This window comes from Nioella nitratireducens, from assembly GCF_001879715.1.
Lineage (GTDB): Bacteria > Pseudomonadota > Alphaproteobacteria > Rhodobacterales > Rhodobacteraceae > Nioella > Nioella nitratireducens.
On sequence record NZ_MNBW01000004.1, the window covers coordinates 222429 to 263909 of the forward strand.

Below are 41481 nucleotides of genomic sequence, written 5' to 3' on the forward strand. Positions count from 1 at the left end.
AAAGGCAGACACCCGCATCGGGAGACTCGTTCATCGTTTCAGACCGAGCGTCTTTGCCCCCGAAACCGCCCTTCGCCTAGCCCCGCCGCCCACGCGCCCCGATTCCGGCGATCCACCGCCGATCCGGCCTGCGCGGTTCACGGCACACGCGGCGGGATTTGTCCGCGTGGCCCGCCGCGCCGCATCAAAGAAGCGCCCATGCGCGCGGCCCAAGGCGAAAGGTCGGCGAAACAGCCTTGCGCGCCCTCTTGCCCCCCTGTGCCCGCTGGCCTAGAACCGCTGCGTCACGAACGGAGACCCGCCCCATGCTCGACCTGACCTACGACACCCCGAAACCCAAGACGATCGCCGGCGCCAAGCAGGATTGGGAGCTTGTGATCGGCATGGAGGTCCACGCGCAGGTCTCCTCGAAATCCAAGCTCTTCTCGGGCGCCTCTACCCAGTTCGGGGCGGAACCGAATTCCAACGTCGCCTTCGTGGATGCGGGCATGCCGGGCATGCTGCCGGTGATCAACGACTTCTGCGTGGCGCAAGCGGTGCGCACCGGGTTGGGCCTCAAGGCCGAGATCAACCTCTTCTCGGCCTTCGACCGCAAGAACTACTTCTACCCCGATTTGCCGCAGGGCTACCAGATCTCGCAGCTCTACCACCCCATCGTGGGCGAGGGCGAAGTGCTGGTCGAAATGGGCGACGGCACCGCGCGTCTGGTGCGCATCGAACGCATCCATCTGGAACAGGACGCGGGCAAGTCGATCCATGACATGGACCCGGCCATGTCCTTCGTCGACCTCAACCGCACCGGCGTTGCGCTGATGGAAATCGTCAGCCGCCCCGACATCCGTGGCCCCGAAGAAGCCGCCGCCTATGTCGTCAAGCTGCGCCAGATCCTGCGCTACCTCGGCACCTGCGACGGCAACATGCAAAACGGCAACCTGCGGGCGGACGTGAACGTCTCGATCTGCGCCCCCGGCCAATATGAGAAATACCGCGAGACCGGCGATTTCGGCCATCTCGGCACCCGCTGCGAGATCAAGAACATGAACTCCATGCGGTTCATCCAGGCCGCCATCGACTACGAGGCGCGCCGCCAGATCCGTATCGTCGAGGGCGGCGGAACTGTCGATCAGGAAACTCGCCTTTACGACCCCGACAAGAACGAAACCCGGTCCATGCGGTCCAAGGAAGAGGCGCATGATTACCGCTACTTCCCCGACCCTGACCTGCTGCCGCTGGTGATCGAACAAGCCTGGGTCGATGACATTGCCGCAAGCCTGCCGGAATTGCCCGATCAGAAAAAAGCGCGCTTCATCGCCGATTTCAGCCTGTCCGATTACGACGCCAGCGTGCTGACCTCCGAATCCCGCGACGCCGCCTTCTTCGAGGCCGTGGCAGGCGAGGCCGGGGACGGCAAGCTTGCCGCCAACTGGGTGATCAACGAATTGTTCGGGCGTCTCAAGAAAGACGATCTCGACATCGCGGACTCGCCCGTGTCGCCCTCGCAACTTGCCGCGATTATCCGGCTGATCAAATCCGATGCCATCTCGGGCAAGATCGCCAAGGATCTTTTCGAAATCGTCTTCACCGAAGGCGGCGACCCCGAGGCGATCGTGGAAGAGCGCGGCCTTCGTCAAGTCACCGACACCGGCGCCATCGAAACGGCCGTGGATGAAATCATCGCCGCCAACCCCGCGCAGGTCGAAAAGGCCAAGGCCAACCCGAAACTCGCGGGCTGGTTTGTCGGTCAGGTGATGAAAGCGACCGGCGGCAAGGCTAACCCCAAGGTGGTCAATCAATTGGTCGCCAAGAAACTGGCCGAGTGAACATTTTGCCTGCACTGGCGTGCATCGGCCCTCTGGGCCGGTGCGCAAGCAGTGTGGCCATTGCGCCCCATGCGTTGCGGGCGCATCCCCCACCCCAAGACCCTATTGCCCCATTGGCTTCAGACCACTCCCGCTAACACCGGGTTGGTCACGCAGGGCGCCAAAGGCGCTCTGCCCTCGCCAGCCTACACCGAACCGCCCAACCGCGCAGCGCCGTGCAGGCGCAGACGGTGTTGGACGCGGCCAGGATAGTCTGTCACCAGTCCATCCACGCCGGCGGCGATCAGCCGGTCGATATCGTCGATGTCGTTCACCGTCCAGACCGCGACGATGAGGCCAAGATCATGCGCCTCACGCACAAGGTCAGCTGTCACCTCATGCACGTGCGGGCACCACAATTGCCCCCCCGCAGCCGCCACCCGCCAAGGGAGGGAGCCGCCCTTCGACAGCATGTCGGGCGGGATCGGGCCCGGGATCTGCTCGCCCGGCTGGCTGCGGGTTCGCGGCATCTGTGACAGGTAAGAGGTCGGCATGGTCGGCGCGGCCTGGCGGCATTCGTCCAGCAGATCCCAATCAAAGCTGTGCATCACCGTGCGCTCTTCCAGCCCGCGCCGCCGAACCTCTGACACGACAGCGGCCACGAAACCCTCGCGTTCGACCGGGTCGTGGCGCAGTTCCGGGTCGGATTTCAATTCCAGCAGCAGGTGCACGTCGGAATGACCGGGGGCCAGCACAAGGTCAAGCAGATCGGCAAGGCACGGCACCCTGATGCCGGTCAGCAAGACCTGATCGTGAAAGCGCTGGCCGTAGGTGGTGCGCGCGTCCACCCCGCCGACGTCGTATTTCAGCAGGTCTGTCAGGGTCAGGTCACGAATCCGCGGCCCTTCTGCATCAAGCCACTGGTCCCTGTCATCGCGCGTTGCATAGCCCGCGAGCGAATGGTTGTGCGTGATGACAGGCACCCGGTCGCGCGTCAGGGTCACGTCGAATTCCAACAGAGTCACCCCAGCCGACAGGGCGAAGGCAAATCCCTCGATCGTGTTTTCGGGCATGACGCCCCGCGCGCCCCGGTGGCCAATCACGCGCACCAATCCCGGTCCGCCGCGAAAGGCGTCAAGCTGGGGGAAGGCCGTCATGGCTCGATCCGCGCCCCGCTGTCACTGTCGAACAAGTGCTGGGCGGCAGGCGGCGCCGAGAAGCTTCGCGTCTCGCCCGGTTCCAGCGTGACATGGCCCGGCAAGCTGACGACGACCGCCGTTTCGGTTCCTTCCAGAACGCCGTGCAGCAGCGTGTTGGCACCGAGCGCCTCGAACAGCTGCACGCAAACCCGGATCGGGCCGGTGTCATCGGGCACCAGATGTTCGGGCCGGATGCCGAAGGTCACAGGCCCGGATACGCCGTCGGCCCCCGGCAGGGACACGCCATTGCCAAGCGTCACCGTGCCATTCGCCGCCGTGGCGGGCAGGAAATTCATTGCCGGGCTGCCAATGAACCCCGCCACAAAGATCGTGGCGGGCCGGTCATAAAGCTCGATCGGCGTGCCGAATTGTTCGACATAGCCAGCGTTCAGAACCATCAGCCGATCGCCAAGGGTCATCGCCTCGACCTGATCGTGGGTCACGAAGATCGACGTCACGCCAAGGCGTTTTTGCAGCTTACGGATTTCCAGCCGCATCTGCACGCGCAGCTTGGCGTCGAGGTTCGAAAGCGGCTCGTCGAACAGGAACACCTGCGGGTCTCGCACGATGGCACGGCCCATGGCCACGCGCTGACGCTGGCCCCCCGACAATTGCCGGGGCTTGCGGTCGAGATACTGGCCGATTTCAAGGATATCCGCGGCTTCCTGCACGCGCCGCTCGATCTCGGCCTTGGGTTGTTTGCGGATCTTCAGACCGTAGGCCATGTTCTGGCGCACCGACATATGCGGATAGAGCGCGTAGTTCTGGAACACCATGGCGATGTCGCGATCCGCCGGTTCCAGCCCGTTCACCACCTTGTCGCCGATGGAAACCTCGCCGGTGGTGATGCTTTCCAGACCCGCGATCATACGCAGAAGCGTGGACTTGCCGCAGCCCGAGGGCCCGACGATGACAACGAATTCCCCATCCTCGATATCGGCGTGGACGTGGTACAAAACCTGCGTCGGTCCGTAGGTTTTGGTCAGAGAGTCGAGTTTGATTTCAGCCATCGGTCCGGGCGTCCTATTTATCGGTCTCGGTCAGCCCTTTGACAAAGAGCCTTTGCATCGCGATCACCACGATGATCGGCGGCACCATTGCCAGAAGCGCCGTCATCATGATGATGTTCCATTGCGGGGTCTGCTCGGAGGCTTCGAGCATCTGTTTGATCGACACGACGATGGTCATCATGTTGGCGTCGGTCGTGATCAGGAGCGGCCAGAGATACTGGTTCCAGCCATAGATGAAGAGGATCACGAACAGCGCCGCGATATTGGTGCGGCTGAGCGGCAGCAGGATGTCCCAGAAGAACCGCATCGGCCCGGCCCCGTCGATCCGGGCGCTTTCCAGCATCTCGTCGGGGATGGTCAGAAAAACCTGCCGGAACATGAAGGTGGCCGTGGCCGAGGCAATCAGAGGCACGGTCAGGCCCCAATAACTGTTGAGCATCCCCAGATCGGCGATCACCTCGAAGGTGGGCAGAATACGCACCTCGACGGGCAGCATCAGGGTGATGAAGATCATCCAGAAGACCCCCATTCGGAAGGGGAACTTGAAGTAAACGATGGCGTAGGCCGACAGCAGCGAGATGGCGATCTTGCCGACTGCGATCATCATCGCCATGACCAGCGAATTGAACATCATCATCCAGACAGGCGCGGTGCGGGTTCCATCCAGCCCGTTGCCAAGAAAGGTCTGGCGCAGGTTCACGAAGAACTGGTCGCCGGGCCACATCGGGATCGGGGCCTGCAACATGCGCGCGCCGTCATGGCTGGCGCCGACGAAGGTGATCCAGACCGGCAGCGCGACAAGTGCGACCCCGAAGATCAGCACCAGATGGGCAAGGATCGTGACGAAGGGGCGGTTTTCAACCATCAGTATTGCACCCTCTTTTCGATGAAACGGAACTGGACCACCGTCATCGCGATGACAAGGATCATGAGGATCACGGACTGCGCCGCCGACCCGCCCAGGTCCAGACCGATGAACCCGTCATTGTAGACCTTGTAGACCAGCGTCGTTGTGGCATTCGCCGGCCCGCCTTGCGTGACCGCGTGGATGATCCCGAAGGTTTCGAAAAAGGCATAGACCGCGTTCACGACCAACAGGAAGAAGGTGGTGGGTGAAATCAGCGGAAAGATCACCGTGGCAAAGCGCCGGAACGGCCCGGCCCCGTCGATCGCGGCCGCCTCGATGATGGATTTGGGGATGGATTGCATCGCGGCGAGGTAGAAGAGGAAGTTGTAGGCCACCTGCTTCCATGCGGCGGCTATGATCACGAGACACATCGCCTGGTTGCCGTTAAGGTAGTGGTTCCAGTCATAGCCGACATTGTCGAGCATGAACGGAATGATGCCGAGCGTCGGGTTGAACATGAACAGCCAAAGCGCACCCGCCAGCACGGGGGCGACGGCATAGGGCCAGATCAGCAAGGTGCGATATATGGTCGAGCCGCGGATCACCCGGTCGGCAAAACCTGCAAGGATCAACGCAAAGCTCATCGACAGAAAGGCGACGGCGGCGGAAAAGTAGATCGTGCGCCCGAAAGTGTCCAGGTATTGGCGACTGTTCCACAGGTATGTGAAATTCTCGAACCAGACGAATTCGGTCGACAACCCGAAGGCATCCTCGACAAGAAATGACTGATAAACCGCCTGGCTCGCCGGCCAGATAAAGAAGACCACCGTAATGATCACCTGCGGGGCCACCAGAAGGTAGGGCAACAGGGACGGTGGGAAGTGCACGCGTTTGAGCATCTGGATACAGTCGGTTGTGCGGGATGGGAAAGACCCGGCGGCCAGAAGGTGCCGCCGGGTCCGATTGCGTCAGGGATCGGCGATCAGTTCACCGAGCGCTCGAACCGGCGCAGCAGCTCGTTACCACGCGCAACCGCGTTGTCCATTGCTTCCTGGGCGGTCTGGTCACCTGCCCAGAGTGCTTCCAGCTCTTCGTTGATCACGTCACGCACCTGCACGTAATTGCCGAAGCGGATGCCGCGGGAATTCGGGGTCGGCTCGTTCAGCGAAAGCTGCTGGATGGCCACGTCGGTGCCGGGGTTCTCGTCGTAGAAGCCCTGCTCGCGGCTCAGCTCGGCGGCAGCGGTGGTGATCGGAACGTAGCCGGTGGCCTGGTGCCAGCGGGCCTGAACCTCGGGCGAGGAGATGTAGGTCAGGAACTGTGCCAGACCGCGATAGTCTTCCTCGGGATGACCACGCAGCGCCCACAGGGTGGCGCCACCGATGATCGAGTTCTGCGGCGCGTCGGCCACATCCGTATCCAGCGGCAGCATGGTTTGGCCGAACTCGAAGTCCACCTGACCATTGATCGAGCCGTAATAGGCCGAGGAGTTCATCCACATCGCGCATTCGCCGTTGGTGAACAGCGGCAGGGAATCCCCGCGGCGTCCGCCATAGACGAACAGGTTGTCGTCCTGCATGGCCGCGATGGCCTCCAGGCGGTTGACGACATGATCGTTGTTGAAGGTGAACTCGGTGTCGAACCCGGCAAAGCCGTTTTCCTGCGTGCCCATGGCGATGTTGTGCCAGGCCGAGAAGTTCTCGACCATCACCCAGCTCTGCCAGCCGAAAGACAAGCCGCATTCCATGCCGTTATCGACAACGGCGCGGGCGGCGGCCTCAACTTCGTCCCAAGTGGTGGGAACGCCAACGCCAGCCGCGTCCAGCGCGTCGGCATTGTACCACATCACGGGGGTCGAGCTGTTGAAGGGCATGGACAGAAGTTCGCCTTCCGGGGTCTGGTAGTACGAAACCACGGCCGGCAGATAGTCGGCGCCGTCGAAGGGCTCGCCTGCGTCTTCCATCATCTGCTGCACGGGGTAAATCGCGCCCTCGGCAGCCATCATCGTGGCGGTGCCGACTTCGAAGACCTGCACGAGGTGCGGCTGCTCACCGGCGCGGAAGGCGGCGATGGCGGCGGTCATGGTCTCGGTGTAGTTGCCCTTGTAGGTGGGGATGACGGTGAAGTCTTCCTGCGAGGCGTTGAATTCGGCAGCCATCTCGTCGATCAGCTCGCCGTTGACGCCGCCCATGGCGTGCCACCAGTGAATTTCGGTTTGCGCGGCAGCCATGCTGGCCATCATCGCGGTCGCTGCGGCACTTGCCAGAAGCGTCTTGGTGAAGGTCATCTTTTCTCTCTCCCTGGGAGGGTTGGTCGTGAACATGCGCAGAATTCGGGCAGACGAGAAATAATTCAAGTGAATTTTATATAACAGTATTCATAATAAAACGTTATGTTGATATAGAGACCATCATCCGCCGCACATCATGAAATCAGGTCCAACCCATTGAAATTCAAACTAAGACAACTGGAGGCTTTCCGCGCCGTCGCCGAAGCCGGGAACATCACCAAGGCGGCGAAGGTTCTGGGAATCTCACAACCGGCGGTCAGCCGCCTGTTGTCGGATTTCTCGGGCTCCGTCGGGTTCGAGCTGTTCACGCGCCGCCGCGGGGTGCTGATCCCCACCAGCGATTCCCGCTATCTGCTGGCCGAGGTCACACGGATTCTGGATGGGCTAGACCATCTCGACGACCTGCGCCGCGACCTGACCGAACGAACCGTTGGCCATATCCGTATCGCCTGTCTGCCCGGCTTCGCGGTCAGCCACCTGCCCGGCGTTTTGGTAGATTTCCTCAAGGCCCGCCCCGGCGTGACCGTCACATTGGAACCGGACCGCCCCGAACGCATCCTCGAATGGATCATCGGGGAACAGTATGATTGCGGCATAACGGACGGGTTCCTCGGCCACCCTGCCACGCAGAGCCAGGATCTTTTCGTGCGGTCGGTCTGCATCCTGCCCAAGGGGCACCTGTTGCAGGAAAAGACCCGGATCACCCCCGCCGATCTGGCCGGGGAAAGGATGATTCACACCCGCCGCGACAGCCGGTTCTTCCAGCACCTGTCACGGGCTTTTTCCGACTACGGGGTCGAAATCAACAGCCTTGTCGAAGTGCGTCAGTTCACAACGGCCTGCACAATGGTGGGGCATGGCATGGGCGCCTCGGTCATCAGTGCGCTGGACGCGGAAGCGTTTCGCCATGAGGGCCTCGTCATCCGCCCCTTCAGCCCGGAAATCTTCCACCGCCTGACCATTCTGCGCCCGGCGTCTGGCCCCACATCGCCGGTCGTGCTGGACTTCATCGACGCCTTCGTCGAAAGCTTGCGCCCGTTTCTGGCCCAACAGCACCGAGAGGGATGATCATGAAAGACGCCGCCGAGGTGTTCGACGCCTACGAGGCGATCCGCAGCCGTTTGCCATCCATGCCAAGCCCCGGCGCAGGGCAGGACATCGACGCGTTGACCGACATCGCCGAAACGGTCGATGCCTTTGTTTTCGACGCGTTCGGCGTGCTCAATGTCGGAGACACCCCGATCCCCGGCGCGGCCCGGCGCGTTGCCGCGCTGCGTTCCATGGGCAAGGCGGTGCGCGTACTGTCGAACGCGGCCAGCTACGACCGTGTGGCAGCCTTCGCCAAATTCACCCGCCTCGGGATTCCGCTGGCCGAGGAGGAGCTTGTCACCAGCCGTGACGCGACCTTGCTGGCGATGGATGCCCGGCTGTGGGGCGTGATCGCCGCCCCGGAAGATCGGTTGCTGGACATGCCCGGTCCGACGTTGCGCCTTGGGGATGATCGTGACGCGATCGACCGGGCCGAGGGGATCGTGTTCCTGTCCAGCGCCGGATGGACCGAGGCCCGCCAGCAGATGCTGACAGACAGCCTTGCCGCCCGTCCCCGACCCGTCCTGATCGGCAATGCCGATCTGGTCGCACCGCGCGAAACCGGCCTGTCGCTGGAGCCGGGGCATTTCGCCCAGACCCTGCCTGCGCCGGACCTGCGGATGTTCGGCAAGCCCTTTCCCGATGTCTATACCCTGACCCGAGCCAGCCTGCCGGGCACACCGCCCTCGCGCATCGCGATGTGCGGGGACACGCTGCATACCGATATTCTCGGGGCTGCCGCCGAAAGATGGCAGACGGTGCTCGTCACGCGCGACGGGCTGTTTGCCGGGCACGATACCCGCCCTTTCGAGACCCGCTCGGGCATAGTTCCCGACTGGCGGGTCGCCCGCATCTAGGAATGCCTCCGGGGGGCCGGGAGATGGCGGCGCGATCCCAATCCTTTGGCAGCCCTCGGACCGGCCAAACCCTTAGCGCTGTGTCGCCAAAGCCTTGTTCTTGAAGCGTTTATCGGCGGTGACATCGGCCCCGAACCAGTCTGGCGGAGCGAAGGCATCGGCTGCGTCGAGCGACGGGAACTCCACCTCGACCAACATCAGGGGCGCCAGCACACCGTCGAAAATGTCCAGCTCGAACACCCTGCCGTCCGCAAGGGCACCGACATAGCGGGTCTTCTCGATCCGGCTGCCTGACGTCGCGGGCCACAGCGTCTGAAACTGGTCGGCCGTGATCGCGGTCTCATGCTCGGACCGCTCGATCGTGCCGCCGGACTTCACGGTCAGGAAATACCCGTCGCCTTTCTGGCGCAAGCGCACTTCAACGCTGTCGTCGGGGCCAGTGAGATAGCCTTGCCGCACCGCCTCGGCGCGCAGCCCGTCAAGCGCCGGGCAGCTCACAACGCGGAATTTCCGCTCGATCTCGGTCGGGTCGCTCATTTCGCGATCCTGTCCATGACCTCATCATGCAACGCCTGATAGGCTTGCGCCGCCGCGCTCTTGGGGGCCGTCGCCATGACCGGGGCGCGGTGCACCCCCATCCGCTCGATTTCCGAAGCGAAGGCGATCTGCGTCTTCATCAGCCGCTTCTTGTGGGCCTGTTTCATCGCGTCGATCGTCTCGCCATGCAGCGATTTCACACCCTGCACCATGGAAAAGAACCCATGCAGCTTTTTCAACGGCAGGTCATGACTGCGGAAGAACACTTCCAATTGTTCGAAGGTGCGCTGTGACAGGGTCGAGGGGATCACCGGCACCACGATCCCGTCGGCAGAGCGAAAGACGTTCTCGGACAGGGTCGAGATGTTCGGCGGACAATCCAGCAAGACCACGTCATAATCACCCTTAACCCCCTTCAGCGCCTTTTTCAGGCGTGACCGGCTGTTGCGCATCCGGGCAAGAAAGACATCGAAGTCGCGGAAGGACATGTTCGCGGGCAGGATATCGAGATTGTCGTAATCACTGCCCCGAATAGCCTTGGTGAACCGCTCGACGTCCTTGAAAAACTTTGCCTCCGTCAGCTTGCTGGACGGCTTTACCCGAAAGTAGAAGCTCGACGCGCCCTGCGGGTCCAGATCGCACAGCAGCGTCCGCTTGCCCGAGGCCGCCAGCGCATAGGCGAGGTTTACCGCCGTGGCCGTCTTGCCGACGCCGCCCTTGTTCGAATAGCAGGCTATGATCTTCATGGTCACTCCTTGCCTCCGTGAAAGAGGTCGCGGAAGGTTTGCTGGGTCTCGGCGCTGTTGAAGCGGGCAAAGCTTTCGACCACCTTCCCGCGTTCCTCCAGCTGTCGCTGGTGCAGGACGGCGATCAAGGCGCCGACGCTCTGCGCGAGTTCGAGGTTCCCGTCATGGTCTGCGCGATCCAGCCCGGCCAGGAACGCCTGAAGGCTTTCCTGTTGCACCGAGTAGTCGTTGAACAGCCCGAGATTGTCTTGCAGGCGCTTGAGCGGCTTGATCAGGCTCTTGAAGGCGGATTTCGGAAACACGGGGCCGAAAAATTCCATCAGGTAGCGCAGCTTCTTGCAGTGGATGCGAAGTTGGTGGACCTCTTCATCAGCGGTGTCAGCGTCGATCCCGGCCGCGATCTTGCAGATCTTGCGATAGCGTTTCCAGATCAGTTTACAGGCGAAGTCGTAGGCCGGCAGGTCGGCATTGGGACCGCGCTGCAACTTTTTCCGGCTGTCGAACAATTTGCCGAGCCTGTCCATATCCTTGTCATAGGCATTGCTGCGCAGGTGGCGCGACAGGGTCTTGAGTGCTTCCTGTCGTTCCTCGGCGAACATGGCGAACATCCGGTCCAGCCCGCCATGCAGGCTGTCGGGCAGCAGGCCATAAAACGCGTTACGCTCCAGCAGGTAGACATCAAGGTCGCGCAACCGGCCCGTTGGGGCCATCAGGCCCGAGAACCGGGCTTTCAGATCCTGTGTCTGCGCCTTTGCATAGACACCTTTGAACAGGCTCAGCACAGAGCGGATCTTGCGCAGGGCAATGCGGTAGTCATGCAGAAACTCGGTGTCGATATCCTCGATAACACCCGCCTCGTTCTGTCGGGCCACCGGCAGATAGGCGGCGATGATATCGCTTGCGGCATCAAAGGCCGCTTCGTCGTGGCCAACGCCGATATCGGGCTTTGCGGCATAGGGTGCTAGGTTGGGAAAGAGCCGCCCGTAGAGATCATCATCACTCAGCGGCACGCCCGTGCAGGCCGCCACCCGGCCGGTCAGTTTCGCCAACGCCTTGTCATAGCCGCGCAGCCCCTGCACCGCGACCACCGCGACGCTGGATGCCCCATCGGCGGACAACAGGCGCAGGCTCGCACGGGCCTGTGTCTTTTCCTCGTCATCCACCAGGGCAAGCTCTGACAGGCGCAACTGGCCGGTGCCGATCGCCATCAGGCTGCGCAGTTCAGGAAGGCTCGACAGGGCATGTTTGACCGGGCCGTCGGCCAGATCGGCGACGAAGGAGCAGCCCGTCCCGCCCGGTTGCGACAGGGTGGTGCCATCCGCTTGCCACAGCTCTAGCCGGTCGTCGATTTCGATCAGCACACGACGCTCTTTGCGCAGGCTCTGGTTGAAGGTGTCATAAAGGGTAAAGCCAGCGGTTTCCTCCGCCTGCGTCAGGACGGGTGTCAGCCTGCCCACCGGACTGGCCGACAGCTGGTCGACCGCCTCGACGGGCAGCAGGAAACACGCATCGTCGTGTCGGGTCATTCAGTTACTTTCCGGGTTGGTCGAGAAAATTCTCAACGAGGGTCTCGATGATCTTCTGGACGCTCGTCTCGTCTTCGATTGCACGAAGCTTGAGGGCCTTGAGGGTCTTGCTGCTCAGCCGGAGCGAGGTGTTTTTCTTCTTGTCACTCTTGTCGCCAGCGGGTTTGTCCGTGCTTTTCTTGGATTTCGGCATTCATGGCCTCATGACTTAATGACGTCATTTTTTCACGCGGTGCGCCGGAATTCAACCCAAAAAACCCTTCGCTGCTGGCCTGACCTAAAGATATGCGGCTTTTTTCCTTGCCTCACTTATCACTCTGGCACAAAATTTTGCCTGGGTCTAAGAGCTGCATCCGCTGTCACATTGCCGTTGAGAGGTTTCCTATGGACCGTTGCCTGTTTGTCGCTGAAACCGAGACCATTGATGCAGTCATTCATGTCTGGGTGCGGAAGGGAACGCGCCATCCCCGTCCGGTTAAGCCCGCCGATGTGACCGATGATGCGCTGCAAACAGCCGAATTTCACGGCGCGCCGAAAGATGCGATCCTGACTTGGCTGAAGCGGCTTACCGCTACGCCCTGACCGGCCTCAGCCCCCTCTGAACCCTGCGACAATCCGGGCCAGATCCGGATGTGCCACGCGTGCGGCGGCCTTGTGGGGTGAGACCCATTCGCGCTGGCGGTGGCTTTCGTCCCATTGGCTGTCGGACAACACCTTGGTCACGTCCATCGGATAGACCGCCACCGTGCAGATTGCCCCCCATTTGGCATGATCATACTGCCCAAGGCGGACCGCACCGATCCGCCCCATGACCCCGGCCTCTTCCAAGGCCTCCTTGGCGGCGGAGTCCTGCGGGGAAAGGCCGGGTTCGCAGATGCCCTTGGGGATGCCCCATTTCCGTCCGCTGCTGGTGGTGACCAGCAGCACCTGCACCGCGCCCTTGTGTCGGCGATAGGGCAAGGCGGCGGATTGGGTGTAGTAATAGGCCGGACGAGGGCGGCGTTCCGGCCAACCGGGGCCGGGAAATGGGAAGCTGTCGGGCAGATCGTTCGCCGCAACCAGCCGCTTCACCCTGCCCGTTCCCTTTCCAAGCGCGCCGCCGCGCAAACGCACATGGGCCAGCGAGCCGGGGCGCATGGCCGGTGCATCGGGTGCAAGGTGGCGCAACAGGTCGGTCAGCGTGTCGGGATGGCCTGAACACAACATTGCCGGCGCGGCCCGGTCGGACAGGGCCGAGACCTGATCGACCACGGAAGCCCGATAAAGCCTCTGGTCGGTCACGATGCTCCGCGCGGTCCCACCCCCGGCCTTCAGGGCCTTCTCTACACTAACAAGGGCGCGTTCCGCAGGCGAGGCAACGGCGATGTCTGGCGCATGCCCCTGCTCTTGCAGCCACGCCCCGAGTTTCTGCGCCTGTCGCTTGGAGCGCGATTTCAACGCGCGCGCCATGTCGCCTGCGCCATCGTCGGCTTTCGCGTCGCCGTGACAGAGCAATAGCAGATCTCGAACGGACATGAATATTCCTCCCTCGGACCGGGGGGCGATCATGCCATTGACAGCAGGGCTTCACAAACCTTTTCAGGATCGTATCGCAGGGGATCGTTCGCCTTTCGCAGCGGCAATGGCACCAGCGGCAGGCCAAACCGGGTCGTCAGCCGCACGGCGTCCTGCCCGTTGAATGCGTCATTGTCACACAGAACGGCGGTCATCAGATCCGAAACCGGGGTCTCCGCGCCCGCATCGGTCCGCAGGGCAGACAAGAGCGCGTCCACCTGATCGGTGAGGGTCATGCCATGGCATTCCGGATCGGCGCCAAGGCTGGGCAGGTAGATTTTCGGAACCGTGCGTTGCGCCACCGACCGGCCAACATGTTTCGGCAACAGGTTCGCAATCACGCTGGAAAACAGGCTGCCCGGCGGATAGCAGATCAGATCGGCCTGCCCGATCAGCTTGCGGTTGCGCTTGGGCAGGGGCACGTCCTCGCCCGACAGGCGCACGCCCCGGTCGAGCAGGAAGAAGTCACGGATCGTAGAGGCGATCGGCGACGCGTCCTTGCCGGTCAAAAGGCGTTGCGTCGAAACCTCGGTGCCATCGTGCAAAACGGCCCCTATATCGAGGTTGCGATCCACGATCGCCCGCACCGTTCCTTGAACCGCCACCATCTTGGACATCAAAAACAAGACCGGCTCCAATGCGCGGTCATTGGCGAGGTAGCCGCCCGCGAGGATCAGGTTGCCGACACTGGCCCCGGCAAAGTTGAACTCCGCCGGACACTTGGCGGCAAAAACCTTGAGTTGCGACAGGATCAGGCTGCGCATCGGCTGCGAGATGGCCTTCATCAACCGGTGGCGGCCGTCCATCAGGGTGGCAAATTCCTCGGCCAGATCTGCCCGCGTCGCGTTCTTGGGAAAGCGGTAGGAAAACAGACGAAAGATATCGGGCTGGCCCAGAACCGATTCATCGGCCAGCGCCATGAGGCGGCTGCGCAGGTCGCCCACGGCGGGCATCTCGAAAGCCTCGCGCAGCACTTGCGAACTGCCGCCGCTGTCAAACGGCGTGATCAGGTGGATCGAGTTGTGGGTATAGAGTTTCAGCACCCGTGCGATTTCGTTCAGCGCACTGCCACCCGAGAAAAACAACAGGCGCGGCCCCAGATTGGGCAAGCTGCGCGCCCGCGCGACCCGCAAGGTGTCGGGAAATTCCGCGTTGCGGGTAATCTGAAGGTCTGACATTCTGCGTCTCTCCTGAATATCCCGCAGCGATACAAAACTGTCTGAAACCTCCTTTAACACCCATGGATACAACGTCGAATGGCTTTCTTGCGGACATCCGCCCCTGTGCGCGGGCGCTGATCCTGCGGAAACAGGAGGTATTGGTGCAGGTAAAATCGAAACCGGGGCGCGGTGATTACCTGTCGCTGCCAGGTGGCAAACAAGAGCCGGGCGAGACCCTGACCGATTGCGTGATCCGCGAATGCCGGGAAGAGATCGGCGTGACCGTGGACGTCGACCGCCTGATTCACGTTGCCGAAACCTTTCGTGACAAGCCCGGCGGCCTGCGGCACCAGCTGGATGTGCTTTTCGCCTGCACGGTTCCGGCGGGCTACACCCCACGGCTTGGCCCCCATCCCGACCCCTCGCAGATCGCAACGGCATGGGTGCCGTTGCAGGACGCCATCCCCCGCCTGTCCCCGGCGTTCGGCCCGGCCCTGACCGGGGACGCGGTCTATCTGGGGCTGTGCAATGGCTAAACTTCCGCGCGCTGTTGGTGAGAACCTGCATTTTCTCTGCGCTGAACTCGACGGGCAATTGTCCAACCTCGAAGCCTATTTCGAAGCGCCCGACCCGACCACCGCACAAAAGGTGATCCAGCGTGCGGGGTATTCCTACAACCTGTGGTCACGGGTCCAGAGCGCGGCCCTGCGAGGGCTGTCCTCGAAAAAGCCCACCCGCGAGACGCAAGTGCAGTTGCACAACGCGGCGCTCGTGGCGCGCAATCTCGATCTGATTGCCCGCATGGCGCGGCGCAGTCTTGAACATGCCGAGGATGTCGATCGCAAGGCCCTGTTGCGGCCCGAAGCCTACCCCAAGGTCATCAAGCGCGTGCGCAAACGGATCAAGGCGATCCTGCCCGCGATGGAGGCCCGCGACAGCGACACGGCGGTGAAGATCGGACACGCCAAGGCCGATCTCGATACGCTCTACGATCAGCTCTTTCGCACCTACACCCAGGACATGCGCAAATCGAAACACACCGAGGATCTGGCCAAGTCGCTGCTTGCGGCAAACGAGGTGCATCGCATGGGCGATGCGCTGCAAGGCATCAGCGAGGCAATCCTGTCCGCCAGCATCGGCCAGTCGGTGCATTTCGATCGCTATTTTTCATTGCGGAACGTGTTGGCAACGGGCGCGGCCGACGATCTGGAACTGGAGCCGCTGGCCGAAACCCGCTCGGGCAGCACGATCTCGGGCCTTCGCAGCAAGGACGGGCCCAGTGACGGATTCGACGCGGTGTTCAAGGACGGCGAGGCCGGGAAAGTGCGCGAGGAACGGGCGGGCGTAAAACGGTGGGATTCCATCTATCCCGGTCTTGCCCCCAAGATCTTGTCCTACCAGAGGAACGGGGATTCGGCCGCGTTGCTGATCGAGTATCTGCATGGCCAGACGTTCGAGCAGGTCTTGCTGGGGGAAAGCGATGCGATGCTTGCGCAGGCCGAGACGGCGCTGGCCAAGACCCTCAGGGATGTCTGGAAACGCACCCGCACCGACGAACCCGCTGACATGGCCTCGATGAAACAGCTCTTGAAACGGCTGCCCGATGTCTACCGCGTGCACCCGGACTTCGATGCCGTCCACTCTCGTATCAATGGGCTGGAGCTATGCGGGTTCGAAACCCTCGTGCAGCGCGCCGCCGCACGGGAAAAGGCGCTGATCGCGCCGTTCTCGGTGCATATCCATGGGGATTTCAACCTCGACAACGTGATCTTCGATGCAAGCGAAAGCAAGATCCACTTCATCGACCTGCACCGATCACGCTTCATGGACTACGTGCAGGACGTGTCGGTCTTCATGGTCTCGAACTACCGGCTGCAAGTGCATGACGCCGAGACGCGGCGGCGGGTCGTGCAGGTGGCTTCGGGTGTGCACGCGATGGCCCTGAAATTCGCCCGCGCACAGGGGGACAAGAGCTTTGAATACCGGCTGGCGCTCGGGCTGGCGCGCAGTTTCGCCAGCTCGACCCGTTTTGTCTTCGACAAATCCCATGCCCGGCGCATGATGGTGCGCGCCCGCTTCCTGCTGGAGGCCGCCCTGACCTGTCCGCCGGGCAAGGAAAACCGGCTGAAACTGCCGATCAAGGAGCTGTTTCGTGACTGAACTGAAAATCGGGGTGATCGGCATCCCGGGAAAATGGTCGACCGAGGCGCTCGCCGACGCGGTCGAGGCGCGCACCGGCTTTCGCCGCGTGATCGACATGGGGGCCGTAGCGCTGGACCTGGACACCGGCGCGCTGATGCATGCGGGTGAGGATCTGTGCAGCTTCGATGCGCTGATCGTCAAGAAAATCTCCGAGGTCTACAGCCCCCATGTGCTCGACCGGCTTGAATTGCTGCGCGTGGCCGAGGCACGCGGGGTGCGTGTCTACTCGCGGCCCGAGGCGATCCTGCGGCTCATCGACCGGCTGGCCTGCACCGTGTCGCTCCGGCTCGCGGATATCCCGATGCCCCGGACCCTTGTTACCGAGGATCTGGCCGAAGCCGAGGCAGCGGTCGCAATCTATGGCAGCGCGGTGTTCAAGCCGCTCTACTCGACCAAGGCGCGCGGCATGTGCCTGATCGACACAGGCCCCGAAGCCGCGGCGCAGATCGCTGGCTTCGCCGCGGACAACCCGGTCATGTACATCCAGGAAAAGCGCGACCTATCCGGGCAGGATCTGGGCATGGTGTTCCTGAACGGGAGCTATCTTTGCACCTATGCGCGTGTTTCAGCCTCGGACACATGGAACACGACCATTCATAGCGGCGGCAAATACGCCGCCTATCAGCCCGACGCCGACCTGATCGACTTGGCCCGCCGGGCACAGGCCCCCTTTGGCCTGACCTTCACCACCGTCGACGTGGCGCTGACCGAACAAGGCCCCATCGTCTTCGAAGTGTCGGCCTTTGGCGGCTATCGCGGCGCGCAAGAGGGGTGCGGCCTGGATGCGGCGGCACTGGTTGCCGAACACGTGATCGCCGGGGCCACGCCATGACCCTGACAAGCGTTGCCGATGTGCTGGCGCGTCTCGACCGCTCGTGCCTTGCCGATACCGACCCCCTGGTCCTGTCGGTCGGGCCAATCCGGCTGCGCCTGCGCTGCGCCGGACCCTTGCGTGGCGACCTGTCCACCTATTTCGCCGATGTGCTGGCGGCGGATGGGCCGGAGGCAATTGACATCGACATACTGGAGGGGCAAGCGCTCGACCCCGCGCCGGACTGGGTGGATTGGGCGCGCGAGCCCGGCAAGACCGGGCGCAAGGATGCCATCCACGATCTGGCCGACGGACGGCTGGTCTTCAAACGGCGCACGGGCGTTACCTTTCTGCAATCCCGCACGGCCTTGGTGGCGTTCGGACCTGTCAGGGAAAATGCGAACCAGGTGATCAATTTCGTCAACACCCAGGTGCTGAATGCCTGCCTGCGGGGGGGCTGGCAAATCTGCCACGCGGCGGCCGTCACCAACGGCACGCGAACCTTGGCAATTGCCGGCCTGTCGGGCGGGGGAAAATCCACCTCGGTCTTGCGGATGATGGACCTGCCCGGCACGGCCTTCGTCACCAATGACCGGTTGATGGTGCGCGGTGGCGCGCCGGTCCCAAGCGCCCTTGGCATCCCCAAGCACCCCCGGATCAACCCCGGCACCATCCTGCACAACCCGCGCCTGCACGCGATGCTGCCGCCCGACCGGCTGGCGGCGCTGGCCGAGATGGCGCCCGCGGACCTGTGGCATCTGGAGGAAAAGCACGACCTGATCCTGCCTGATGTCTATGGTCAGAACCGGTTGCAACTGGCCGCCCCGCTGACCGATTTCTGGGTTTTGAACTGGCGGCAGGATACGGCGCGGCCCACGACCGTGCATGATGTGACCCTGTCTGACCGCCCTGATCTGCTTGGCGCAATCATGAAAAGCGCGGGCCCCTTCTACGCGGATGCCCATGACCGGTTCCAAACGGATCGCACGCCGCTCGATCCTGCCGCGTATTTGTCTGCGCTGCGCCATGTCCGGGTGCGCGAAGTGACCGGGCAGGTCGATTTCGACGCCCTCTTCGCGGAGGGCCGCCGCGTGTTGGGCGTCAGCGCATGACCCCGCGCTTCATCGCCCTCATTCGCCACGGCGCCTATAATCAGCGCCCCGATACGCCAAGCGCGCTGCAACCCTTCCCCCTGACGGACACGGGCCATGCCCAGGCCCGGGCCTGCGGAGAGGACATCGCCCAGCTTCTGGACGAGACCGGCTGGCGGCTTGATCCGGTGGCGCATTCCTCGCTGCAATTGCGCGCATGGCAGACCGCGCGGGGCGTGGCCGACGTTCTGGCGCCCCTTGGGCATCTCCTACAGATCGAACAAACCGACGATCTCTCGGAACGGGGGCTTGGCAGTGCCGCCAACCTGACCTTGCAGGAAATCGAGGATGTTCTGTGCGCTGACCCCCGCTTTGACGCGCCGCCGCCGGGATGGAAGGCCGACCGCGACTATCGACTGCCCTTGCACGGGGCCGAGTCGATGCGCATGGCGGGCGCGCGGGTGGCGGGCTGGTTGCGCCGGGCGGTGGCGCAGGAAACCGCAGCCCCTACCGCGACGCTGACCCTTGTCTTTGGCCATGGCGCAGCCTTCCGCCACGCGGCACACGACCTTGGCGTCCTGAGCCTCGACGAGATTTCACAATTCAGCATGTATCACGCACGACCGTTACTATTGTGTTACAAAGGCAATGATACATGGCTCCATTGCGGCGGGGCCTGGAAGCAGCGCCCCCGTCCGGAAACCGCACTGGACTGAGGATCGTCTGACTTGGCTGACCAAGACGCGATGTGGCAAGGGCCTGCCACGCTGCTGCCGCCCGTTTTCGATGCCTATTGCGATTTCGACGGGCTGCCCCGGCAATGCGCCGCATGGCCAGTTTCCGAGCCGCATTCCGGTGGCGGAACGCAGGCCTGCCTGCGCGACGTGCAACACAGCCTCAAGATCGCAGCCGCCCATGGCCGCTGGCATTGGCCGGAGCACCCGGTTGTCTTCATTTCAGATCCCCACGCCGATGCCGAGGGCTTCCTGAGATCGCTGGCGGCGGCCGGAACAATTCAGCGCAATGGCCATGGTCCGCGCGACTTCGTCCTGACCGGCTTTGGCCAGAGCGCGCGCATCGTGCTGGGCGGAGATTGCCTCGACAAGGGGCCAAGCAACCTCGACATGCTGGATGCCCTGGACGCGCTGTTTTCAAGCGGTGCAAACGTGCACCTGCTGGCTGGAAATCACGATTTGCGTTTCATGCTGGCAGTGCAGGCCCTGACCGGGCCGCGCAGCCCGCTGACCGAACACCTGTTCGTGCGTATGGGGCGCAAGACCGTTCCCCTGCTGCGCGAGGTCTGGGACAGGTTCCCGACCGCCGATCTGATGGCGAACCTGCCTGATGAGGCGATCTGCCGGGCCCGCATCTTCCCCGGCCCCGACTGGGACACGCAGTTTCCAGATTTGGCCGCCGCCCATTTGTCGCGCAAGGCCATCGACAAGGAACTGGCCCGCCTGCGAACCAAGCAAGACCAGTTCGATGCCCAGATCACCAAGGCGGGTATGACCATGCGCATGGTCTATGCGTCGGCGCTGATGTGCAGGTCTTTGTTCCTTGCCCCGGACGGGCCCTATGCGTGGTTCTACGAGCGTATGGACATGATCCAGAAAAGCGGATCGCTTTTGTTCGTTCATGCCGGGCTCGACGACGCGATGTGCGCGCTTTTGGCCGAGGGTGGTCCCGATGCCGTCAATGCCCGCTTCCGCGCCGAGGCGCGGCAAGATCCCTTCGCCTTCTACTTTGGTCCGGTGGCCAATCTTGTCCGCACCAAGTATCGTGAGACGGACAAGCACCTGTCGGAGACGGGGGTGCAAAGGCTTCATGCACAGGGGATCAAGATGGTGGTTCAGGGACATGTGAACAATCATCGCGGTCAACGACTTCTGGCCAAACGCGGGCTCTTGCATCTGGAGGGCGACGTGACCCTCGACCGCGCCTCGCGCCATCTGGAGGGGCTGCCGGGAATCGGCGCCGGGGCCACGCTGATCCATCCTTCGGGCGATATCGTCGGCCTCAGCGCGGACTTCCCCGCCGCCAAGCATTTCCACCCGGAGCGCCTGTCTTGGGACGGGGTGGTCGCATGAGCCAGCCCGACGGAAAATTCCGCCACGAATCCTTGCAAGACCGCAAGACCATCAAGGCGTTGCTGACCGCGCTGACCAAGGGCATCGGCGCAGGAGAAATCACTTTCGGCGAGGACGACAAGACCTTGGTTCTGCCGGTGGACGGCCTGATGACCCTGCGCATCAAGGCCGACCGCTCGGACGGCGCATGCCGGGTCGATCTGCGGATTTCGTGGACCGAAGACAACGACACCACAAGCACGAGTGCACCGCAGATCAAGTAGAAAAACGTGCGCGCACCACTCCCCCCTAGACGTCGGCGCGCAATCCGGCATGATGCCGGGTGAACGGGATGGACAAGGGAGGGTCCGGTGGAGGTAGCGGGTACCCCCCACGACAGTCACCTGACAGAGCCGCTGGCCCAAGTCAGGGTACTGGTGGTGGATGACGAACCGGGGATGCGGAATTTCCTTGTCAAGACACTGGCGCCCTATTGCCGCGAGGTGGACGAGGCGTCAAACACCGAAGAGGCGGCCGAAAAGCTCGCCGGGCAGCACTTCGACATCATGTTGCTCGACAACATGATGCCGGGACAAAAAGGGTTGGATTGGCTGGCGGATCAAACCGTGACCGGGGGGGGCACCGATGTGATCATGGTCACCGCCTATGCCGATCTGGAAACCGCGATCCGGGCGATGCGTGCCGGGGCGTCGGATTTCATCCTCAAACCGTTTCGCACAAACCAATTGCTCAACGCCGTGCGACGCTGCCAGCAAACCGCCATGTTGCGGCGGGAAAACCGGCTGCTGCGCCGCGAACTCGACCAATCGGACCTGGGGCGGCGGCAGCGCAGCCGGTTGCTGGGCAGCTCGCCCGAGGTCACCCAGATCCGCGAGACTCTGGACAGGGTAAAGGATGTCACCACCCCGCTGCTGATCACCGGTGCGTCCGGCACCGGCAAGGAAGTGGCGGCGCGGCATCTGCATGCGGCCTCGCACCGGGCACGTCAGCCCTTCGTGCCAGTCAATTGCGCCACGATCCCAAGCGATATGATCGAGGTGGAGCTGTTCGGCCACGCAGCCGGGGCCTATCCCGGCGTTGCTTCGGCGCGAGAGGGGCTGTTGGCCTCTGCACAGGGTGGCACCGTTTTTATCGACGAGGTGGCAGAGCTGGCCGCCGCCGCCCAATCGGCATTGCTGCGGGTGTTGGAAGACGGGCTGGTGCGCCCGGTCGGGACAGAGCGCAACCTGCAACTCGATGTCCGCTTCGTGCTGGCAACCTCGAAGTCTCTGGACCAAGAGGTGGCCGCGGGGCGTTTCCGGGCCGACCTGTTCTTTCGTTTCGACGTGCTGAATATCCAGATGCCGCCCTTGGCGCATCGCGGCACGGATGTGTTGGAACTCGCCGAGCTGTTTCTGGGTGACCTTTCTCAACGGCTCGGCTTGCAGCGGCTTGAGATTGATCAAACCACGCGCGCCGCGATGCTGCGCCACGATTGGCCGGGCAATATCCGCGAGCTGCGAAATTTCATTGAACGTTCGCTGATTTTTGGCCGCTTCCCGTTGGAAACCTTGGGCGGTCCGATTGCCACAACTGCCCCGATTGAGCCTTTGGAGCAGGTGGAACGACGGGAAATCCTGCGGGCTCTGGATGCCTTGGGCGGAAACCGGACCGAGGCGGCGCGCCGCCTTGGCGTATCGCGCAAGACCATCGACCGCAAATGCGCGGCCTGGGGCGTCTGAGCGATGGCGGCACGGTTCGGGGCGCGACGATCGGTGCGGGTACGCCTTTTGGTGATCGCGCTGCTGCCGATGCTGGTGCTTTTGCCGCTGATGCTGGGCAGCACCATGCTGCGGTGGTCGGGAAAGATCGACGATATTCTCGTCACCAAGGTCAATGGCGACCTGACCATTGCGGATCAATATCTGACACGGTTGATGGAAATCTCGGGCGAGCGGCTGGACGCCGTGGCCGGTTCTGTCGCGCTGCACGATGCGCTTGGGCAGGACGAGGCGCTTGCGGGGTTGATGGCGGACCGGCGCGACGCGTTGCAACTGGACTTTCTCTACCTCACCACGGGGGCCGACGGCCCCGGCGGCTTCCCCTCGGGCGACTGGCCCGTGGTGCGCGCGGCGTTGCGGGGCACAGCCGAAAGCGCAATCGACATTCTGTCAGCAGGGGCGTTGGATCAACTTTCCCCAGGTCTGGCAGACCGCGCCGCGATCCGCCTCGTGCCGACGGTGGCGGCCGTCCCCACCGAGCGCGACGTTGAAGACCGGGGAATGATCATCCATTCCGCAGCACCCGTGACACTGCCCGATGGGCAACGGGCGGCTCTTGTCGGTGGACGTCTTCTGAACCGCAACCTCGACTTCATCGACACGATAAATGCCCTTGTCTACCGCGAGCAAAGCCTGCCCGAGGGCAGCCGGGGCACCGCTACGCTCTTTCTCGAAGATGTGCGGGTCTCGACCAACGTGCGTCTGTTTGAAAATGTCCGCGCGCTCGGCACCCGTGTGTCGGCGGCTGTGCGCGCGCGGGTTCTTGACGAGGGGCAGGTTTGGCTCGACCGGGCCTTCGTGGTGAACGACTGGTATATCTCTGCCTATGAACCTATCGTCGACAGCTTCGGTGACCGCGTGGGAATGCTCTACGTGGGCTTCCTGGAAACCCCGTTCCAGCAGGCCAAGAGAACATCGGTCCTGACGATTACACTGGTCTTCCTGCTTATCGCGGCGGCCTCGGTGCCGATCTTCCTTCGGTGGGCCGAGCGCATTTTCCTGCCGCTTGAGCGCATGACCCAGACCATTGCCAGGGTCGAGGCGGGAGACCTGCAAGCGCGCAACGGGGACACCGGGGATTCCGGCGAAATCGCACAGGTCGCGGGGCATTTCGACAACCTTCTTGACCAGATACAAGAACGCGACCGCCAATTGCGGGACTGGGCCAACAGCCTTGAACAAAAGGTCGAGGAGCGCACCGCCGACCTGCGCGCCGCGACCCGCAAGCTGGAAAAGACGACCGAGCGGTTGATCATGTCCGAAAAACTGGCCGCCGTGGGGGAAATCACCGCTTCGGTGGCACATGAGATCAACAACCCGATCGCGGTCATTCAGGGCAACCTCGACGTGGCCCGAACCTTGCTGGCCGAGAACGCCGACGCGGTCGATACCGAATTTCGCCTGATCGACGATCAGGTCTACCGCATCGGGTCCATCGTATCGAAACTGCTGCAATTCGCCCGGCCCGAGGAATATTCCGGCGCGGCCAATGTCATTTCACCGGCCGATGTCGTGCGCGATTGTCTCGTGCTGACACGGCACCAGACCGAGGCAAACGGGATCGAGACGGTGACCGCCATCACGTCGGACCGCAAAGTCCTGATGGCCCGGACCGAATTGCAACAGGTGTTGGTAAACCTGATCCTGAATGCGGTTCACGCCATGCCCGGTGGAGGCAGGCTGACCCTTGAGGTGCACGATGCCGCGAACGGGGTCGACATCTTGGTGGAAGATACCGGAACCGGAATCGCCCCCGACACATTGCGCCGCATTTTCGACCCCTTCTTTACCACCAAACAAGCGCAAGGCACCGGGTTGGGCCTGTCGATCAGCCAGACGCTGGTGAGTCGTGCGGGCGGGCGTATCACCGCCGCTTCTGAGCTCGGAAAGGGCAGCACGTTCAGAATTTTCCTGCCCCGGTCGGATCTGGCCTGATTTGGACAGAATGTCCCGTTTTCTACCCCTGCCAGGAAGGGATCGGACAAATTGTCCGATATGCGCTTGGCCGAGCCCGGCCGGGTTGTCAAAATGTCTATGTAAGCAACTGTTTTAAAATGATTATTTGTTTGACACCAGACACTCAACTTGCCCAATTCTGCGTCGTGGCATGCAGTCGCATGCCGGTTTGACCGGCCGGCTCCCGGGAGGGGAGACCTCGGCCACGGTCTGACACAGAGGGAGGATAACAACATGAGTAACGCCCAAGGGGGCGGCGCGCTCGGATTTTTGCACAAGAGCAATATCGTCGCCCAACCCGGATTCAACCGCTGGCGCGTGCCGCCCGCATCCATCGCCATCCACCTTTGCATCGGCTCGGTCTATGCCTGGTCGGTGTTCAACCCGGCCCTGACGCGCCAACTTGGCGTGGTGTCGCCCGCCGCCGGGGATTGGAGCCTGAGCTCCGTCGTCTGGATTTTCTCGGTGGCTATCGTGTTCCTAGGACTGGCCGCGGCCTTTGCTGGAAAATGGCTGGAAGACGTGGGCCCGCGGATGGTCGGCGTGGTGGCCGCCTTCTGCTGGGGCGGCGGCTTCATCATCGGCTCGTTCGGCATCGCCAGCCATCAGCTCTGGCTGATCTACCTTGGCTATGGCGTGCTTGGGGGATGCGGTCTGGGGCTTGGCTACGTCTCTCCGGTTTCGACCTTGATCCGCTGGTTCCCCGACCGTCGGGGCATGGCGACCGGCATGGCCATCATGGGCTTTGGCGGCGGCGCGATGATCGCGGCGCCGGTCAAGGGCTGGTTGCTGAGCGTCTTCTCCAAGGCTCCTGACTACCTTGGCGCACAGGATGCGGTGGCCACGGTGGTCGAGAATGGCCGGATCTTCGCCGAAACCGCGGCCGGTCGCGTCGAGGTCGTGATCGCCTCTGCCACGCAAGCCGCTGAAATCGGCGGTCAGGCGGGTGTCTACGTCGTCGGCTCTGGCAATACAGGCGCAGCGGCCACCTTCATGACGCTCGGCATCGTCTACTTCGTTGTGATGATCATCGCTTCGTTCCAGTATCGCGTTCCCGCTGCAGACTGGAAGCCCGAAGGATGGCAACCAAAACCCGTCTCCTCGGGCTTGGTGACGCAGAACGACGTCCATATCGACCAGGCGCTGAAGACGCCGCAATTCTGGCAGATGTGGGTCATGCTGTGTTTCAACGTGACCGCCGGGATCGGCGTGATCGGCGTGGCGAAGACGATGATGAGCGAAATTTTCGGCAGCACCATGCCGTTGATCGTGACCGCCGGTTTCGCCTCGACCTACGTTCTGATGATTTCCGTCTTCAACATGGTGGGCCGCTTCTTCTGGGCATCGACCTCTGACTTCATCGGGCGCAAGGCAACCTACATGTGCTTCTTTGTGTTGGGGACCCTGCTCTACCTGTCGATCCCCTACTTTGCCAGCGCAGGCGCCTCGGTTCCGTCGATGATCTACCTGATCGGCTTCTACGCGGCGACGATGATCATCTTTTCGATGTATGGCGGCGGGTTCGCAACGATCCCGGCCTACCTCGCGGATATGTTCGGCACCATGCATGTGGGCGGCATCCACGGACGCATCCTGACCGCATGGTCCACGGCAGGGGTTCTTGGACCTCTGGCGATCACTTCGCTGCGGCAGATGTCGGTAACGAACGCGATCGACGATCTGGCCTCTCGCGTCGATCCTGCGGCCTTCGCAGAGACGTTCGGTGCGCCGATCAGCCAGTTGCAGCAACTGGTTGACGCCCACACCGTGACCATCGCGCGCCTGATGGAGATCGCACCAGCGGGCACCATTGACCCGACGCCGAGCCTTTACAACACCACCATGTATTGCATGGCGGCGCTGCTGGTGGTTGCGTTCTTCGCCAACCTGTTCATGCGACCGGTGAAAGAACACCACCACCACAGCGAGCCGGAACTGGCCAGCGTTCCGGTCGAGTGATCTGACCGCTAGAATTGAAAACGGGGGCGCCAGTTTGGCGCCCCCGTTTGACGTATGGGCAGGCCAAGCGCGACATCGCCGACCTCATGCCTTGGAACGACACAGCCAAGGTCGGCGGATGGGCTTGGACAGAGGGGCCCAGGCTGTCGGAACGGGCCCGATGAATCTGAACAGTTGAGTTAGGTGGGTTTTCTGCTCCCACTCGGCCAACGCCGCCCGGCGCCACCGGCCGGGCGCGACGAGGGGGGCCTCGGACCGGCTGGACAGTATCCGGTCATAGAGCTGCACCATGAACAGAGGGCCGGTCAGGATCAGCAGGGTCACGAACACCGATGCTGCACCAACGAAGGCAAACATCCACGCGCCATCGTTGCGGGCGCGCGCAGTTCGGGGCGGCCGTCGACGGTTTCAAGCTGGCGCATGGCAACCGGGCCGCCTTGTCCATGGTCAGGCCACCTGCGCCAGTGGCAGCGACAGGGCGAGCGTCGCACCGGTGTTGGTCTTGATGAAATCGACGCTGCCGCCAAGAGCATGGGCGCGCCGACGCATGTTGACCAGCCCCATGCCGCCGCTGTCAACGGCCTGTACCGGGGTGCCGCCGCTGTTGGTAACCGTCAGGCGGATCCGGTCCACGCCCTCCGGTGCGCCGGTGATCGTGATCTGGTCCGGGTTACCGTGGCGGACGGCGTTACTGACGGCCTCCTGCAGGATGCGCATGATGTTGAGGGCCTGTTCCTGGCTCAGGTGCTCGATTTCGGGCAGGCGGGTCATCGACCACGTGACGTCGATGCCGAGGTTCTCGATCGGCTCGACGCAGCGGTTGCGGAACAGGCCGAGATAGTAGCGCATGCTGCCGCCCCGGAAGGCAATGGCGTCCATCACCATGCGCAGGTCGACCAGTGCATTCCTTGCGGTGCGCTTGATGTCGGGGGTCGTGTCGTCAGGCCGGTCAGACAGCGCGACGATGGTCGCGAGGTGCCCGGCGACGCCGTCATGCAGGTCGGCGGTGATGCGCGCGCGTTCCTCGGACAGGATGCGGTCGCCGTCCAGCTTCTGCTGGCGCTCGAAGGCGGCGGCCAGTTCCTCCTCCTTCTCGCGGAGGCGACCGCGCAGGGTGATCGCGGCGGCGTCGAGCGAGCGCGCCTGGTCGACCAATCGGCGGACGATCAGGATGGTGATCGCGGTGACCGTGAAAAAGCGGCTGAACAGCGCCACGAACAGTGCATCCGACAAAATGAACAGACGGATCGCGAAGTCGTGGGCCGTGCCCGCCACCAGAAGGACGAGACCGAACAGGAACAGGACGTGTTCAGGGCGAGGATCGCGGATCGACACGACCGTGAGGATCCCGATCGATGCCAGAACGCAAAAAAGGAAGAACGGCAGCGAGAAGTAGAACCCGATCTGCGGCCCGGCGACGCCGAGGCCCTCGCGCACGACGAGCAAGACCACCGCGAGGGTGATCAGAGCGGTCAGCACCACCCGCGACAGCCGGAATTCCGCCAGCGACAGCGCGAACCCGAAGAGCGCGACACCCGCAAGCGGCACCACGATGTAGACCTTGTTCTGGATGGCATCGACGAGGGGGAAGCCGGTGGTGATCGTGCCGAGTGCGGCCAGGCTGGCGAAGGTCATCGTCAACCCAAGCCAGCCGAAGGTCTGGTCGCTGGGGCGCAGCGCGAACAACAGCAGGCCGATGCAGGCAAGGACCGCCTGCATCCCGAACAGCACCTGCTTGATCGAATCCCTGAGGAAGCCGCGGGCATGGTAGACCCCCCGAAGCTGGTCAAGGGACCCGAAGACGACTGGCGACAGCGACCCGAGCGGCGCCGGGCCGACCTCGACCGACAGGCGCACGGTATTGGACCCCGGCCGCAGGTGGTTCGGCGGCAGGAACACCATGGAGGTCGAGCGGTCGAGCGGGTTCCAGCGCCCGGCGATACGGCTGTCGAACAGCATGGCCCCCCGCAACAGAACCCGCAGCCGCTGCTCGAAATAGGGGAGGTAAAGGAACAGGCCCTCGTCCGGGACCTCATCGAGCACGAGGTCGATCTCGAACGCGCGGGTGGTGACCTGACCGTCCTGCGGCGTCCACTGGATTGGCAGCGTCACCTCCCGGCGCGTTCCATCCGGCAACTCCATGACCGCGCGGTCGATGGACTGGTCGGCGCCCTCAAGCGTCAGGAACCGCTCGACCGCCTGGCCAAGCATCGAGAAGCCGACCAGCAGCACGAGGATCCAGAGCATTCCTTTCAGGGCGCGGGTCAGGTACACCCGCCTCATAGGTCGATCAGGCCCCGCTGGTGGGCGAGGAAGACCGCCTCGGTCTTGGTCGTCGCCTCGAGCTTGCGGTAAATGTTGCGGGCGTGGACTGGCACCGTCTGGGCCGAGATGCCCAGCATCTCGGCCACCTCGCGGAACGAAAACCCGCGGGAGATCATCGTCAGCACGTCGCGTTCGCGCGCGGTCAGCGAGATCTCGGGCTCGTCCGGCGGGTCGACCGGAGCGGCCTCGGGGGCTGCCTGCATCGATTCAACGATAAGCCGTGCGATGGTGGCCGACATCGGCGACTTGCCTTCCAGCATCATCTCGATCGCCGCCAGCACGCCGATCGACTCGTCATCCTTGACCACGTAGCCGGTGGCACCAGCGCGGATCGCCTCAAGCACGACGGGGCCGTCATTCAGCACCGACATGACGATCGCCTGGGCACCCGGCTCTTTCGCCTTCAGGGCGCGGATCGCGTCGATGCCAAGGCCGTCCGGCAATTGCAGGTCGGCGATCAGGATGTCGACGCGGGTCGTGCCGATGGCCGCGATCGCCTCGGCTACGGTGCGGCAGACGGGCAGCAACCGGCCCTCGGACCAGGTGTCGAGGATGCCGCGCAGGCGGTCGGCAACGGCACGGATGTCCTCCAGCAGCAGCACGTTGTAGGGTCCATCGGGCATCGTGGTTCCGTCGTCCAGCAGGTCCTGCAGATGGCCACCGCTGCCCGGTGCCAATGTCGGCCACGGGCGGTCGCCATCCTTGTCGGGACCATTTGTTGCGGCTATGGCCCCGCTTGTCAAAAGATGAAGCTGTCGACCACGACTTGATCGGCAAGCCAGGTCTGCGCATCGGTCAGGTTCAGCCCGTCGAGATGGATCGTGGCAGCCCCGAAGCCAAGGTCGATCCCCCCGCCCGAGGCCGACGCGTGGTTTGCCAGGATGGTCGCTACATTGGTTTCACCGCCGGTCAAGGCAAGGCTCAGGTACAGCAGGTCCCCGTCGGCCTGGCCGAAATCGGTGATCGTGTCCGATCCATCGCCAAGGTCGAAGACGAAAACATCGGCGCCAGCATCGCCGGTCAGCGTATCGTCGCCAAGGCCACCGATCAGGGTGTCGTTGCCACCGCCGCCAGCGATCGCGTCGCCACCGTTCCTGCCCGACAGGATGTTCGCCACACCGTTGCCGGTGATCGTATCGCTGCTGCCGCTGCCGATCACGTTTTCGATCGACGTGAGCGAGCCATAGAAATACTGGCCGATATGCGTGTTGCCAGCGGCAAGGTCGATCTTCCATTGATAGCCCGTCGTCTCCCACATGGCAGTGTCGTTCCCCGCACCGCCGTTGAGAGAATTGGCGAAGGGGGCGCTTGTCACCACAAGGAGGTCGTCGCCATTCCCGCCATTCAGGTAGTTATCGCCAGTGCCGCTGTAGAGGATGTCATTGCCATCGTTCCCATTGAGGACATCCCCGCCATCGTCTCCGTAGAGGATGTCGTCCCCATCACCACCGTTTAGATCGTCATACCCCCCGCCGCCATGCAGTGTGTCGTTGCCGACATCGCCATATAGCGTATCGACGGCATTTCCGCCGGACAGCACGTCGTCGCCGTCGCCGCCATAGAGCGTGTCTTGGCCGTCATTGCCGTTCAGGGTGTCATCGCCGGCATCGCCACGGATGGAATCGTTATCCCCTTGGCCGGACAGACTGTCGTCTCCAGCGCCGCCCGATATCTCGTCATCTCCGGCGCCACCAAGAACGGTGTCATTGCCATTGCCGCCCCAGATGTCGTCATTGCCATTGCCGCCGTCGATCAGATCGTTGCCGTTCATGCCCTTGATCACGTCAGCACCGCCACGCCCCGAGATGGAGTCATCGACAGCCGTACCGTTCAGGGTTTCGCTACCCCCTCCCCCATCAATCCGGTGGGTCACCGACAGGAAGACCTGTGCCACATCTAGGCTATCGGCACCGTGGCTGTCCTGCGTGTCGACCGAGAACATATAATAGCCGACCGCATCCGGGTTCGAGCCCGTCATTTGAATCGTCAACGTGTTGTCCGACGGGTTCAGATACAATGGATAGAAGTTCGCTAGGGTATCGGCGAGGCCCGTCACTTGCGTCATCGCGCCGTCGGTGCCGATGTGCCAGATTTCTCTCAGAAGAAGATCTGTCAGCGCATCGCCTTCCGGGTCCGCGAACATCGCGGCTGTTGCGGGCAGCGTGATAACCGTCGATGCCCCCGCCGCGATCTGATCCCAGGCGACGAAGTTCCTCGCGCTGTTGTCATAGCTCGCACCCAGACGCACCTCCGCCTCGGCATTCACGGTGTCAAAGGCGCTGCTCGGCACGAAGACCGGCCCGTCATTGACGCCATTGACCGTCACCTCGACCGTATTGGTCGCTGTCGCACCGTGGGAATCCGTCGCTTCGACCGTGAAGCTTGTGGTCGCGGTCTCGCCAGCGGCAAGGCTCAGGAAATCGCGGCCTGGATCGAAGGTGAAGGTCGAGCCCGAGATCGACGCGCTGCCGCCAGTGCTGCCGCCGCCGACAACCGCATAGTTCAGCGATGCCCCGTCATCGTCGCTGTCGACGTCATTCCCGTAGGCCGCAAGGTCCAGAGAGCCGCCCGAGGTGGCAAATGTCGCAGCCGCCAGGGTCGGCGCGTCGTTGACCGGTGTCAGGTCCAGCGTCGCGCTGGCAGCGACCGAGGCGGTTCCGTCGGAGACTGTGTAAGAGAATGTCACGCCAGTGTCGTCGTTCGCGTCCGGCGTGAAATCCCAAGTGCCATCGCCATTGTCGACAAGGGTGCCGGATCCAGACGAAATCGTGAGACCCGACACCGACAGGGCATCGCCTTCGACATCCGTGGCATTGGCCAAAAGATCGGCACTGGTGATCGTACGGGGGCCGGTATCCTCGACCAGCGCCGCCAGCGTCTCGGGACCGCTCACCACGGGCGCGTCATTGACCGGCGTCAGATCCATCGTGGCCGATGTCGCGGTTCTGAAGGCACCATCATAGACCCTGTAGGACAAGGTAACCGAGCTGTCGTCATCTGCGGCCGGGGTGTAGGTCCAGGTACCATCGCCGTTGTCGATAAGCGTCCCGTTTCCGCTGGCAAGCACCATATTCGTCACGGAAAGAGCATCGCCGTCGAGATCCGACGCATGCGCCAGCAATTCGGCACTCGTGATGGTGACGGGACCGGAATCCTCGGCAATCGGCGCCAGCGTCACCGGGCCGCTCACATCCGGCGCGTAGTTCACGCCATCCACGTCCAGTGTCACTTGTGCTGTGCTGGTTCCGCCACGACCGTCGGACACGGTGTACCAGAAACTGTCGGTTGTGACCTGGCCCTGACCAAGCGCATCCAGCGTAGCCGAGGCCGTCGGGTCATAGCTGACGCTGCCGTCTCCGTTCAGCGTGACCGTTGCACCAAGCGCCGTCGTGATGCTGGTCGCACCCGCTGCACCTGCACTGGCCGCTAGGGACTGGATCGTCAGCGCATCGCCGTCGGGGTCGGTGTCGTTGCCAATCAACTCTGCCATCTGGAACGTGGTCGCCTGGTCCTCGGACACATAGTGGTCGAAGGCCGCACCGCGGTCCGCCTGCGAGATGTGCAAACGGTAGCTCCCGTTCGTGCCTCGCACGCCTGAGACGGCGACGTAATAGGTGCCTGCGTCCAGAGTATCCTGAAGGAATGGATCCGCCGTGTGGTCCGCGCGGTTCAGCCCATACGGGTTGTACCCCTCGCCGGAACCCGGATCATTGTTCGCGAGTCCTGCATCGAGATTGCCAGCGATGTGCCCGCCAGCGGCATTGTAGACCGCGATTTGGGTGTCCGCACCGATCAGGTAGTAGCCCGAGTTATTGACGCCGTAGTGCCCGCCCCCGTCGATGTCGAACACCAAGGCGGTGTTGTCCTCTGCGACCGTGAAAGCATAATAGTCGACATCATTGCTGTTCGACAGCGTGCCCTGGACCGTGACATGCGGATTGCTGCCGGAACGGGTCACCTGGCTGTTGGGGCTGAGTTCGAACAACCCGCTCAGGTCGACTGCATTGGCGATGGAGTTGTTGTTTCCGGCGGCCTCCACTTGCGCGGTCGACGGGCTGTAGATACGCGACTGGAACAGGTCGTCAACCGCCGTCGGCGCCTGGTTTTCCGCAGCTCCAATCACTACAAGGCTGACTGTGGTCGGCGTCGTCGCCTGACCGTCGCCAACGTCGTAGCTGACCGTCAGAGTCCGCGACTGGCCAGCGTTCAGTGCGTCGTACTGACCAGGGTCGATGATGACGGTGCCGTCGCCATTGTCGGTAAAGGCGACACCCTGACCAAGATCATCTGTCACGCTAATGCCGGAGACCGACAGCGTATCACCCTCAACGTCTGAGGCGTTGGCCAGCAGGTCGATCGTGACCGCGGGATCATCCTCACTCACGCTACCGGCGTCAATCGCCGACGCGGTCGGAGCGTCGTTGACCGGTGTCAGGTCCAGCGTCGCCGTGGTGGCGACCGAGGTAGTGCCGTCGCTGACGCTGTACGCGAAGGTAACATCGGAGTCGTCATTGGCCGCAGGCGTATAGGTCCAGGTGCCGTCGCCATTGTCGGCAAGCGTGCCGTTGCCGGTGGCAATGCTCAGACCGGTCACACTCAGCGCATCGCCGTCGATGTCGGAGGCATTGGCCAGAAGCTCGGCGCTGGTGATCACCCGTGTGGTATCCTCGGCAGAGGCCGCCAGGGTGACCGGACCGCTGACCTCGGGCGCGTCGTTGACCGGTGTCAGGTCCAACGTGGCGCTGGCAGCGACCGAGGTGGTGCCGTCGCTGACGCTGTAGGCGAAGGTCACGCCCGTGTCATCGTTTGCCGCAGGCGTATAGGTCCAGGTGCCGTCGCCATTGTCGGCAAGCGTGCCGTTGCCGGTGGCGATGCCGAGGCCGGTGACACTCAGCGCATCGCCGTCGATGTCCGAGGCGTTGGCCAGAAGCTCAGCGCTGGTGATCACCCGTGTGGTATCCTCGTCGGAGGCCGCCAGGGTGACCGGACCGCTCACGTCCGGCGCGTCGTTGACCGGTGTCAGGTCCAGCGCCGCGGTGGGCGACCGAGGCGGTTCCGTCGCTGACGCTGTAGGCGAAGGTCACGCCCGTGTCATCGTTTGCCGCAGGCGTATAGGTCCAGGTGCCATCGCCATTGTCGGCGAGCGTGCCGTTGCCGGTGGCAATGCTCAGACCGGTGACCGACAGCGCATCGCCGTCGATGTCGGAGGCGTTGGCCAGCAGTTCGGCGCTGGTGATCACCCGTGTGGTATCCTCGGCAGGTTGGCCAGAAGCTCGGCGCTGGTGATCACCCGTGTGGTATCCTCGGCGGAGGCCGCCAGGGTGACCGGACCGCTGACCTCGGGCGCGTCGTTGGTTCCGGTCACGGTGATTGTGACGTCCTGCGCAACCGCCGCGCCATGCTCGTCCGTGATTGTGACGGTGAAGACCTCGTCCAGGCTCTCGCCGTTGGACAGGGCCTGGACGGTGGCGGCGGCAGTGTCGAGCACGTAGCTCCACGCGCCGGTCGCGGCGTCGACGGTGAACTGGCCATAGGTCCCGGCAGCGTCGCCGGAGAAGGTGAGGACCGCGCCATCGTCGGCGTCGGCGGCGGTGACCTGGCCCGTGACGGTCGCGGCGGTGTCCTCGACGACGGCACCGGACTGTGGCGCGGAGGTGACCTCGGGCGCGTCGTTGGTGCCGGTCACGGTGATCGTGACATCGGCCTGGGCGGTGTCGCCGTCGGTATCCTCGACCTCGTAGGTGAAGGTGACGGTGTCGGACTGTCCTTCGGCGAGATGGTCGAAGGCGCCCGCCGGGTCGAAGGCGAAGCTGCCGTCTGGGGCGCCTGCGGTGCCCGCGTTGAAGGTGAGCGTGCCGGCGGCCGGGCCGCTGACCAGGCGCACGGCCAAGACCCCGTCGGGCACGTCGTCATTTTCGAGGACCGAGGGGAAGACAGTCGCCGCTTCGTCCTCGGTCAATGTCGCGAAATCGGGGGTGGCGACGATCGGGCCGTCACCGGGCGTTACCATAACGCCATCAACAAAGATGCGAAGCTGCTCGATTTCATGGACGGTCAGGTCGAAGGCGGTGAACCGGAACCCGCCGGACGGCCCGTGACCGTGGCCGTCGCGGTGTTCACCGTCGTCGTGGCGGTCATGGTCGTCACGCCGGTCGCCCCGGTCCCGGTGGTCGTCCCGGTCCCGGTGGTCGTCCCGGTCCCGATGGTCGCCCCGGTCCCGGTGGTCGTCCCGGTCCCGGTGGTCGTCCCGGTCCCGGTGGTCGCCCCGGTCCCGGTGGTCGTCCCGGCCGCGGTCGTGGCCTCGGTGCCGGTCATGACCGTGACGGTGACCGGAACCGCCGTCGAGATAGGCCAGGAAGGCCGCAATGTCCGACTGCACCGCGTCGGACGCCCATTCGGCCTGCGTCAGGCGCAGGGTCAGCGTGTCGGTGCCGGTGCCGCCGAAATAACTGTCCGAGTCGCCAACATTGCGCGCCGCAACATAGGTGAACGAATCGTTGCCGGTCCCGCCATCGAGGACGTCGCTGCCGGCACCGCCGCGCAGGGTGTCGTCGCCGGTCCCGCCGGAGAGGATGTCGTTGCCGCCCTTTCCGTGGATCACGTCGTCACCGCCGCGCACGTCGATCCGGTCGCGGCCGCCAGTACCGTTCAGGAAATCATCGCCGTTCGTTGCGCGGTTCCGGTGGTCGCCCCACGACGGTTCAGTTTCATGACGGCGATCGTGCGACTCGTTTCTTGACATAATTCCCCCCCCGCGCGGGGACCAAAAGACCGGTCCGGGGCCCCGACACTCGCCACCAGCTGACGCAACCAAACACGAAATGGGCCCGGAACCGGCCTCGGGCGCCGCTGGGGAAGATTTAGAAAACGTCAAAAGAGGGGTAAATACCACGAACGTGGTAGAAAATATCGTAAGAGTGGAATTTGCCGCGAACGTGGCAGATGCCGGAATGCCATACTGAACCGCGCCGGATTTTCTGGAACGCAAAACGCCGCCCTGGGGCGGCGCGTAAGTCTCAGTAATCACGGGATATTTTTGGTTGCGGGGGCAAGCAACCACCGTCACTTGCCCACTCCCCTCTCTCTTGTCTAATTCCAGCACCAGAAACTGATGACAATCGCGCGCTTAAAAGTCCCAGTTTAGCGAATAATTCGCGGCTGTCGCTCCGCCAGACATCATAGACACCCCCACTCTTGACGATCCATTGCGATTGTCGAAATACCATGTGCGATTGAGTGAAAGGCCGAGGGAGCCACCTGCCTCAGTGGCTTCTGCATCAAAGTTGAGGCCGTATTCGCCCTCACCTTCATCCACTTGGTAAAGCAGGTCTACCCCAAGTGATAGGCCGCAACTCGTGCTCGTGTCGCGCCCGAAGACAGAATTGCAGAACATTCCCGGCGTTACCGCGATCCTGTTTGCGTTCTCCTCGGACATCATCCTCACGAGCTCCGCCTCCGTAAACAGTCGGAGCACACCCATGTCGTGGAGATTAATCTCACTCTGCTCCTCAGCCTCGCCAAGGCGGGCCGTGACTGTTCCGGCTTCAGGGATGGCAAAGGCCAAGTCTACGCCAGCCCGCAGAGCGATATTCGTCTCGCCCGAAATCAGATCGCGAGACACAGCCAACCCACCGTAGATCGCTCCAAAACCGAATCTGCCCGTGGCAATGATCGGATCGCCTGCACCGAAGCTGAGTTCATAGTCGTTCAAACCCAACCCAAGGCCCAGATAGTGTTCTGCGATCAAATCGTTTTCCAGTCGCGTTGCTCCTAGCGCGCCCAACGGCGGCGAAAGCCGTCAATCTCCTGTGGCGTGTAGAAATGTGCCATGGTCGCGTTTTCGTAGAACCAGTCAAGGTCCGAAGGGCTAAGCTGTAGGGATTGGGTGACCTTGGCGTAGAGTGCCTGATACCGCTGTTCATGGGCAACCTTGGCATCGGGGAAGCAGGGCATAGGCTTGCCGAACAGTGCCCCCGCTGCCCTCAACAGCTTAGCGTGGGCCTCTGGGGTCTTGAGGTCTTCCATCCGATAGACCAGTGCCTGATTGCGGCCATAGACCCGCAGCGCCTGCGCCGTATGGTCAAAGGGCACCGTGCGAATGTCCAGGCCAAAGGGCGCGTGCAGCTCTTCCTCGAACCAGATGTCGAAATCACCGATGATTCCGGCCAACAAGGTGATTAATGTGTCAGAGCCGTCATCGCCGTTGCGCGCGGCATCCAGCGCCCTGTGAAAGATCTTCAGGATGTTTTCAGGAGAGCCGCTGTCCCGCGGCGTGACCGGGAAGGGGGTGTATCCCAAACGGTTGCACAAGAAGCCCACCGCGGACAGCGCCCGCGCGACCGGATCGCGGACGCCGGAAATGATGGTGGCAGGCGGTCCATGCCACTGGCCATCTTTTACATAGGCGGCGATAGTGTCCTGCGGCCGCCCCAAACGCGGTATTGTCAGGTGTTTTATGGTCTGCACCGGCGGTTTGGCGGCAACCACCTTTGCGATTTTTTCCAGCCGCTTTGCGGAGATCGCGTGGAAGTGGCTGATCAGCGCATCGGGGCAGGTTTCACGCATCAAGGCTGCCCATGACCGCGATGCAACCTTGGCCATCTGAAAAATCAGGATGATGTCCCGTGGATCGCTCTGTTGGTCCGCGCTGCTCATCGCGTGTTCAGATCGTCTAGGGCCAGGCGGATAGTTGGATGCTGCAGGAACAGCTCCGGCTCGATCCGCTGGCCGAGATGCTTTTCCAGTTCAAAGGCAAGTACGACCATATCCATCGAATCCGCGCCAAGTTCGTCATAGGGCTTGTCCAGCTCTGCTTCGGTGAAGGGGCGGCCCAGAAACTTGCCCAGCCGTTCGACGGAAAGGTCGATCAGTGAATTTGTGTCAGACATTCAGAGAACCTTGATGTGCATGGTTTCATATTTGCGCGTGTTCTTTCCAGGTCCGATGGACCTGTCCGGACGCGCAGCGATGTTCAACTGCGACAGGTGGCGCAGCGAAATTTCGATGGCGCGCCGAGTCATCTGCCGCCCTACGCAAAGATGCGGCCCGGCCCCAAAGGCGATGCTTTCGGGGTGAGATGGGTCCATACGCTCCGCATTGGCAAAGGCGGCCGGGTCTGCATTGGCCGCCGGAAGGTAGATCATCAAAACGTCTCCTTCGGCGATTTTCTGGCCACACAGGTCAATTGGCCGGGTGGCGACACGGTTCACTATCTGCACGGCGGAGGACAGGCGGATCACCTCATTCACGATATCTTGCGGTGCCCGCCAATCCGGCGGGGCCAGGTAGCCTTCTTGCGCGTCCAGCATATGCGCCAGCCCCAGCGTCAGGGTCCCCGCCAGCGTATCCCGGCCCAGCAGCGTCAGGGCAACCAGAAATTCCGCCCGTGCCTGCTGGCTGTCCTCTATCCCGGCGCGGGACAAATGGCCGCCGATCCGGTCCAGCATGTCACTGCCTTGGGATCTGGCAAGAATGGCGGTCATCCGGTCCAGCAGCACCCGGGCGCGGTCATTGGCCTCCAGCAGCGCGCCGACCCGCACGGCGAAATCCACCGCCCCGTCCGATGATGCAAGGCTGGCAAAATCTGCCCGGTCCGCGGGGTCCAGGCCGCAGACCCGCCCAAAGGCCTCCACATGCACACGGTCGGCGTAGCCTGTGGCAAAATCCCCGCCGCGCGCCGTTCTGAACGCATCCAGCAGCTCTTGGGACGCGGCCGCGTAGGTGGCCAAGTAGGGGTCCATGATCGCTTGCAGCACGCGGGCGAAAAGCCCGCGCAGCTGTTTGTGCCGCTCTGCGTTGTTCAGGAACGGGATCCAGCGCGACACGTTGATCAGTTCGTCCAGCCGGTGCCCGGACAGGCGCGCCACATGATCGAAGGCCTGAAAGACGTTGTACACATCCAGCCGCGGGTCGCGCAGGGCGGTTTCGCAGGCTGCGCGCGACAGGACAAGCCAGCGCCGCATGGACCCGGACCACAGCACATCGCCCTCGGCCCGCAGGCGGGTGAACACGGCCTGCGGGTTGGCCAGTATCTCCGCGCCATCATACAGGTAGTCAGTGTGCGCTTTGGCTGACATCAAGCCGGATCCGTTTTTCAAATGCGCCCTCGGCCAGCATGTCCCGCGCCCTGGTCCGCTGGATCTTGCCGCTGCTGGTGCGTGGCAAACACGCCCCGGAGACAACGACAACCCGGTGCAGCTTGATCCCGAGCGCCTCACCGATCCGGGTGTTCAGTTCTGGCAGATGTTCAAATTCGGCCGCGCGCGGCATTTCCAGCACAAGGCACAGCTGTTCCGTGCCCTCGGCCGCCACCGCGAAGGCCGCAGCGCCCCCGGCAATGGCGCCAGCCGCCACGTCCAGGGCAATCTGTTCCACGTCCTCTGCAAAGACATTCTTGCCGCGAATGATGATCTTGTTGGCGCTGCGCCCGGTGAGGAAGATCTCGCCCGCATGGCGGTACCCATAGTCACCGGTCTCCATCGGCGGCAGGTCACCATCGGGGGTCAAGCGGCGCCAATCCGCCTGTTCGCCCACAACCTGCCCCAGGCTAGATCCGCTGATGACAACAGGGCCGATCACGCCATCGGGGTAGGGGGCAGCCCCGGGGCCGATCGTCACGGACAGCCCTCGGACCGGCGCGCCGAGGCTCACCAGATCGCGCCCGTCACGGTGGCAAAGGCGCGGCCCGCCCGCCCGCTTGCCGGAACTGACCAGCAGCGTGGCCTCCGCCATGCCGTAAGAGGGCGCAATCGCATCCGGGGACAGGCCAAGCGGGCCAAAAAAATCCTGCAACCCGTCAATGGTGCTGCGCTGCACCGGTTCACCGCCGATGATCAGGTTTTGCAGGCAAGTCAGGTCCATCCCGGCGGGGGGCTCCTTGCGGGCCTCGTCGATCAGCCGGGCATAGGCGAAGTTCGGGGCGCTGGTGATTGTGCCGCGCCAGGTGTCAACCGCCCGAAACCAGGACAGCGGTTCCTGGATGAACATAGTCGGAGGCATCAGAACCGAGGTGCACCCCATCCAGAACACGGCGATCACCCCGCCGACCAGCCCCATATCGTGGTGCAGGGGCAGCCAGTGCACCCCGACCGAGTCGGCAGTCAACGCAAACCGATCAACGATGGCTTGTGCATTTGCCGCAATCGCGCGCGGGCCCACAAGAATGGGTTTGGGGTTGGCGGTTGTGCCTGATGAAAACTGTAACAACCCGCCGGCCGCCGCCACATCGCAAGCGCCTTGCATGCCATCCTCGATGCGTATCAGCATGGCGGGGCCTGCCACCGCGCGCAGCCTTGCAACCTCATCCGGGGCAAGATCATGCAGGATGACATCGGGCCGCGCGGCGCGGATGACGTGGCTGTTGCGCTCCACGATCCGTGAGGTCAGCACGCTGGAGCCCGGTATTCCCACGCCGCCACGCATCCACACGGCAAGCAATGCCGTCACGAATTGCGAGGCATTCCGGCAAAAAAGCAAACAGCCCAGGGGCCGGTCTGTGGCCGGGGCGGGCAGGGCTGCCGCGATGGCCGCTGCGCGGGACCAAAGTTCTGCCCAGGTCACGGTCAAGGGGGCCTCGGCGCGCCGCTGCATGAATACGAAAGCCGTCCTGTCTGGATGCTGTAACACATGAGACTGGACCCTATGAATGACATCGACCGACGGCGTTATTCCCATGGTCCGCTCACCGGAATAGTGAGGTCGGGGGCTCGATCAGGCCAGTCCGGGGCGGGCAGCCCGCAGCGGCGTCATCAATGAAGGAGCGCAAATACCCGCATAGTTCATGGATTGCTGGTGCACGGAAGTACTGGCCGTGTCCGGCGGACAGGAAACCATGGGCGGCTGAGCAATATTGCCGCCCCCAGACTGGGGTTGGGTCACGGCCCTGCAGAAAGGGGTTATAGTCCGCACTCTGCCGGCCGAACAGGTGCAGCACATGACCAGGGTAGGAATAGGCCAGTTCATGTTCCATAATGATCAGTCGCGGCGCCGGGGCGCCCGCCTGGATCAGCAGATGGGCAACTGCCTCGATGATCGGCGCCGCCTGACAATTGCCACCCAGAACCTTGGGCGCCGCCGCGTGGGTTTTGAGAATTTCCTGTGTCAGAAGCCTTGCGAGAGCCAGGCGGTTGAGCTTTTTGGCGGTCTTGTCGAACACCAGCGCATGAAGCGAACGCGTGGCATAAATAGGTTGATCTGCCCCGATGTGGTGCGCCAAGGATAGCGGCTCTACCCAGCTGTTAAAACACCAAATAATCGGCTCCCGCGCCCCGTCCCGATTGAACGCGACGAAGGGACCCTCGCCATGCTGCACCGTAGCCGGTAGCTTGGACTGACTTTGTACGATCAACGCATACAAGGCATCGGCCGTGTATTTGGTGGGGTCTTCGGGCAGGGGTTTGGACGTCGCGCACATGTGCAACCGATATTCGAGATGCCTTCTGAATGGAATACAAAATATTCTTGAATCCAGACTGGAATTGTCAAATTGTTTCGCCCGATTGTGAGGCGTGAAAGGTGTGCTTGTCCATGCCTCAGTCACCCTGCCACTTCAACTCCGAGCGCAGTCTCACTTCTCGATCGAATTTCAAGCTGAACCGTACTGGACCTGTCACGTCTTTGTGCCGCCCCAAGTGCTCGTTTAGGCCACTTTCCGTTCGAAGGCGACCGGGCTTTTCCA

Annotated in this window: 38 protein-coding genes (1 of these 38 cut by a window edge); 14 read left to right on the forward strand and 24 right to left on the reverse strand. The window is 63.0% G+C overall.

Annotated elements, in window-relative coordinates; all coding sequences use genetic code 11:
* On the reverse strand, nt 1-18 hold the 5' end (the start) of the coding sequence (locus tag BKY27_RS05380; protein WP_071673416.1) for a transglycosylase SLT domain-containing protein. The gene continues 564 nt to the left of window position 1, outside the view; 18 of the gene's 582 nt are visible here — the first part of the coding sequence; it begins with the start codon at nt 16-18; the stop codon falls past the left edge of the window.
* Between the two features lie 287 nt (nt 19-305).
* On the opposite strand from BKY27_RS05380, the gene gatB reads away from it, so the two are divergent.
* Entirely contained in the window at nt 306-1820 is a 1515-nt protein-coding gene (gene gatB / locus BKY27_RS05385) for an Asp-tRNA(Asn)/Glu-tRNA(Gln) amidotransferase subunit GatB (protein ID WP_071673417.1), read from the forward strand.
* Nucleotides 1821-2005: 185 nt separating this feature from the next.
* Here gatB and BKY27_RS05390 read toward each other — a convergent pair whose 3' ends face one another.
* The 5 genes from BKY27_RS05390 to ugpB all read right to left on the reverse strand — a co-directional run bounded on the left by BKY27_RS05390 (nt 2006) and on the right by ugpB (nt 7142).
* A complete protein-coding gene (locus tag BKY27_RS05390; protein WP_071673418.1) occupies nt 2006-2956 on the reverse strand; it encodes a glycerophosphodiester phosphodiesterase family protein in 951 nt (316 codons plus the stop codon).
* The gene (locus tag BKY27_RS05395) at nt 2953-4008 is read right to left on the reverse strand and encodes a sn-glycerol-3-phosphate import ATP-binding protein UgpC (protein WP_071673419.1); all 1056 of its coding nucleotides are present in this window, start codon (nt 4006-4008) and stop codon (nt 2953-2955) included. Before BKY27_RS05395 ends, BKY27_RS05390 begins: the two co-directional genes overlap by 4 nt.
* Before the next feature lie 13 nt (nt 4009-4021).
* Nucleotides 4022-4873 (reverse strand): sn-glycerol-3-phosphate ABC transporter permease UgpE, encoded by an 852-nt coding sequence (gene ugpE / locus BKY27_RS05400; RefSeq protein WP_071673420.1) that lies wholly within the window; start codon nt 4871-4873, stop codon nt 4022-4024.
* Nucleotides 4873-5754 carry a sn-glycerol-3-phosphate ABC transporter permease UgpA gene (ugpA, locus tag BKY27_RS05405; protein ID WP_071673421.1) on the reverse strand — a complete coding sequence of 294 codons (882 nt, stop codon included), beginning with the start codon at nt 5752-5754 and terminating at the stop codon, nt 4873-4875. Before ugpA ends, ugpE begins: the two co-directional genes overlap by 1 nt.
* Nucleotides 5755-5837: 83 nt before the next feature.
* Nucleotides 5838-7142, reverse strand: coding sequence for a sn-glycerol-3-phosphate ABC transporter substrate-binding protein UgpB (ugpB, locus tag BKY27_RS05410; protein WP_071673422.1), 1305 nt, complete (start codon nt 7140-7142; stop codon nt 5838-5840).
* Nucleotides 7143-7301: 159 nt separating this feature from the next.
* Here ugpB and BKY27_RS05415 point away from each other — a divergent pair, with 159 nt between their 5' ends.
* Nucleotides 7302-8213: a LysR substrate-binding domain-containing protein gene (locus BKY27_RS05415; protein ID WP_071673423.1), complete on the forward strand. Its 912-nt coding sequence runs from the start codon at nt 7302-7304 to the stop codon at nt 8211-8213.
* The gene (locus BKY27_RS05420; RefSeq protein ID WP_324609984.1) at nt 8210-9091 is read left to right on the forward strand and encodes an HAD-IIA family hydrolase; all 882 of its coding nucleotides are present in this window, start codon (nt 8210-8212) and stop codon (nt 9089-9091) included. Before BKY27_RS05415 ends, BKY27_RS05420 begins: the two co-directional genes overlap by 4 nt.
* A 72-nt stretch (nt 9092-9163) precedes the next feature.
* Here the strand turns inward: BKY27_RS05420 and BKY27_RS05425 are convergent, their stop codons facing one another.
* The 4 genes from BKY27_RS05425 to BKY27_RS05440 are packed head-to-tail and all read right to left on the reverse strand — an operon-like array spanning nt 9164 to nt 12093.
* Nucleotides 9164-9628, reverse strand: coding sequence for a CYTH domain-containing protein (locus BKY27_RS05425; RefSeq protein ID WP_071673425.1), 465 nt, complete (start codon nt 9626-9628; stop codon nt 9164-9166).
* Nucleotides 9625-10374 (reverse strand): ParA family protein, encoded by a 750-nt coding sequence (locus tag BKY27_RS05430; RefSeq protein ID WP_071673426.1) that lies wholly within the window; start codon nt 10372-10374, stop codon nt 9625-9627. The genes BKY27_RS05425 and BKY27_RS05430 overlap by 4 nt, the downstream gene beginning before the upstream one ends.
* Before the next feature lie 2 nt (nt 10375-10376).
* Nucleotides 10377-11900: a CHAD domain-containing protein gene (locus BKY27_RS05435; RefSeq protein ID WP_071673427.1), complete on the reverse strand. Its 1524-nt coding sequence runs from the start codon at nt 11898-11900 to the stop codon at nt 10377-10379.
* Nucleotides 11901-11904: 4 nt separating this feature from the next.
* Nucleotides 11905-12093 carry a hypothetical protein gene (locus BKY27_RS05440; RefSeq protein WP_071673428.1) on the reverse strand — a complete coding sequence of 63 codons (189 nt, stop codon included), beginning with the start codon at nt 12091-12093 and terminating at the stop codon, nt 11905-11907.
* Nucleotides 12094-12284: 191 nt separating this feature from the next.
* Here BKY27_RS05440 and BKY27_RS05445 point away from each other — a divergent pair, with 191 nt between their 5' ends.
* Nucleotides 12285-12482 carry a hypothetical protein gene (locus BKY27_RS05445; RefSeq protein ID WP_071673429.1) on the forward strand — a complete coding sequence of 66 codons (198 nt, stop codon included), beginning with the start codon at nt 12285-12287 and terminating at the stop codon, nt 12480-12482.
* A 6-nt stretch (nt 12483-12488) separates the two neighbouring features.
* Here the strand turns inward: BKY27_RS05445 and BKY27_RS19730 are convergent, their stop codons facing one another.
* Together BKY27_RS19730 and BKY27_RS05455 are read right to left on the reverse strand one after the other, a co-directional pair.
* A complete protein-coding gene (locus tag BKY27_RS19730) occupies nt 12489-13415 on the reverse strand; it encodes an NUDIX domain-containing protein (RefSeq protein ID WP_158514963.1) in 927 nt (308 codons plus the stop codon).
* A gap of 29 nt (nt 13416-13444) precedes the next feature.
* Complete coding sequence (locus BKY27_RS05455; RefSeq protein ID WP_071673430.1) at nt 13445-14632, reverse strand: GAK system CofD-like protein; 1188 nt, start codon at nt 14630-14632, stop codon at nt 13445-13447.
* A gap of 62 nt (nt 14633-14694) precedes the next feature.
* Between BKY27_RS05455 and BKY27_RS05460 the strand changes: the two genes are divergently transcribed.
* From BKY27_RS05460 to BKY27_RS05505, 10 genes are all read left to right on the forward strand, one after another.
* A complete protein-coding gene (locus tag BKY27_RS05460; protein ID WP_071673431.1) occupies nt 14695-15150 on the forward strand; it encodes an NUDIX domain-containing protein in 456 nt (151 codons plus the stop codon).
* Nucleotides 15143-16774, forward strand: coding sequence for a phosphotransferase (locus BKY27_RS05465; RefSeq protein WP_071673432.1), 1632 nt, complete (start codon nt 15143-15145; stop codon nt 16772-16774). The genes BKY27_RS05460 and BKY27_RS05465 overlap by 8 nt, the downstream gene beginning before the upstream one ends.
* The gene (locus BKY27_RS05470; protein WP_071673433.1) at nt 16767-17648 is read left to right on the forward strand and encodes a GAK system ATP-grasp enzyme; all 882 of its coding nucleotides are present in this window, start codon (nt 16767-16769) and stop codon (nt 17646-17648) included. Before BKY27_RS05465 ends, BKY27_RS05470 begins: the two co-directional genes overlap by 8 nt.
* Nucleotides 17645-18739 (forward strand): HprK-related kinase B, encoded by a 1095-nt coding sequence (locus BKY27_RS05475; RefSeq protein WP_146636179.1) that lies wholly within the window; start codon nt 17645-17647, stop codon nt 18737-18739. The genes BKY27_RS05470 and BKY27_RS05475 overlap by 4 nt, the downstream gene beginning before the upstream one ends.
* The gene (locus BKY27_RS05480; RefSeq protein WP_071673434.1) at nt 18736-19434 is read left to right on the forward strand and encodes a histidine phosphatase family protein; all 699 of its coding nucleotides are present in this window, start codon (nt 18736-18738) and stop codon (nt 19432-19434) included. The genes BKY27_RS05475 and BKY27_RS05480 overlap by 4 nt, the downstream gene beginning before the upstream one ends.
* A gap of 12 nt (nt 19435-19446) precedes the next feature.
* Complete coding sequence (locus BKY27_RS05485) at nt 19447-20805, forward strand: metallophosphoesterase (protein ID WP_233491778.1); 1359 nt, start codon at nt 19447-19449, stop codon at nt 20803-20805.
* A complete protein-coding gene (locus BKY27_RS05490; RefSeq protein WP_071673436.1) occupies nt 20802-21068 on the forward strand; it encodes an amphi-Trp domain-containing protein in 267 nt (88 codons plus the stop codon). The genes BKY27_RS05485 and BKY27_RS05490 overlap by 4 nt, the downstream gene beginning before the upstream one ends.
* Nucleotides 21069-21155: 87 nt before the next feature.
* Entirely contained in the window at nt 21156-22526 is a 1371-nt protein-coding gene (locus BKY27_RS05495) for a sigma-54-dependent transcriptional regulator (protein WP_071673437.1), read from the forward strand.
* 3 nt (nt 22527-22529) lie between these two features.
* Nucleotides 22530-24500: a sensor histidine kinase gene (locus tag BKY27_RS05500; protein ID WP_071673438.1), complete on the forward strand. Its 1971-nt coding sequence runs from the start codon at nt 22530-22532 to the stop codon at nt 24498-24500.
* Between the two features lie 255 nt (nt 24501-24755).
* Nucleotides 24756-26480 carry an OFA family MFS transporter gene (locus BKY27_RS05505; protein WP_071673439.1) on the forward strand — a complete coding sequence of 575 codons (1725 nt, stop codon included), beginning with the start codon at nt 24756-24758 and terminating at the stop codon, nt 26478-26480.
* A gap of 84 nt (nt 26481-26564) precedes the next feature.
* Here the strand turns inward: BKY27_RS05505 and BKY27_RS05510 are convergent, their stop codons facing one another.
* From BKY27_RS05510 to BKY27_RS05570, 12 genes are all read right to left on the reverse strand, one after another.
* A complete protein-coding gene (locus BKY27_RS05510; RefSeq protein WP_071673440.1) occupies nt 26565-26837 on the reverse strand; it encodes a hypothetical protein in 273 nt (90 codons plus the stop codon).
* A gap of 90 nt (nt 26838-26927) precedes the next feature.
* On the reverse strand, nt 26928-28727 hold the full coding sequence (locus tag BKY27_RS05515; protein ID WP_071673441.1) for a sensor histidine kinase: 1800 nt from the start codon (nt 28725-28727) through the stop codon (nt 26928-26930).
* Between the two features lie 32 nt (nt 28728-28759).
* Nucleotides 28760-29548 carry a LuxR C-terminal-related transcriptional regulator gene (locus BKY27_RS05520; RefSeq protein WP_199559072.1) on the reverse strand — a complete coding sequence of 263 codons (789 nt, stop codon included), beginning with the start codon at nt 29546-29548 and terminating at the stop codon, nt 28760-28762.
* The gene (locus BKY27_RS05525; protein ID WP_084667860.1) at nt 29545-33801 is read right to left on the reverse strand and encodes a cadherin-like domain-containing protein; all 4257 of its coding nucleotides are present in this window, start codon (nt 33799-33801) and stop codon (nt 29545-29547) included. Before BKY27_RS05525 ends, BKY27_RS05520 begins: the two co-directional genes overlap by 4 nt.
* Nucleotides 33737-34045, reverse strand: a complete 309-nt coding sequence (locus tag BKY27_RS05530; protein ID WP_071673443.1) for a cadherin-like domain-containing protein — start codon at nt 34043-34045, stop codon at nt 33737-33739. Before BKY27_RS05530 ends, BKY27_RS05525 begins: the two co-directional genes overlap by 65 nt.
* Nucleotides 34042-35547, reverse strand: a complete 1506-nt coding sequence (locus BKY27_RS19735; protein ID WP_084667861.1) for a VCBS domain-containing protein — start codon at nt 35545-35547, stop codon at nt 34042-34044. The genes BKY27_RS05530 and BKY27_RS19735 overlap by 4 nt, the downstream gene beginning before the upstream one ends.
* Nucleotides 35548-35931: 384 nt before the next feature.
* Nucleotides 35932-36552, reverse strand: a complete 621-nt coding sequence (locus BKY27_RS05545) for a hypothetical protein (RefSeq protein ID WP_146636182.1) — start codon at nt 36550-36552, stop codon at nt 35932-35934.
* A gap of 23 nt (nt 36553-36575) precedes the next feature.
* Nucleotides 36576-37460 carry a hypothetical protein gene (locus tag BKY27_RS05550; protein WP_071673447.1) on the reverse strand — a complete coding sequence of 295 codons (885 nt, stop codon included), beginning with the start codon at nt 37458-37460 and terminating at the stop codon, nt 36576-36578.
* Complete coding sequence (locus BKY27_RS05555; RefSeq protein ID WP_071673448.1) at nt 37457-37693, reverse strand: acyl carrier protein; 237 nt, start codon at nt 37691-37693, stop codon at nt 37457-37459. The genes BKY27_RS05550 and BKY27_RS05555 overlap by 4 nt, the downstream gene beginning before the upstream one ends.
* A complete protein-coding gene (locus BKY27_RS05560; protein ID WP_071673449.1) occupies nt 37694-38881 on the reverse strand; it encodes a cytochrome P450 in 1188 nt (395 codons plus the stop codon).
* The gene (locus BKY27_RS05565; protein WP_084667862.1) at nt 38859-40478 is read right to left on the reverse strand and encodes an AMP-binding protein; all 1620 of its coding nucleotides are present in this window, start codon (nt 40476-40478) and stop codon (nt 38859-38861) included. Before BKY27_RS05565 ends, BKY27_RS05560 begins: the two co-directional genes overlap by 23 nt.
* 7 nt (nt 40479-40485) lie before the next feature.
* Nucleotides 40486-41217: a hypothetical protein gene (locus tag BKY27_RS05570; RefSeq protein WP_071673451.1), complete on the reverse strand. Its 732-nt coding sequence runs from the start codon at nt 41215-41217 to the stop codon at nt 40486-40488.
* Nucleotides 41218-41481: the final 264 nt, after the last annotated feature.

Bases quoted from the DNA above. Each gene is read 5' to 3' on its own strand.
- ugpA (WP_071673421.1), bottom strand. From the start codon at position 5,754: ATGCTCAAACGCGTGCACTTCCCACCGTCCCTGTTGCCCTACCTTCTG.
- BKY27_RS05435 (WP_071673427.1), bottom strand. From the start codon at position 11,900: ATGACCCGACACGACGATGCGTGTTTCCTGCTGCCCGTCGAGGCGGTC.
- BKY27_RS05395 (WP_071673419.1), bottom strand. From the start codon at position 4,008: ATGGCTGAAATCAAACTCGACTCTCTGACCAAAACCTACGGACCGACG.
- BKY27_RS05430 (WP_071673426.1), bottom strand. From the start codon at position 10,374: ATGAAGATCATAGCCTGCTATTCGAACAAGGGCGGCGTCGGCAAGACG.
- BKY27_RS05560 (WP_071673449.1), bottom strand. From the start codon at position 38,881: ATGTCAGCCAAAGCGCACACTGACTACCTGTATGATGGCGCGGAGATA.
- BKY27_RS05425 (WP_071673425.1), bottom strand. From the start codon at position 9,628: ATGAGCGACCCGACCGAGATCGAGCGGAAATTCCGCGTTGTGAGCTGC.
- BKY27_RS05490 (WP_071673436.1), top strand. From the start codon at position 20,802: ATGAGCCAGCCCGACGGAAAATTCCGCCACGAATCCTTGCAAGACCGC.
- BKY27_RS05515 (WP_071673441.1), bottom strand. From the start codon at position 28,727: ATGCTCTGGATCCTCGTGCTGCTGGTCGGCTTCTCGATGCTTGGCCAG.
- gatB (WP_071673417.1), top strand. From the start codon at position 306: ATGCTCGACCTGACCTACGACACCCCGAAACCCAAGACGATCGCCGGC.
- BKY27_RS05550 (WP_071673447.1), bottom strand. From the start codon at position 37,460: ATGAGCAGCGCGGACCAACAGAGCGATCCACGGGACATCATCCTGATT.
- BKY27_RS05455 (WP_071673430.1), bottom strand. From the start codon at position 14,632: ATGTCAGACCTTCAGATTACCCGCAACGCGGAATTTCCCGACACCTTG.
- ugpE (WP_071673420.1), bottom strand. From the start codon at position 4,873: ATGGTTGAAAACCGCCCCTTCGTCACGATCCTTGCCCATCTGGTGCTG.
- BKY27_RS05465 (WP_071673432.1), top strand. From the start codon at position 15,143: ATGGCTAAACTTCCGCGCGCTGTTGGTGAGAACCTGCATTTTCTCTGC.
- BKY27_RS19735 (WP_084667861.1), bottom strand. From the start codon at position 35,547: ATGTCAAGAAACGAGTCGCACGATCGCCGTCATGAAACTGAACCGTCG.
- BKY27_RS05500 (WP_071673438.1), top strand. From the start codon at position 22,530: ATGGCGGCACGGTTCGGGGCGCGACGATCGGTGCGGGTACGCCTTTTG.
- BKY27_RS05480 (WP_071673434.1), top strand. From the start codon at position 18,736: ATGACCCCGCGCTTCATCGCCCTCATTCGCCACGGCGCCTATAATCAG.
- BKY27_RS05445 (WP_071673429.1), top strand. From the start codon at position 12,285: ATGGACCGTTGCCTGTTTGTCGCTGAAACCGAGACCATTGATGCAGTC.
- ugpB (WP_071673422.1), bottom strand. From the start codon at position 7,142: ATGACCTTCACCAAGACGCTTCTGGCAAGTGCCGCAGCGACCGCGATG.
- BKY27_RS05565 (WP_084667862.1), bottom strand. From the start codon at position 40,478: ATGGGAATAACGCCGTCGGTCGATGTCATTCATAGGGTCCAGTCTCAT.
- BKY27_RS05475 (WP_146636179.1), top strand. From the start codon at position 17,645: ATGACCCTGACAAGCGTTGCCGATGTGCTGGCGCGTCTCGACCGCTCG.
- BKY27_RS05420 (WP_324609984.1), top strand. From the start codon at position 8,210: ATGATCATGAAAGACGCCGCCGAGGTGTTCGACGCCTACGAGGCGATC.
- BKY27_RS05460 (WP_071673431.1), top strand. From the start codon at position 14,695: ATGGATACAACGTCGAATGGCTTTCTTGCGGACATCCGCCCCTGTGCG.
- BKY27_RS19730 (WP_158514963.1), bottom strand. From the start codon at position 13,415: ATGTCCGTTCGAGATCTGCTATTGCTCTGTCACGGCGACGCGAAAGCC.
- BKY27_RS05390 (WP_071673418.1), bottom strand. From the start codon at position 2,956: ATGACGGCCTTCCCCCAGCTTGACGCCTTTCGCGGCGGACCGGGATTG.
- BKY27_RS05510 (WP_071673440.1), bottom strand. From the start codon at position 26,837: ATGTTTGCCTTCGTTGGTGCAGCATCGGTGTTCGTGACCCTGCTGATC.
- BKY27_RS05570 (WP_071673451.1), bottom strand. From the start codon at position 41,217: ATGTGCGCGACGTCCAAACCCCTGCCCGAAGACCCCACCAAATACACG.
- BKY27_RS05440 (WP_071673428.1), bottom strand. From the start codon at position 12,093: ATGCCGAAATCCAAGAAAAGCACGGACAAACCCGCTGGCGACAAGAGT.
- BKY27_RS05505 (WP_071673439.1), top strand. From the start codon at position 24,756: ATGAGTAACGCCCAAGGGGGCGGCGCGCTCGGATTTTTGCACAAGAGC.
- BKY27_RS05555 (WP_071673448.1), bottom strand. From the start codon at position 37,693: ATGTCTGACACAAATTCACTGATCGACCTTTCCGTCGAACGGCTGGGC.